We start from the raw sequence: 57,193 nt of genomic DNA, 5'->3' as shown, positions 1-57,193 counted from the left end.
CCACGTTCTCCGACAGAGGTTGGATATCCTGCCGGTTTACCGGTCAGTATACCACGGAATCGCAAAAAAGTAAAAGAGGGGAGCCCTTCCTTATTTATAGACCCTTTGCAGCAGCGCCAGCCGCTCAGAGAGAAAGGTCTCGGCCTTGGGGTGGTGCAGCCAGCATTTGCCATCGGCGCCGTGCACCAGTTTCTGCGCCAGTGCGGCAGGGGCGGTGTCAATCGCCATCACGTCCTGCATGGTCAATTGCAGGGTGAGCGCCGCCGGTACATCCGGCAGCGGCGGCAGCGGGTCCTCCCACACAAAGGGCGGCAGCAGCTGCACCGCCACGGTCAGGCGGGTGCACTCTTCGGTCAGCAAAAGGGCGGCGGGGGTGCCGTCCGGCTGCACTTGTAGGCTGCTGTATAAAAGCTGCATCCGGGCAGGGGAGAGCAGCCGGGTCAAGCCATCTGCCGGGGCAGCCGCAAGCTGTAAATACCCGGCGGCTTCCTCCCGGTAGATGCGCCGGGCAGGGGCGTGCAGCCCTGCGTAGAGGGCGGGCAGCATAAAGCTGCCGCTTTTTTCCAGCGCCTGCTGCGCCAGCAGATAGAACTCGGTCAGCGGGTACGCCGCATCCGGCTGCGGCATCCCGAAATCCGGCCGCGATACATGACCTCCACCCATGGGAACCTCCTTGACAAAACACGATGATGCGATTATACTATAAACAGAAGGGGCGCTGACTGCAAAGGTCAGCTTTCCATCCCGCATTAGTCAAAAAGATTGACCGCTAGTTTGGTAGACTGGGGCGGTCAATCTTTTTTGTTGTCATCGTTTTTCTTCTGTGAAGCTTTATCCATGACCTCAAGGGTCAGGCGGATCACCTCGATGATCAATCCCAACAGCGTAAGAATGACCATCAGCAGGTTCAGCATCTCCGACAGATCCATCTGACATCCCTCCCTTCGCCTTCAGGGCTTGGGGAGACTTGGCTCAAAAAAGTTCTCCTCCCACAAGCCGCTGGTTCGTTCCATGTACAGGAAGAAGCAGTGCTGCGGGATGGGAAAGCATGACCACCGATTATGCAATCAGCGCCGTATTCTTAGAATATCATATTTTTCGACGGATTACAATATATCTGTTGATTGTAAACCCCTTGCAAACTTTTCCGTTGACCTGCGGCGCACCGGTGCGGTATACTCGGGCACAGATGCCTTGCATAACGAAAAAACAGAGGGGAAAACTGACTATGAAAGACAAAAAACTGACTACCTACCAGATGGCCGTTACCGCTGTGATGGCTGCCGTGCTGTGCGTGCTGGGCCCGCTGACCGTGCCCATCGGAGCCGTGCCCATCTCGCTGGCAAACTTTGTCATCTGCCTGACCGCATGGCTGCTGGGGCCGAAGTTCGGCACCCTGAGCGTGGTCCTCTATCTGGCACTGGGCACCATCGGCATTCCGGTGTTCTCCGGCTACGGCGCCGGTCTTGCCAAGCTGGCAGGCCCTACCGGCGGTTATCTGGTGGGCTATCTGCTGCTGGCCTTCATCGGCGGTATGTTCATTGAAAAGAGCAAGGGCAACCCGGTGATCTCCGCTGTGGGCCTGGTGCTGGGCGATGCTGCCTGCTATGTGCTGGGCACGGCATGGTTCGTGTTCCAGATGCAGTGCGAGCTGGGCTACGCGCTGACCGTCTGTGTCTACCCCTTCATTGCGCTGGACTTGGGCAAGATCGTGGTTTCCTGCATCGTGGGTGCGCTGCTGCGTAAGCGCCTGACGCAGGCAGGCGTGCTGAAACTGCAGAATGCAGTTTCGGAATGATTGCGAATTACTTTTGAAAAGAATAAGCCCGGAAGGTCTGCGAGCCTTCCGGGCTTATCTCTTTATTCCTGATACCCCAAGGTGGCCGCCATGACCGCCTTGATGGTGTGCATCCGGTTCTCGGCCTCGTCAAACACGATGCTCTGGGGGCCTTCGAATACCTCGTCGGTCACCTCCATGGCATCGCGGCCAAAGCGCTCGCCCATCTCCTTGCCCACGGTGGTCTTGTGGTCGTGGTAGGCGGGCAGGCAGTGCATAAATACTGCATCCGGGCCTGCAATATTCATCAGATCCTGATTGATCTGGTAGGGAGCCAGATCGTGGATGCGCTCCGCCCAAACCTCTACCGGTTCGCCCATGGACACCCACACATCGGTGTACAGTACGTCCGCGCCCTTTGCGGCCTTGACGGGGTCCTCCTCAAAGGAGAGGGTCGCCCCGGTCTGGGCGGCAATGGCCTGACACTGCTCTACCAGCGCGGGGTCGGGCTGATACTTTTTGGGTGCACAGGCGGTAAAGTGCAGACCCATCTTGGCGCAGCCCACCATCAGGCTGTTGCCCATGTTGTAGCGGGCATCGCCGAAGTAAACGAAGTGGATGCCCTTCAAATGACCGAAATGCTCCTGAATGGTGAGGAAATCGGCTAAGATCTGGGTGGGGTGGAACTCGTTGGTCAGGCCGTTCCACACCGGAACACCGGCGTAGTGCGCCAGATCTTCCACGATCTGCTGGCCGTAGCCACGGTACTCGATGCCGTCAAACATCCGTCCCAGCACCCGGGCGGTATCGGCGATGGATTCCTTTTTGCCGATCTGACTGCCGGAGGGGTCCAGATAGGTCACTTCCATGCCCAGATCGTGGGCGGCTACCTCAAAGCTGCAGCGGGTGCGGGTGGAGGTCTTTTCAAAGATCAGAGCAATATTTTTGCCCCGCAGCTGGTCGTGCCGGATACCGGCCTTCTTTTTGGCTTTCAGGTCAGCGGCCAGCTCCAGCAGCTGACCGATCTCGGCAGGGGTGTAGTCCAATAGCTTCAAAAAGCTGCGATTTTTCAGTTCCATTGTATATTTCCCTCTCTATGCAAGCACTCTTGAATATTTATTCAGGCTATGATCCTATTATAGTACGTTGCATCAGGAAGGTCAAGAGGGAGCTTACAGTTCCAGCTCTGCCCGGCGTCCGGTGGGCTTATAGGGGGTCAGCCGGACACCGGCGTGCTCGAACATGAACCGTGCCGCAATGCTGGAATCGCTGTCGTGATACTTGTCGCCGTAGTACACCACCTCGGCAATACCGGACTGGATGATGGCCTTGGTGCACTCGTTGCAGGGGAACAGGGTCACATACACCCGGGCACCCTTCAGGTTGTTGTGGGCGCTGTTGAGGATGGCGTTCAGCTCGGCGTGGCAGACGTACATATACTTGGTCTGCAGAGGGGCACCCTCCCGCTCCCAAGGCATCTCGTCATCGCTGCAGCCCATGGGCATCCCGTTGTAGCCCAGAGAAAGGATTTTATTTTCCGGGCTTACGATGCACGCACCTACCTGACTGTTGGGGTCCTTGGAGCGCATGGCGGTAAGCAGCGCAATGCCCATAAAATATTCGTCCCAGTTGATATAATCCTCGCGTTTCATCGCGTAAAACCTCCTGCCCCTTTATGCGGGTCTGCGGCTTGACAAACCCGGAAAAATAGACTATACTACGAATAGAAAGAGCGCTGCCCGGCAAAACGGCTCCGCTCCTCATGGATCAAATGACCAAAAGATCAAGTGACCGTGGCTTGGGGAAGCGCTGGCGGTCACTTTTTCTTTTTGCCGTTGTCATGGTGTTTTTCTCTCTGCTCGAGTTTCCATGTGATTTCAAAGGTCACATGTACGATGGTGACGATGAGCGTCAGAAGCATCAGAATCTCGGAGATCGACATCCAACATCCCTCCTTCCGCCGAAAGCATCAGGAGAGATCACTTCAAAAAGCTGCCCTCCTGACACCTGCTTCACTCTGGGGTGAATTTGCAGAACCAGTGAGGACACAGAGCCGCCTTGCGTTTTGGGTCAACGCCCTTACCGCCGAAGCGGCACTTACAGCATATCATAAAACCCGCATATTTGCAACGAAAACTCCCGGCTCCGCACCTATACGCGCTGCCGGGAATTCTGTTTTTTCTGACTGCCCATTTTACACCCCAATGTCAACTTGCACAAAACAGTGCCCGGAAGTTTGGCAGGCGTTTTTGCTAAATTTTGAAACGATATATTTAAAAATCGTTTCGGATGTGGTATTATCTTTGTAAAATATGCCACAAAAACGGAGAGAACGCTCCGTGCGGCGGAAATGAGGGAAAAACCGATATGAAATACGCAAGCAACAACATCCGCAATATTCTGATTGCCGGCCATGCCGGCAGCGGCAAGACCACGCTGACCGAAGCATTGGTCTATTTTTCGGGCGCTGCCGAGCGTATGGGCCGGGTTGAGGACGGTACCACGATTTCGGACTTTGATCCCGAGGAAGCAAAGCGCAAGGCCAGCCTGTCGGCTTCCGTTGTGCCGGTGGAGTACGAGGGCATCAAGTACAACCTGATCGATGCACCGGGTCTGTTCGACTTTGAAGCAGGCGAGTACGAGGGCATCCGCGCCGCCGAGAGCGTGCTGGTGTGCGTGTCTGGCCGCAGCGGTGTTACCGTGGGCGCAGAAAAGGCGTTCCAGCTGGCACGCAAAAATGGCAAGGCCACCATGGTGTTCGTCTCCAAGTGCGATCTGGAAAACGCCAACTACTTCAAGATCCTTGAGGATATGAAGATCCGCTTCGGCTCCACCGTCTGCCCCTGTGTCGTGCCCGCAAAGCTGGATGACGGCACCCCCGTGTACATCAACCTGTTCAGCCAGAAGGCCTTTAAGTACGAGAGCGGCAAGCAGATTCAGGTAGATCTGCCGGACATCGGCCACCGCTTCCAGGGCCTGATCGAGGCCATGAGCGAGGCTATCGCAGAAACCGACGATGAGCTGATGGAAAAGTTCTTCGGCGGCGAGCCCTTTACCACCGAGGAGATCGTGGAGGGTATGCGCAAGGGCGTTAAGGACGGCCTGATCACTCCCGTGTTCTGCGGCAGCGCCGTAAACCTGCAGGCACTGGATATGCTGCTGTTCAATATGCACAAGCTGCTGCCCAGCCCGGAGCACGAAGCCAGCACGCTGGCCGAGGACGCCAACGGCGAGCCGGTGGAGCTGCACTGCACCGAGGACGAGCCCACTGCCGCCTACGTCTTTAAGACCGTGGCCGACCCGTTCGTGGGCAAGCTGAGCTATCTGCGCGTTATCAGCGGCAAGGTGACCGCTGGCGAGCCGCTGACCAACGCCCGCACCGGCGAGGTGGAAAAGATCACCAAACCCCTGACCGTCCTTGGCAAGAAGCAGATGGAAAACGACGGCATCGGTGCCGGTGATATCGGCGCTGTGGCAAAGCTGGTGAGCGCAAAGACCGGCGATACCCTGTGCGATGCAGACCGCGTGGTCAAGCTGCCTGCACCCGTGTTCCCCAAGCCCAGCCTGTTCATGGCTGTTACCGTTGCCAAGAAGGGCGACGAGGGCAAGATCTCCAGCGCACTGGCACGCCTGATGGAAGAAGACCCCACCCTGTGCTACATCAACAACGCCGAGACCCATCAGCAGGTCATCGGCGGTCTGGGCGAGCAGCATCTGGACGTGGTCAAGGCCAAGCTGAAGAACAAGTTCGGCGTGGAGATCGGTCTGGAAGCTCCCCGCATCGCCTACCGCGAGTCCATCCGCAAGGCCTGCCAGAAGCAGGGACGCCATAAGAAGCAGACCGGCGGCCACGGCCAGTTCGGTGACGTTATCATCAACTTCGAGCCCTGCGACAGCGAGCAGGTGGTGTTTGAGGAGAAGGTGTTCGGCGGCAGCGTGCCCAAGAACTTCTTCCCCGCTGTGGAAAAGGGCGTGCGTCTGGCTGCCGAAAAGGGCGTGCTGGCAGGCTACCCTGTGGTCGGCCTGAAAGCTACCCTGCTGGACGGCAGCTACCACCCGGTAGACAGCTCTGAAATGGCCTTTATCATGGCTGCAAAGCTGGCATATAAGGCTGCTATGCCGGAGGCTGGCCCCGTGATTCTGGAGCCCATCCACACCCTGAAGGCTCATGTGCCGGGCGACAACACCGGCGACATCATGGGCGATGTGACCAAGCGCCGCGGCCGCGTGCTGGGCATGGAGCCGGACGAGGACGGCTTGCAGACCATCATCGCCGAGGTGCCGCTGGCAGAGCTTGCAAACTTTACCACCTTTATCCGGCAGACCACGCAGGGCCGCGGCTGGTTCACTACCGAGTTTGCCCGCTACGAGATCCTGCCCGAGATGCTGGTGCCTGCCGTTGTGGAGCAGGCCAAGAAGCTGGGCAATCTGGACGAAGCTGCAGACGACTGAGCCCTGAACCCCTGATTTGACATTTCCCCGAGCCCCCGCCGACACTTTTTCCCTCTGTCGGCGGGGGCTTTTTTGCGTTTGTGACGTGTTTTTTGACAGAACTGCCAAAAAACCAGACTGGAATTCGTCATCTGCACTTTTTTACCAGATTTTTCAAGAAATAGTTTACACTATGGCAGAAATGGTGGTATTATATAAAATAGTGTAGTATGGGGTAAAATGCGCCTGTATACGCTGGGAGGGTATGGGATGAAGAATAAGATCTCGCGCCGCAGTTTTCTGGCAGCGGCTGCGGTCTCGGCAGCGGCACTGGCAGTGTCCGGCTGCGATGCAAAAAAGAGCAAAAAAGAAGTGACCGACATCACGGTGTGGAACTACTACAACGGCGACCAGCTGGAAAGCTTCAACCGCCTTGTGAGCACCTTCAACGAGACCATCGGCAAGGAAAAGGGCATCCGGGTGTCCGGCTCCAGTCAGGGCACGGTGAATGATCTGGAAGCCAACGTGATGGACGCTGCCGAGGGCAAGGTGGGCTCTGCGGAGATGCCTACCATTTTTGCCGCCTACGCAGATACCGCGTACAAGCTGGATCAGATGGGCATGGTGGTGGATTTAAAGGACTACCTGACCGAGGATGAACAGGCCGCCTTTGTGCCCGGCTATATCACCGAGGGCGATTTTGACGGCAGCGGCAGCATAAAAATTTTCCCGGTGGCAAAATCCACCGAGCTGATGTTCTTTAACGATACCGACTGGCAGCGGTTCGCAAAGGAAACCTTTGTGCGTTACGGTGCCCTTTCCACCATAGAGGGCGTGACGGCGGTAGCCGAGCAGTACTATAACTGGTCCGGCGGCAAGGCACTGTTTGGCAGGGATGCCATGGCAAACTATATGATTGTGGGCGCAAAGCAGCTGGGCTGCGAAATTTTTGAAGTGCACAATGGCAAAATGACCCTGCACTTTGACCATGATGTGGTGCGCAAGCTGTGGGATAACTACTATGTGCCCTTCGTCAAGGGGTATTTTGCTGCGAATGGCCGCTTCCGCAGCGATGACGTGAAAACCGGTGCACTGCTGGGCTGTGTAGGCTCCTGTGCCAGTGCCACCTTCTTTCCGAAGCAGGTGATGCCCGGGGATAACCAAGTCCACGATATCGAGATGAAGGTGCTGCCTGCGCCCCGGTTTGCCGGGAGCGAAAAGGTGGCGGTGCAGCAGGGTGCCGGCATGGTGGTCACCACCGGCACCGAGGCCGAGATCAACGGCGCAGTCACCTTTTTAAAGTGGTTCACCGAGCCGCAGAATAACATCGCTTTCGCGGTGGAGTCGGGCTATCTGCCGGTGACCACCGCCGCCAACGACATGGACGCCATCCGCGCAAGCGGGCTGGAACTGACCGACACCATGGAGCAGGTCCTTCCCGGCGCGGTGGACACAGTGCGCAAAAACGAGCTGTACACCCCTACGGCCTTTGCAGGCGGCAATGCAGTCCGCAAGGTGCTGGAATACAGCATGGGCGATCAGGCCAGTGCCGACCGGGACACGGTGCTGGAACGCATCGCCGCAGGCCAGAGCGCGGAAGCAGCCATGGCAGAGTTTTTGACCGACGACTATTTTGAGGCGTGGTATCAGGCTACCCTTGCACAGTTACAGCAGTACGAGGGCTGACCGCCCGGAAAAAGACGGAAAGGAGGCAGGGCGATGTTTGACGCATGGAAAGAGCGCCAGCGGCAGCGCTTGAAAAACAGACCGGAAAGAACCGTGTTCTACAATATTTTTGCTACCATGATGCTGGTGCTGGCGGTGGAGCTGCTGATGGCGGTCGCCAGCATCCTTGCCGTCAACGTGACCGGACAGCTGGACGAAAACGCCAAGGATCTGCTTACCATGCGGGTGCGCAACCGCGCCAGCTATGTGCAGGAGATCCTGCGGAACGCGGAGGATCTGGAGCAGCTGAGCGAGCAGATCACCGCCACCACCCAGCAGCTGCTGAAAAGCGGCGATATCTCGCTGGATACGCTGGATAACAGCAGCGAACAGAGCGATGCCCTGCTGGTAGCGCTTGCCCCGCAGCTTCTGGACACTCTGCGCACAAAGCAGGTGACCGGCATCTTTATCATGCTGAACACCCACGATCTGGACACCTGCGAGGTGGGCAAAAAAATGCCCGGCATCTACCTGCGGGATCTGGACCCGGATGCCCGCCCTTCGGAGCGCAACAGCGACCTTTTGCTGGAACGCGCCAGCGCCACAGTGGTAAAAGAGCTGGCTATCGGCACGGATAAGGGCTGGCAGCCCGCCTTCCCTTATCAGGCCAATACCAAGGGCGGCATCCTGCGCACGGTCTTTCAGGCTGCGTATAAGAGCGGTGCCAGCCTTTCGGCAGAAAACTATGGCCACTGGACCACAAACTCCTACTGTCTGGCAGGGGACGACCGGAACGCCATTGCCTACTCGCTGCCACTGATCTTACCGGACGGCACGGTATACGGCGTGGTGGGCGTGGAACTGCTCACTGACTATCTGCAAACAAAGCTGCCTTTCACCGAGCTGGACGAGGACAAGGCAGGCACCTATTTTATCGTGACCACTACCGATGATGCGCTGACGGACGACGTGCTCTCCCTGCGCAAGACCGTGACCTCCGGCGAGGATCTGGTAACGGCAGATGCACCGCTGGGCGTTTTGAACTGCCGCAGCAACGGCACCGGCGGCAACTGGGTGGAGCTGAACGATAAGCGCTATTACATGGTGCTGGAGCCGCTGCAGGTGTATAACCGCAACGCGCCCTTTGCCGCTGAAAAGTGGTTCCTGGCAGGTACCATGGAGCAGTCGGTGCTGCTGGCTTTTTCCGACCGGGTACGCGAGTTGCTGCTGGCCACCATAGTGGTCACACTGGTGCTGAGCGTTTTGGGCAGTCTGCTGGTCTCGGCACGGCTGGCCAGCCCCATCAACCATTTGTACCGCGAGGTGATAGATGCGCAGGAGAAAAAGACCTTTCCGCACCTGTCACGCACGGCCATCCGGGAGGTGGACCGCTTTGCCGAGACCATTACCGAGCTGAACAAGGAGCTGGTGACCAACTCCACCAAGTTTTTGCGCATCATGGATATGGCCAGTGTGGAGATCGGCGGCTACGAGCTGCGCACCGACACCGGCAGCGTGTTCGTGACCGATAATTTCTTCCCGCTGCTGGGGATGCCCAAGATCCAGGGCAAGCCGCTGAGCGTGCGCCGCTTTGAGGAGGTGCTCAAGGACATCCGGGAAAAGAACCCCTGCGCCCGCACCGCCGAGGGGGACGAGCTGCTGACCATTCAGCAGCCGGACGGGGTGCGGTACATCATGCTGCGCAGCACCATCGAGGGACACGCCAAGATCGGCCTTGCCGAGGACGTGACCGCCGCTGTGCTGGAGCGGAAGCGCATCGAGCACGAGCGCGATCACGATATCCTGACCGGGCTGTACAACCGGCAGGCCTTCAACCGGGTGTGCACCGAGCTGTTCGCCGCGCCGGAGCGCATGGGTGTGGCGGCGCTGATGATGATGGATCTGGATAACCTCAAGCACATCAACGATACCTACGGCCACGACTGGGGCGACCAGTACATCCGCCGCACCGGTCAGTGCCTGCGGGACAATACCCCCGCCGGGACGGTCTGCGCCCGCCTTTCCGGCGACGAGTTCCTTGTGCTGTTCCACGGCTACCGCAGCCGGGACGCCGTGCGGGAAAAGATCGACCGCCTGACCAATGCCATGCAGCAGAGCGTGGCGCTGCTGCCCAGCGGCAACGCCTTGCACATCAGCCTTTCCGGCGGCATCGCGTGGTACCCGGACGACGGGCAGGACTGGGAGACCTTGAAAAAATACGCCGACTTTGCCATGTATCAGGTCAAGCACGCGGATAAAGGCCGGGTGGAGGAGTTCGACATCGGGGTGTACAACCGCGAAGCCTACGCCGAGCGCACCCGCCGGGAGTTCCGGCAGCTGCTCAGCAATGCGCAGGTGTTCTATTGCTTCCAGCCCATCTTCTCGGCACGCAGCGGCAGGGTGGTCGCCTACGAGGCGCTGATGCGCTCCGACCTGCCCACCCTGCGCTCCCCGGCCACCATCATGAAGCTGGCGCGGGAGCAGGGGGCACTGTACGAGATCGAGCGCATCACCTTTACCAAGGCGCTGGAGACCTTCGACAGCCTGTGCCGGGCGGGCAGCGTGTCCGAGGAGGCCATGCTCTTTGTCAACTCCATCGCCAACACCTGCCTGTCGCATGAGGACGGCAAATATATAAACAACCATTGGCACGAGCTGTGCCACCGCATGGTCGTCGAGATCACCGAAGAGGAAGCTATCGACTACGAAGCACTGGAGAAAAAGCGCAATGCACCGGGCTTTTCCGGGATGTTTGCGCTGGACGATTACGGCAGCGGCTATTCCAACGAGAATACGCTATTGCAGCTTGCTCCCCGGTTCATCAAGGTGGATATCGCCATCATCCGGGGCATCGATACCTCGCCGGACAAGCAGCAGATCCTGCGCAATGTGGTGGCCTACGCCCACCCCCGCAGCATGAAGATCGTTGCCGAGGGTGTGGAGACCGCCGCCGAGCTGCGCACGGTCATCGAGCTGGGCACAGACCTTTTGCAGGGCTATTTTCTGGCACGCCCGGCCATTGTGCCGGGGGATATCGCGCCGGAGGCAGTTGCGATCATCCGGGAATTGCAGCGCCAGAAAAAAGACTAAGAGTACAAACCCTCCCGGGCGCTGCGGCGCTGGGAGGGTTTTTGCAACGGAGGTAAAAAGATATGGTTCAGGTGGATCTCATCACCGGCTTTTTGGGCGCAGGCAAGACCACCTTTCTGCGCCGCTATGTGCGGTATCTGGTGCAGCAGGGGCATAAGGTGTGCATTCTGGAAAACGATTTTGGCGCAGTAAATGTGGACGCCATGCTGGTGCAGGAGGTGTTGGGCCCCGGCTGCGATGTGGAGACCATCAGCGGCGGCTGCGACTGCGACACCCACCAGCGTCGGATGCGTACCAAGCTCATCGCCATGGCCATGCGCGGCTTTGACCGTGTGGTGGTGGAGCCCAGCGGCATCTTTGACGTGGACGAGTTTTTCGATATCCTGCGGGACGACCCGCTGGACCGGTGGTATCAGCTGGGCAGCGTCATTGCCATTGTGGACGCCCTTCTGCCGGAAACGCTTTCGCCGCAGGCAGAGTACCTGCTGGCTTCCGAGACCATGAACGCGGGCCGCGTGCTGCTGAGCCGCGCCCAGCTGGCAGCGCCCGCCCAGTGCGCTGCCGCCGCTGTCCACTTGGAGCGTGCACTGGAAGCCGCAAAGTCCTCCCGCCGCTTTGCGCCCGGGGAGATCCTTGCCAAGGACTGGGCTGCCCTGACCGATGCAGACCTTGCAGCCCTTGCCGCCTGCGGCTACCGGCAGGCCAGCTGCGAAAAGCTGCATTTTGACCAGCACGCGGCCTTTACCTCCCTTTGCTTTCTGGAACTGCACCTCACCCCACAGCAGCTGCAGGCTGCCGCACAGCGGCTGTTCGCAGCGCCGGAGTGCGGGCAGGTGCTGCGGGTCAAGGGCTTTGCGCCTGCCCCGGCAGGCGGCTGGCTGGAGCTGAACGCCACCGCCGCCGGCTGCACCCTTGCGCCCATCCCGCAGGGGCAGGAGGTAGTCATCGTCATCGGCGAGGGGCTGGACAAAGCCGCCATTGAAGCAAACCTGAAGGGGTGAAAGGCAGTTTTCCCCCATAACAAAACGCATTGTGGAAAAACAGGAGGGAACATCATGCAGGAAGTACGTGCAGCCGTTATTGGCACCGGGGTCATGGGGCGCAAGTATGCCCAGATGATCGCAGAAGGAAAGGCGGGGGCATTGCGCCTGACCGCCGTGGTCTGCCGCAGCGCCGGGGCGCAGCAGTGGGCAAAAGATACCCTGCCGGATACGGTACGGGTGTGCCCCAACGCCGAGGAGCTGTACGATTATGCAGAAGAGTTTGACGCCGTGCTGGTGGTCACCCCGCACAAAACCCACCCGGCGCTGGTGATGCAGGCTTTTGCTCACGGCAAGCACGTTCTGTGCGACAAGCCCAGCGCAAACGCGCTGGCACCGGCGTTGGAAATGAACCGCGCCGCCGAAAAAAGCGGCCTTGTTTTCGCCATGATGTTCCATCAGCGCCGCTACAAAAAGTATATGCGACTTAAAAAATTACTGGATGATGAGGTTCTTGGCGAAGTCAAGCGGGTGCAGCTGGAAAACAGCCGCTACTTCCGCACATGGATGTACCACCGCTCCGGCAGCTGGCGTTCCAGCTGGGCAGGGGAGGGCGGCGGCGCGCTGCTCAATCAGGGACAGCATATTCTGGATATCTGGCAGTGGCTGTTCGGAATGCCGGAGAGTATTTATGCTGTGATACCATACGGTAAGTATAACGATTTTATGGTGGACGATGAAGCTACCCTGCTGATGGAGTACCCGCAGCAGCGCACGGCAACCTTTATCCTTTCCACCGGCGAGGGCAGCTACACCGAGCGGTTGGAGATCGTGGGCACCAAGGGCACCGCCCTGCTGGAAGAGGACACCCTCACCCTGCACACCTACACGCCAGACACTGAGACCTACCGCCGTACCGCAGACTGCACCGAGCGCCAGCAGCTTACCGAGACCACCACCACTGAGCAGTTTGCACCGCAGGCAGAGCCTTACCCGGAAATGCTGGCAAACTTTGCAGATGCCATCCTGCACGGCACGCCCCTGACCGCCCCAGGCGTGGAGGGCGTGCGGGCGCTGGAACTGACCGATGCCGCGTACCTGTCCGCGTGGTTGGGCGAAAAGATCACTCTGCCGCTGGACGCAGAACGGTTTGAACAGGAGCTGCAAAAACATATTCAGGAGGAACAGGCAAATGGCTAAGCTGCGGTTTATCGTAGTAGGCTCCGGCTGGCGGTCGCTGTTTTACTGGCGCATCGCGCAGACGCTGCCGGAGCGGTTCGAGCTGTGCGCCATGCTTTGCCGTACCGAGGAAAAGGCCGAAAAAATGCACCGGGAATACGGCGTGCCGGTAAGCACCTCGGCGGAGCAGTGCGCTGCCCTGCACCCGGACCTTGTGGTGGTGGCAGTGAATAAAGCGTCAATCGCCGCCGTCAGCACCGAATGGCTTGCCCGGGGCTTTGCCGTGCTGAGCGAGACCCCGGCGGCGCTGGAGGAGGACGCATTGCGCGCCCTCTGGCAGCTGCACCGGCAGGGCGCGAAGCTGCAGGTGGCAGAGCAGTACTGGCTGTACCCCACGCTGGCAAAACGGCTGGCAGCAGTGCGCAGCGGCGCGCTGGGCACGCCGCAGTTTGCCCGGCTGTCGGTGGCGCACGGCTACCACGCGGTCAGTCTGGCGCGGCTGTTCCTGAATGCCGGGCAGCAGCCGGTGCGGGTGACCGGACGCAGCTGGACGGAGAAAATCATCGAAACGGATTCCCGCTGGGGTGCGGTGCATAACGGCGCATTGGTGGAAAAGACCCTGCAGCAGCACACGCTGGAATTTGCAGGCGGCGGCACGGCGTTTCTGGATTTTAACGGCGTGCAGTACCACTCTTACCTGCGCAGCACCCACACCAGTGTGCAGGGAGAGCGGGGCGAGCTGTTCGATGATACCCTGCGCTGTCTGGATGCCGTCGGAGAGCCGGTGTGCCGTCTGCTGACCCCGCTGCCCGACCCGCTGGCAGCTGCCGCCGCACAGGCAGGGCTTAACGAGGACGAGACTGCCATCGCCTGTTTTCTGGACAGGATGCAGGGCTATCTTGCCGGCGGGGCGGAGGTGTACCCGCTGGCAGATGCCTTGCAGGACGCCTACCTTGCCCTGCTGATGGAGCGCGCCCTTGCCGCCGGACAGCCGCTGGAAAGCACCCCGCAGCCGTGGAATACGGCAGAAGAATAACGAAAAAACGGCTGCTGCACGGGAGAGTGCAGCAGCCGTTTTATCTTATGAAAGCTTAAACCTTGAACAGCGGAGTGCCGGGTACAACATCGCCCTCGGCCAGCATCTTCACATCGTCCGCGCCATCGGTCACGATGATGGCGGTTGCGGTGGGATGGCCGGCTGCGCGGATGGCATCCAGATCGACCTTCAGCAGCGGAGTGCCGGCGGTGACCTTCTGCCCCTCCTTGACCAGTGCGGTAAAGCCCTGACCCTTCATGTCCACGGTATCCATGCCGACATGGATCAGCAGCTCGGTGCCCTCGCTGCTGGTTATGCCCACAGCGTGCAGGGTGGTGGCGATCTGGGTCACAGTGCCGTCAAAGGGAGCGTACACGGTATCACCGGTGGGCTCAATGCCGCAGCCGGGGCCCAGAATGCCCTGTGCAAAAGTCTCGTCAGGGATGTCGGCCTGTGCCAGCACCTTGCCCTGCAGCGGCGTCAGGATCGTCTTGCTCTGGTTGGTGAATTTGCTGGTGTTTTCGTCCTTGGCCTTGCCGCCGAACAGTTTGTCAAAAAAGCCCATGGTGAATGTCCTTCCTTCTTAATCAATGTTCAAAAGCGACAAGGGAACTATCGGATCTCAACCTGCCGCTCCCGAAAACTATACCTATATATAAAAGATACCATATCATCCTGCAAAAAGCAAGAAGCAACCTTACATAAAGCAGTGCGTTACATCAGCGCAAGCAGCGCTTCCACCTCGTCCATGCGGGTGGCCCAGCTAGTGGCGATGCGCACCACGGTATGGGTGTCATCGAACTTCTCCCAGAAACCGAACTTTGCCTTGCCCTTCAGTGCAGCCAGCTGGGCATTTTCCAGCACAAGGAAGATCTGGTTGGTGGGGGAATCCATAAAGAAGCGGTAGCCCTTTTCCGCAAAGCCGGCCTTCAGGCGGTTGGCCGTGGCAATGGCATTTTTGCTGATGGAAAAGTACAGATCATCGGTGAACAGCACATCAAACTGGATACCCAGCAGCCGGCCCTTTGCCAGCAGTGCACCCTGCTGCTTGACCATGGTCATAAAGTGTGCCGGTGCACCGTGGGGGAACACCACAGCTTCGCCGCACAGCGCACCCACCTTGGTGCCGCCAATGTAGAACACATCGGTCAGCCGGGCAAGGTCGGCCAGCGTTACGTCCGTACCCTCGGCAGCCAGACCGTAGCCCAGCCGTGCACCGTCTAAGAACAGCGGCAGCTTGTACTCCTGACAGACAGCGTGCAGGGCTTCCAGCTCTGCCTTGGTGTAAAGGGTGCCGTACTCGGTGGGGTGGGAAATGTACACCATGCCGGGGAACACCATGTGGTCGTGATTGTCGTCGGCGTAGAAGGTAGCCACCAGTTCCCGCAGCTCGGCGGCGTCCAGCTTGCCGTTGTGCTGCGGCAGGGTGATCACCTTGTGGCCGGTGTACTCGATGGCACCGGCTTCATGACCGGCTACATGGCCGGTGGCAGCAGCCACTACGCCCTGCCACCGCTGCAGCATGGATGCGATGACGATGGCGTTGCTCTGTGTGCCGCCGGAGATGAACTGCACATCGGCCTCCGGGCAGGCGCAGGCGGCGCGGATCTTCTCCCGGGCGCTGGCGCAGTAGGGGTCGGTGCCGTAGCCGGAGACTTTTTCAAAGTTGGTCTCGGTAAGCTTTTGCAAAATAGCGGGGTGTGCACCCTCGCAGTAGTCGTTTTCAAAATACAGCATGGCAAAACGCTCCTCTATGTTATTTTAAACAAAGCAGTAACTCTATTCTACATCGCAGAAAAAACTCTGTCAAATCCAAAACGGTGCACAGTACACGCAATGTGCTGCAGAATGTTTACAAATGCCGGAAAGACGGCAAAAAACGCTTGCGCAGCCGACACCGTAACCGCACTGCCTACAAAAAATGCGAAAGTATGATCCTTTCCAAAAAGATGAAAAGTTTTTTGAAAAAGTGCTTGACAATTTTGCTGCATCTGGTATAATAACTATTGTTCCCGGCGCTGCGGTGCAGGAACACAACGGAATATGCGGATATGGCGGAATTGGCAGACGCGTTAGATTCAGGTTCTAATCGGGGCAACTCGGTGGAGGTTCAAGTCCTCTTATCCGCACCATGACGAATGTTCTTACAGCATTTAGCTGTCAAAGAACATTCGTCATTTTTTATTTGCTAAATAGCGACATCACAAGGGGCGTAGTTCACAACTACGCCTTTTCTTGTATTCACCGACACATCAGGTGTCGGCAAAGGAAGTGCGCTTGGAATCTTGATGGTGCCCACGCAGTTGTAGTGAATGCGGAGCCGCTGCTCCCATACACCATTGACCTTTTCTGCATTGAACACTTCGATTTTTTCCACCAGTTCATTCAGCATCCGGGGTGTCAGCTTTTTTGCTCTGGTGTACTTGCGAACCAGACGGATGAACATATCCGTTGTCATAGTACGGCTGCTCTGCTTTTCGATTTCGGAGCGGAGCTGTTTGATTTTCTCGGTCAGCTCCTTTTGCTCGTCCTCATATCTTCGGGACATTCTGGAAAAGCGTTCGTCAGAGATTTTGCCGGAAACATTGTCCTCATAGATGCGCTCAAAAAGGCCGTCCAGTTCTTCATCACGGGCAAGGAGTGCTTTCAACTCTTTCTCTTTCAGCTTGCGGTCGGCTTCGTCCGCCTGCTGGGAGTGCCCGATAATAGCCTTCAAAAAGTCGTCCTCATAGAGGCTGGCAAACTTGGTCAGCCGCCGAATCTCGCCCAGCACCACTTCTTCCAGAAAGTCTACCCTGATGTAGTGGGTGGATTGGCAGGTGCCACGGTTGCCCTTGTAGTTGGAGCAGTTGAAATACTTGATTTCCGGGTTGCCCTGATTGAAGTGGAAATGCAGATTGCAGCCGCAGTCTGCGCAGACAAGCAAGCCAGAGAACATATTGTGTTCTCCGTTGCTGGTACGGCGTTTGCGCATCTTTCCACGCTTCTGCTGTACCTGCTCAAACACGGCACGTTCAATAATGGGTTCGTGAACATCTTGGAACACCACCCAATTTTCCGGGTCGTTATGAATCCGCTTCTTATTCTTGTAGGACTTGGAGTAGGTTTTGAAGTTCAGAACATCACCACAATACTCCTGCTGGTACAGAAGATGGGTAATCGTGGAGCCATTCCACTTGGTGGCGGGGCGCGTCTTGGTCTTTCCGGGACGGCCGATGCCTTTCTGAATCCAGTAGGCCTGCGGCGTCAGGATGCCTTCCTTTTCAAACTGGGTGGCAATCTGTTCCGTGCCAAAGCCCTCCAACGTCATATCAAAAATGCGCCGGACAACTTGTGCAGCTTCTTCATCAATGACCCAATGCTTGGGATTGTTCGGGTCCTTGATATATCCATAGGGAGGAAGTCCCATCGGTTCGCCGGAGTTGCCTTTGATTTTATTACTGATACGGCGTTTCTTGCTGATGTCGCGGGCATACCACTCATTGAACAGGTTTCGGATGGGTGCCAGTTCATTTTCTCCCTCGGCCGTGTCGATGTTGTCCGAAACGGCAACAAGTCGGATGTCATGGTCCGGGAAAAATTCTTCTGTCAGCCGTCCGACCTCAATATAGTTTCGGCCCAGACGGGAAAGGTCTTTGACGAACACAGCGGAGGCTTTCCCTTGTTCAAGTTGCTGCATCATTTCAACGAAACCGGGACGGTTCATGGTCACGCCGGAAATGCCATCATCCAGAAAGTGAACCAGATTGGTATAGCCTTTTTCCTTTGCAACTTTGGTGAGCAGTTTCTTTTGGTTGCCGATGCTGTAACTCTCGCCCTCCAAATTATCATCACGGGAAAGACGCTCATAGAGAAAAGCGGTTGCTTCACGGGATTTCTTGTTACTCGACTGTTTCATACTCGCTCCTTTCTTGGGACAGTCGAATAGCAAATTCACTTGTACACCTATATTATAACACAATCCGCTTTCTCTGTCCGCTGCCTCCCGAAAGGTCATTATAATTTTTCGCTTTCGGATTTCATCAGCCGGAGAAGAACTTCTCCTAAGGTCTGGGAGCTTTCTTCTTTGAACACCGGCTCAACGATAAAGGAGCGATTGCCAATACGATAAGTCGAATCCAGAGTAAGCATCTCTGGATTTTTTGTTTTTTCCGGGTTTGTCTTTTTCGCTTGCATCGTAAAAATCCCCTTTCTTAAAAATCAAAAAACGAGCCAACGGACGGCTGCTGGCAGCAGCCCACGGGAATCTCACCCTTGCATTCCTCATGCAGCCCTACTCATTGCCTGCGACGCTCTGAACGCTCGGACTTTGACGGTAAGGGAGTATCAGCCTGCCTGTATGTCATGGCCCGCAAGCAGCCGCGCTTGCATTGCGGCGTGGTGATGATCGCTCCACTTTTCAAAGAAAAGCATCGTGGCGCACCCGCCGTCCGGCTCGATACAGACAGCAACGTATCCGTTTGCCCTATGATGCACCGCCATTGTCCTGCGGGCTTTCTTTGTCAAAGAACTAGAAAAGGCACCGTATGGAAAGGGGAACAGCACACGATGCCTACGTTGAATCAGGTCAAGTCAAAATCAAGGATAGCAATTATCAGTTTTGCTTCCAGACGATTGCGCAGTTCTTCATCAACTTGCAGACGAGGATAGCCGTCAGAGCCATAGCTCGTCCGAGTTGACAGTGCAGCAATGTAGCTAGAATAATGCCGGACTACCCGGCTCACTGCTTCGGCGTCTCCTGCAACAGCGGCAGCGATTATCGGGTAAGGAAGCAGCGATGCCCGTGTGTGCGCAGATTTAGTCATCCGCTTCACCTCCCATCAGCTTTTTCAGCAGCCGATAGGCTTTATACCTGCGAGTATTGACCGTTCTTCTGGCCATGCCCATGCACTTTGCTATCTGTTCGTCTGTCATCCATAGAAACCAGTGCATCATAAAAATTTCCCGGTCTTTTGGTGACAGCCGTAGAAGTGCTGTGGCCAATCGGTCGTTCTCGATTAGCACAACAGCATTTCCCACGGGAAAAGCCGTATACTCCCATGAGTAACGATCGTAAACTGCAAGCTGGGCCACATCTGCCTCGGACAGTTCTTCCAAAGATGCAAAACGTTTTTGATGACGGCTGATCTGCCGATAGCCGTTACATGCCTCGCATTTCAACACCTTTTTGCAGTAGCTGTCAAAGGCGTGCTGCTTGTGTTCGTAGTAGCGGTTTGGTTTCAAGTTTTCACCTCCCCTCGTGCTGGGAGGCAGCTCTTTTCTTCCCCTTTCGCTCACTACTCGTTCACCAACGGGTTCATTTGGCTGATTTTTAAGATTGATATGAAAATTTTTCCTGCCGTTCATAGAATTGTTCCTTTCGTTCTGTTCGGGTTTATAGGCCGGAGCAAAACGAGGCGGAGAACGGCATCCGATACCCAATCGTAGGTTGTCAAAATGCGGGGCTTTATCGGATGTGAATTGAAGTATATAAAAAGCGAGCCACAACTCACTTCTATGAGTATGGCTCGCCCCTACGTTATTTGAATATTTTTTTAATTGGTGTTAGGGCTTTTCGAGTGGGCGGTAAGCCCCATTTTATTTTGCGCTCCTTTATTTTGATACTCTTATCCATATAGCTCTTTGCTTCAAATTATGAGCTATAACTCACACAATGTGAGTTGTATGGTTATTTATATGAGCGATAGCACACCCTACAATGAGGTAGAGGTGATGTATAGTGAACAATCCTCTTGACTTGTTTGCATGGAAAGTGCGGTCAGAACGTAAGCGGCAGCATTTGACACAGAGAAAATTGGCTGAACGGCTCAATATGAACGCCCGTACAATCATAGATTTGGAAACCTGCCAGAGTAACCCCAAATTTGAAACGGTGGCTCTTGTCGCCAAAGAGTTAAATATCAGCGTGGATGCTGCCATTTTTCCAGACATGGTAAATCAGACGGTTTCAAAAACAGTTGTAGACTTCTTTGCCGGGAAAAGTGAGGCGGAAATTGAAAAATATATTGCGCTTTGCAAACAGGCGGAAGCATTTCAAAAAGACGAATAACGCGGTCGGGTTCGATGTGCCCGGCCGCGTTATTTTTTACCTATTTGTTTCTATGCGGACGGATTATGATATACGCACAATGGAACCTCCGCATCGCATACGCTGAATTTTGTTAAGCAAGGCTCCATCCAGCCGCATTCTTTCGGATGTTGACAAACTCCTGATAAATGCCGGGCTGCTTCAAAAGTTCTTCGTGAGTGCCCTGCTGTGCAATCTGGCCGTTGTCAATGACCAAAATCTGATCGGCGTTCTGGATGGTATTCAGACGGTGGGCGATTACGAGAAGTGTCTTGCCCTTTACCAGTTCCGAGATGGCCTCCTGAATATAGCTTTCGTTATCAGTATCTACGCTTGCGGTAGCTTCATCCAAAATGATGATAGGGGCATCTTTCAAGATGCAGCGTGCAATCGAGATGCGCTGCTTTTCACCGCCGGAGAGTGTAGCACCGCCTTCACCAACTACGGTCTGGAATCCATCAGGCAACGCCATGATGAAATCATAGCATCGGGCCTTCTTAGCAGCTGCATAGACTTCTTCCTCTGTGGCGTCCGGTTTGCCTATGCTGATATTGTTGTAAATGGTATCTTGGAATAAGTACACTCGCTGGAATACCATGCTGATCTGCTCCATCAGCTCTGCCAAAGGCATGTTCCGAATGTCCATACCTCTTATTATTATGCTGCCAGATTTTACATCCCAAAGCCGAGCCAGCAAATTGGCAATGGTAGACTTTCCGCTGCCAGAAGGTCCGACTAAAGCAGTCATAGAATCTTTCTTCATGGCAAAGCTGATATGATGCAGAACTTCTTTGTCCTGATAAGCAAATACAACATCGTTAAACTGAACTTCTGGCTGTCCCGGCTGTGCCTGTGCAGGAAGATGCTGCTTGCCCGTGTCGGGAAGTTCAGGCTCATTCAGGACTGCTTCAATGCGGTCAAGAGCTGCATTCATAACGGTAAGGCGAGATGCTTCCCCATAAAGAGCTTTCAGCGGTCCAAAGAGGTCAAACACAAACAGCAGAACACCAAGCACATAGGCCAGCGGAAGTGCGCCGCGCTGTTCCAATACAATCGACAAGCCGAAAATCGCCGCAATACCAATGCCGTAAAGGATATTCAGACTCATTGTCCATGGTGTCATTTTCTGCTCAAAAGCAAGGGAGGTGTTTCTGGAACGCTGGAAATTGTCAGTCAGTTCTTCTGATTTTTCGCCCAGCAGGTTGTAGCTCTTGATGACGCCAATGCCCTCCACAAAGGATAGCACCGCATCGGTCAGCCGTTCGCTCTGCTCCTGCCGCTCTGCGGCTTCCCGCAGGGAAACCTTGTTCATTCCTTTTGACACCAGCCATGCCAGAACCGTGACGGCGGCAGCAATCAAACCAAGCTGTACGTTCAAATAAAACATGAATACCAGCAGAATCAAGGAGGACAGCAGATAGCCCATCATGTTGCCCAGCGTACTCATAGCGACTTCTTCAATGAATACCATATCCGTGCTAAGAACAGAGCTGATTTTGCCAATGTTGCCGGAAGTAAAATAGCCCATCGGAAGTTTCCGCAGATGGCTACCCAGTTCCATGCGTTTATCCGCAAACATCAAATATCCTGCGGCACTTTGCAGGCTGTCGCTGAGGTAATGAACAAGAATTTGCACCAACACTGCTACGGCAAGTCCAAGGCCGATATAAAGGCAAGTCTGGCTGGTCAGTGTGTCAGCTGCAAAGCGGCTTAAAACTACAAAGGCAAGAACGATTGGCATTTTTGACAAAATGGATTCCAAAAACGCACAAACGAATGCACCTTGAATACGGCCTTTATAACGGCCGGAAAGTTTCAAAATTCTTGAAAACATCGCAAACATTTAGGCTCCCTCCTTTGCAGTGTGTACTTTCCATTCGGCACTGTCCTGTGCGGCTTTCCACAATTTCTGATATTCAGGGCAGGAGCGAATCAAATCCTGATGCTTACCCGCTGCTACCAATTTTCCGTGGTCGATGACACAAATTTGATCGGCATTCATAATGGCGGGCAGTTTGTGAGCAATCACCACGAGGGTCTTGCCTTTTACAAGTTCTGCAATGGCTGCTTCCATCTTTTCTTCATTTTCGGGGTCAGCATAGGCTGTTGCTTCATCAAGAACTACAATGGGGGCATCCTTTAAGATTGCTCGCGCCAGAGAAATACGCTGACGCTGACCGCCGGAGAGCATTTTTCCGGCATCGCCTGCCATGGAGTGAATGCCCTGCGGAAGTTTTTCAATGAACTCCATGCACTGAGCTTTCTTTGCGGCCTCTATTACTTCTTCATCCGTTGCAGTCAACCGACCGAGCCGGATGTTTTCCAGCAGAGAAGTATTAAACAAATACTGATCCTGCGCCACATAGGAGATACGACTGTTCAATGCTTCAAGGCTCATATCGCAAAGTTTCTGTCCGCCGATGGAAATGCTGCCCTTTTGCGGGTCATAATAGTGAATCAGCAGTTTTGCCAAGGTACTCTTGCCGGAGCCAGATTCACCGACAAGAGCAGTTTTTTGTCCAGCCTTTGCCGTAAAGGAAATATCATGGAGAACTTCATCCTCAACCACCGCGGGCTTTCCATCCGGGCCGGGCTGTGTTGTCTGGTAAGCGAAAGAAACATGGTCGTAAGTAACGGTGTCATCTATTCCATGGAAGCTATCATTCGTCTGCTGAAGTTCCGGCGCATCCAACACCTGCTCCAATGCGGAGATTTTATAGTTGAGCTGGGGCATGGTTGGCAGAAAGCCAAGAGATTTCAGCAGCGGCATACCGATACTCAAAGAAAGACACAGCACCAAAATCAAATTGGGCAGAGCCGACCAGCCGCAGAGGACAAACCATGCACCCACAGGCAGGGTTAGGATGATGGTACAAGGAAGCAGGCTGCTGTAAATCGCCATCCACGGCCATGCCGCCCTATACCATGCCAGTGTATAGTTCCGATAATCTGATATATCTTTGCGGAACCGTTCGTAAGAATCTGCGTCTTTATTGAAAACCTTGACGACTTCCATACCGTTGATGTACTCAATAATGGTATTGTTCATCTTTTGCCCGGCCATATAGTAAGGTCCCATTTTCTTCATACCAACGGAATACATCGTCATCATGGCAACTAAGCTAAGCGGAATGGATGCCAAAGATAACAGTGCCAGCTTCCAGTCTACAAAGAACATTGCCACATAAACTGCAATGGGAACCATCAGGTTGGCGATGCCCTCCGGCATAGAGTGTGCCAGCAGAACTTCCAGACTGTCTACATCGTCCACGAACAGCTTTTTCACGGTGCCAGTGCCTTTGTCCTGAATAACACCCAGCGGCAGTTTTTCAAACCGTTTTTGCAGAGCCGTCCGCAGACGGAGCAGCGTGTCATAAGCTGCTTTATGAGAGAGATTCAGGCCCCAGCCATAGAAAAGAGCTTGCAGCACTAGACATACCAAGACCAGTATGACATGCTGGATGATAAAGGAAGCAGTGATTGCCTCCCCCATGACCAGCGGTGCAATTACCTGATATGCCAGCACAAAGGGAAAAACACCCAGCAGAACACTGACCAGCACGATGGCTGTTGCAACATAGAGGCCTTTTTTATGAGGTCCGGCATATTCAAATACTTTTTGGAACATAAGTCCAACCTCCTATCATGTGAAATATTTTTCAGAAAGAGATTTCAAAACCGTTGGCGATAACTGCTGATTTTGAATTGTTCCATCATCATCCAGCTGCACAACCTCTGTGCAGGTACGGACAATAAATTCAAAATCATGAGAAACCACGAACACGATTACCCCGGAATCGGAAAGTTGTTCAATCAGCTTGCTGACACGCACCATAGAATCATAATCCAAGCCGCTGGTGGGCTCGTCGAAGTAGATTACGAGGCTGTCCTTTACGATTGCCACTCCAATGGTAACCCGTTGTTTTTGACCGCCTGAAAGCGATGCTGGGTGTCTTTCCCGATAGTCCGACAGCTCCAATGCGTTCAATACTGCATCTATTTTTTCTTTGCAATCTTCCTGCATTCCAAGGGAAAGTTCTTCTTCCACGCTGCTGGCAAAGAGTTGATAGTCTGTATCCTGCATAACAAGATAGGAAAGTGACCGCCGCTGCCGGGGTGTGAGCTTTTTTCCATCAAGACGAACTTCTCCATGCCGCTGTTTCAACAGGCCAGTCAGAATAGACAGGAGCGTTGTTTTTCCGGCACCATTATGGCCTAAAATGCCTATCACGTCCCCCGAATGAGCTTCAAAGCTGACATTTTGGAATACTTCTGGACCTTTCTTGTAGGCAAAGCCTAAATCGTGGACTTCTAGTAAGTGCGTTGTATTTTGAGAATGCGGCTTTTCCTGATAATGCTCTGCATCACGTTCCGGGTATGCGGTTCGCAGACCATAAGAAATTCGTGTTTCTTCGGGCAAAGAGCAAAACTGTTCCCTTGTAAACTCATGCTCAATTTTTCCATTCTGTATCAGAAAAGCTCTGTCAATCAAATCTCGCAGATAGTAAAAGCGGTGTTCTACTACAAAAATGGTATAGCCGGCACTCTTGAGCTTTTCCATGATTTCAGCAAGCCGTTTGGTGGCGGCATAGTCCAGATTGGCCGATGGTTCATCAAAGATGTAGACCTTTGGGGCAAGCGCATAAACAGAGCCAATCGCAATCTGCTGTTTTTCTCCGCTGGATAACGCAAAAATACTTCGATTCAGGTATTCGACCAACTCCAATTCTTTGGCTGCTCGTGCAATCCGGTCAATGGTTTCCTCACGGGCCAGTCCGAGATTTTCACAGCCGAACGCCAATTCTCGTGTGGTATCGGTCATAAAAAACTGTGAGCGTGGGTCTTGAAAGACAGTTCCTACCTGTCCGGCCAGTTCGGAGGGCTTCATTTCCAAAAGCGAATGTCCATCCATAAGCAGATCGCCTTTAATTTCACCGGGGTAAAAATGTGGAATAAGTCCATTGAGGGAACGAATCAACGTTGTCTTGCCGCAGCCACTTCGCCCGGTCAGAAGAATAAACTCGCCGGTCCGTACAGTCATGTCAATGCCGCGGAGGGTAAAATCTTTGCTTTCTTCATAACGAAAGCTGAAATTCTGGAATGAGATCATCGTCATACCCTCCATAAAATGATTTTGCCGATTTGGGTCTGGTCAATAAAAAGCAGTCCGACCAAAAAGAGGATACCAAGCAGTGATACCACAATTTCCGGCCATGCAAAACGAATCGGGCGCAGTGCATACCGCTTACATTCCAATTCCAGACCACGCGTTGTGCCGGAGGCCGCCAGTTCATCGGTAACTTTCAAGCAGCGCATCAGCAACGGTATCAAAATGTACTCTATGGTTGCTAATGGGTGACATACCCGCTTCCACACTGTATCGCTGATACCGCGAATATCCATTGTGCTTCGGATTTGCCGATATTCAATCCGTAGGGTAGGAATATAACGGAACATGACCACAAGCGGAATCGTAACTGCCTGCGGCAGCCGCATTCTTTGGAGGGCTACCATCAAGTCATCCATATAAGTGGTCCGCAATATCCAGAGCCCCATCATTACAATGGGAATCAGTTTCAGAACGGTCACGCCAAATACGCTCATAATCACGCTCAAAACTGGAACTTGAACATAGCGAAGCAAGGCATTAAGATAAGCCACAACGATATAAGTTATTATCATTTTTGCGGCCCATTTTCCGCCATTACCTAAGGCAATGAACAGCCCATAAACCAGCATGAGCGCAAGGCTGACCACTTCTCCGGCCAGAAAATAACTGACAAAACCGATACAGACTAAGAGAAGAATTTTGCAGCGCGGGTCCAGAAGCGCAGTTCCATGAAGGGGCTGTCGCTTAATAATTTGTTTGATTTGTGTTTCATCCATTCTGATGCCTCCTTATCAACAGCAGAGCGCGGGACTACTTCCAGCCCCGCGCTCTGAAATCAGGCAGCCCGTTTGCCTGCGTTTGTATGATGGATTTTCAGGGGGCTGTTCTTGTTATTTTACAGAAACGAGTCCAGCCTTGATGAAATGTTTTTTCAATGCTTTCTGGCCGATAAATCCGCCAATCAGGCCGCCCACCAGTCCAGCAGCAACAATGACTACCAGCATGGGAACAGAAGTGATATTGAGCATTCCCTGAATATACTCCGGGGCAATATTGTTTTTCTCCATTGCGCCAACAAACGCACTTTGAAGAAATTTGATGGGGCAGATAGCACTAAAAGCAAAAATAGCACTGAACAGCGCATAGGCCGCTATCATGGACTTCATTGTGATTTCATTTCGGCCCATGATCAGAAAATCGCAGATGACACCGCCAATTACCAAGCCGATGGGAAGGAACCAGAAAGCACCTACCAGCAGGAACAGGATAGCCTGAATTGCGGCACAAATGGTAAACACGCCTTTCTTCGGAACTTTGGCCAGCAGAAGCATCATAACGATGCCATTCGGAATAGCCACAACGGACGGATAAAACACGTTGGTCACTGGGCCAGCCACGCTCATAATAGTGCTGATAATCATGCAGATAATCCACATGAGCGCTGTCAGGATGCCAATGAGAATAAAGTCTTTCGCATTCAACTTTTGTTTCATTTTTATGCCTCCTCGCTTTTATCGGAAAATAAAAAATGCGATGTGGTTATTTGAAACTAACCACATCGCAAATTGTACCAATTTAGATTATCAAATCCAACCCAAAACCTACCCGTTTTGACCCAAAAACAGTCAGAAGCTACTTTTTATGGGTATCAAATCGGCTTTCACGGTAGTTCTTTGGCGCCACACCATATCGCTTTTTGAAAGCGGCGGCAAGATTGCTGGGCTTTCCGTAGCCAACGATTGCTGCAATCTCGCTTACATTTCGGTCCCCCTCCAATAGCAGCTGTGCTGCCTGTGTCAAACGCTGTTCAATTATGTATTGATGAATAGGCATACCATAAAATGATGAAAAACCGCGTGTCAATTTTGTTGTGCTTAAATGCACCAGATGGGAAAGTTCTTCACAGGATGGGGCAAACGCAAGCTGACTGTCTATAATCCGTTTAGCTTCCATAATGGCAGTCCGTTCCGTTCTGGACATGGAAACATTTTTTCCCATTAGAATATCCAATTCAAGGACTTCGCCTAAATAAATAGACAATAGCTCCAGAAGTTTTCCGTCAAGATATAAGTAACCCAATCCTCCACGGTATTGTGTAAATTGGCTTGTTTCCGCCAGAATTTGTTCCATGATGGGGGTCACAGGAACTTTTGAAATGCCATCAAGAAGTTTCTTTTCGTAAGCCGTTGCTTCCTGCCCATCAAAATAATCTGTGAGCAGCTGCGAGAAATAGGCAATCGGAATTTTTATACTCTTAAATGAAAAATTGCTATCCTTTTTATAGCAGGCATATTCGGTTCCTCCATGTCCCGCATAGATACAGGATTCATTTTTTTGAATCGTAATGGAACGCTTTTCATCAATGATGCCCCAAGAGATTCCATCATTCAGGCAGAAGATAATCTGCATATAATCTTTACTGACGGTTCCCTGTACATTCATATCCGACTGGTAACACATTTGCCAATCCGAAAAGATGATGCCGTGCTTGATTTGGGTCTGTGCAATTCGTCCTTTCCCCATATCAGACGGAATATCTATTGAAATTGTTTGGGGCGAATTGGCTATCAGGTCGTTGTATAGCTTACCAAGATAGTGACTTCCGTGCGTCATAGGATGAGGTTCACCTCCCATTTTGGTTAGTCTGTGCTAATTATGATACTTTATTTTTGCATCACAGTCAAGATGTAGCCAAAAGACAGGGTTTGAATTGTAGTATTAGTAGAGGGGACGGTTTAGGGGAGAACTTACAGAGCAAGCATAGGAAGTGTGTACCCACTTCCGTATTTTGCCCTGCAAAACAGCTTGTTGGGAAGTGTCCCAAACCCTCAAAATGGAAAGGAGAGTAAAAACGTATGGAGGGCAGAAAGCGAACCGTGCAGGTCAAATTTTATGTGACGGAAGAAGAACGGAGGTTGATTCGAGAAAAAATGAAATTGATACCAACCCGGAATATGGCTGCCTATCTGCGAAAGATGGCGATAGATGGTTATGTTGTCCACATCGACACCACCGACATCCGGGTGCAGACCGCCGAATTGCAGAAGATTGGTGTCAACGTCAATCAGATCACACGGCGGCTGAATAGCATGGGGCCGCTGTACACACAAGATGTTGCGGACATCAAAGGAGCGCTGGCACAGATATGGCAGTTACAAAGATACATCCTATCAAGTCAACGCTGAAAAAGGCATTGGACTACATCGAGAATCCGGCCAAGACGGACGAAAAAATGCTGGTGTCCTCCTTTGCCTGCTCCTACGAAACCGCCGACATCGAATTTGAACTGCTGCTGTCACAGGCCATGCAGAAAGGCAACAATCTGGCCCACCACTTGATACAGTCTTTTGCGCCGGGCGAAACCACGCCGGAGCAGGCCCACGAAATTGGCCGGCAGCTTGCAGATGAAGTCCTGCAAGGCAAATACCCGTATGTGCTGACCACCCACATTGACAAAGGGCACGTCCATAACCACGTCATCTTTTGTGCCGTGGACATGGTGAACCAACGAAAGTATGTTTCCAACCGACAGAGTTATGCCTACATCCGGCGCACCAGCGACCGGCTGTGCAAGGAACATGGTCTGTCCGTGGTGGTTCCCGGCCAAGACCGAGGCAAGAGCTATGCCGAGTGGGACGCGCACCGCAAGGGCACGAGCTGGAAGGCGAAGCTGAAAGCCGCCATAGATGCAGCCATCCCGCAGGCCAAGGATTTTGACGATTTTCTGCGGCTCCTGCAGGAGCAGGGCTACGAGGTCAAGCGTGGCAAGTATGTTTCGTTCCGTGCGCCCGGACAGGGGCGGTTCACCCGCTGCAAAACGCTGGGCGAAGCCTACACCGAAGAAGCCATCATCGAGCGCATCAAAGGGCGGATTGTGGAGCGAAAGCCCAAAGAAAACCGCAAAATTTCGCTGCGGATTGATTTGGAGAACAGCATCAAGGTCCAACAGTCCGCAGGGTATGAGAAGTGGGCAAAGCTCCACAATCTGAAACAGGCTGCCCGGACGCTGAACTTCCTGACCGAGCATAAAATCGAAAGCTACCCGGATTTGGAAAGCCGAGTGGCCGAGATCACCGCCGCCAGCACCGAAGCGGCCGCCGCGCTGAAAGCGGCCGAACGCCGGCTTGCAGAAATGGCCATGCTGATAAAGGATGTCACCACCTGTAAGGAGCTGCGCCCGTTGGTGCAGGAGTATCAGCGGGCCGCTGACAAAAAGCAGTTCCGGCGCAAGCATGAAGGCACCCTGATTCTCTATGAAGCGGCGGCCAAGGCCCTGAAAGAGCAGGGCTTTCAAAAGCCACCCGACCTCTGCGCCCTGAAAGCTGAGTATAAGCAACTGACCGAGCAGAAAGACCAGCTGCAGCGGCGGTACGCCGAAGCCAAACGCCAGATGCAGGAATATGACATCATCAAGCAGAATGTGGACGGCATCCTACGGACAACACCGGGAAAGGAGCAGATGCAGGAACGGTAAATTTGCACAAAATATTGGTTGGATTTTTGAACTACAAACGCTTAGACTGGGTGGCGTTTCCACCCGAAATCATGTAAAATAGAACCAGACAACGAAAGCGAGGAACCCTCTATGGCAGAAGTGAAAGACAATAGCTCTATCCAGCTTTTTGAAGATCAGAAAATCCGTACTGCATGGGATGCAGAAAAGGAAGAATGGTATTTTTCGATTATTGATGTTATTTCTGTTTTAACTGGAACAGCCAATCCACGGCGATATTGGAGCGACCTGAAACGTAAGCTGAAAACTGAGGGAGCAAATGAGTTGTACGAAAAAATCGTACAACTGAAAATGTTATCCTCTGATGGAAAACGGTACAAGACAGATGTCGCCAACACCGAACAGCTTTTGCGTATCATCCAGTCCATCCCGTCCCCGAAAGCTGAACCGTTCAAGGCATGGCTGGCAATGGTGGGCAAGGAACGCATCGAAGAAACCATCGACCCGGAGCAAGCTATTGACCGTGCGCTTGATACCTATTTGAAGAAAGGCTACTCCGAAGAATGGATTCACCAGCGGCTTTTGGCAATCCGCATCCGCAACGAACTAACGGACGAATGGAAGAAGCGCGGAGTGCAAAAGGGCAAGGAGTACGCCATCCTGACCGATGAAATCTCCCGCGCATGGTCCGGCATGACCACGGGGCAGTACAAGCGGCTGAAAGGTCTGACAAAAGAAAATCTCCGGGACAACATGACCGATTTGGAACTTGTGCTGACCATGCTGGCGGAAGCATCTACCACGGATATTTCCAAGACTGCAAAGCCGCAGACCTTTGAAGAAAACAAGCGGGTTGCTAAACGCGGCGGCAAGGTAGCCGGTATTGCACGGCAGGCTCTTGAAGCAGAAACTGGCAAGCCCGTTATTACAGAAAAGAATGCGTTTGACTTCCAGCAGCTTGTGACCGACATTGTAGAAGATGCCGCCGAACTGCCGGAAAATCCCACCGAGAAAAAAGATAAAGACTGATACATGAAAATAGCCGGACACCGTAGCCACAAGGCCACCGTGTCCGGCTATTTCTGTTATGACAACGGCACATTACTTTTGTTGAAAATAATGTTCCATTGTCAAGATGGCGGTATCACTCACTCGCAAAATCAAACCTCTGTCCGTCAAAGTCGGCATCCGTCATACACTCCAACTTTGCAATGGTGCTATTTGCCAGCCGTCGCATTTCCGTGTCCATATCCGACAGGGCAGCCAGCATCCGTGCCATCGTGCGGCGGCGGTCGGAAGTATGGTACATACAGATCAAATTTTCTTCTTCTACACTGAAATTCATGTGTCAGACCTCCAATTCCTTTGTCTTTTCCCGTGGCTGCGTTTGCTTGCTCTGCTCCTTTTTTGCGGCATCCAGCTGTGCCCGGATGGACGGCTTTTTCGGTTTTGCGGCGCGGGACTTCTTGGTTTTCGGTGCCTTTTCCTCGGCCTTGACTGCGGCGGCAAGGTCCGTCAGAGAAATTTGTTCCCCGGCTTTTGCTTTTGCCTCCAATTCGCCCAGAGAGGGCGCATTGTTCAACACACCATCAATCATATTTTCGTTTTGTTCCGTGGAAAGTTCTGCGGTGCGCAGCGGATTTTCCCGCAAAAACTCCGGCACCTGCTGGAAGCCCACACTGTCGCAGTAGTGGGCGGTGTCCTGCCCGTTCTGATGCAGAACCACCACATCCGAAACAGACAACGAATGTCCCTTGAAATCTGCCGGATGGTCCACATTGAATGTGCGGTAGATGTCCTCCAACGTGGTGCCAGCAGTCAGCGGCGCAGAGTAAACTTCTGCGTAGTTGGCCTTGTCCACAGTCCGGCCAGCGGCCTGCAGGCGGTCGTATGGCTCAAAACGGTAATCGTGAGTGGAATCCTCATTGCGCAGCTGGTAGATGGAAAAGCTGTCCTGCTGTGGTGCCTCAAAACCTGCCGCTGCGTATTCCTCTACGGTCATTCCGGCAGTCGCCGCTTCCTGCGCGATCTCGGCCTGCACCTGTGCCTTGTAATCCTGCAAGCTCTGGTCAAAGTCAGCCAGCTTGGGCGGTTCCGGCAAGTTATACTGGCCTTGGTTAAGCAGCGGGCGGCAGTCCTGCACATAGGCCACAACAGTGTTGTAATAGGCAGCCTGTTCCGGCGAAATGTTCTGTCCCTCCCGCAAAGCGGCGGTGGCTGCCTGCTCCATGGCCGAAAGATTGCAATGTTGTTTGAGATACGGGATAAACTCGGTCAGCACCATTTCCCGCTCTGCCTTGTCCTGTTCCCATGCTTCCGGGCCTTTGTTGTGCAGCACAAAATTTTTCCAGTTCTCGTCCTTGGCGTAGTATTCGTGGTAGTTCTGGATGTGCTGAACCAAAGAACCCTCTCCGTCGCCAAAATCCTGCCGTCCCTCGTAGTTGTCGGGCTGTCCGTTCATCGTAAAATCAATGCGGAACGCGGTCTTGTCGTACCAGCCACCCTCGTAACCATCCTTTTCCCGGTCCGTGTGCTGGGCGGTGTCCAGTTCTTCAAAAACACGATTCGCCACGGACAGCGGCATAGTTTCGCCGTCCTGCAGCTTGTCGCTTTCGCTCCACAGAATCGTGACCGTAGGTTCTGCGGCGGGGTCTGGAATTTTAACGGGTGCGGGAATTTCGTTGGCCTTTTCCGCCGCCTCTCGGAACGCTGTCAGCTTATCGCCCAACAGAACTTCCGATACCGGGGCTGTCTGCCCCAGCAGATTAAGTGCTTCCCGCCCGGCATCCGGCAGGGTCAGACCGGGCGCGTCCAGCTGCCCACCGTCCAGAGCCGTGTGGTCCGGGCCATACAGAGTGTAGTCATAGCCAGAATCGCAGGTCTGGATGAACAACGTATTGCCATTATCCAGTGCAAATGCGGCCTCCTGTGTAGCGGAAAGGTCTACTTCCCGCTGCTGGCGAAGTTCTGCCAGATGTTCGTCCAGCGCAGAGATCAGCTCATGGGCCGCGCTGCGGATAATTTCCAGAGAGGCTTTCAGTTCGGCCAGTTCCCGACCAGAACTCCACCCAGCCACATAGCCAAAGGAATACTCGGACGTGTCCAGCCCGTAGTGCTGGCAGACGGCATAGGCCACGCTTTCGGCCTGCACCTCGCGGGTGCGGCTGTCCGGGCGGTTGCTCTGTTCCGGGGTGTTCGGGTCGATGGCGTGCAGCTTGGCATGGGCAATTTCGTGGATAGCCGTCTTGATGGTTTGCAGCTGGCTCATGCCCTCTTGGATGGCAATGCGGTTGTCGAGCAGATGAAAGTAACCGTGCGCCCCGCCCTCGATGTCCTCAAACCCGATGGGCACCGGGGAAGCTTGCTCCAACGCTTTGAAAAAATCTTGATAGTCCTGCACGCTGCCGGACAGTTCATTCACTGCGATAGATGGCAGCGGTTCGCCCTCGGTCTGGCTGACATCGAACACGGAAACCACCTTAAAGGCCGGAATCTGCACCGTTTTTTCTTCCGTCAGCGGCTTGCCGTCCTTGTCCAGAATCGGCTTGCCCTGTTCGTCCAGCTTTTCCATCTTCTGCTTGACCTTGTACGGCGCAGGAGCAAGGATTTTGATGCCTTTTTCGCCTTTCTTTACGGTGCGGTGGAACGTGTCTTTCCACTTGTTGAAGCCGGCCACCAGCTGCCCGCCCTGCATGGCGATCAGCAAGGTGTTGTTGAAGCTGTAATTGTGGAATTTCGCCATCGTGGTGAGGTAGGCTTTGTAGCGGTCGCTATCGAACAACTGCTGAATGCCTGTTTCCAGCCGGTCCGTGATTTCTTTCATCCGTTCTGCGCTGTCCTTGCCGTTCAGGATAATGGGAATAACTTTCTGCTCCATGATGTAAACTCCTTTGTTTTACTATCCTACGGATAGAGAGAGCCGGTTATGGCAAAATGAATGCTTCACCTTACCATAACCGGCCCTCGTATTTTTGCCTTACTCTTTGCGCTCTACTCGGTAATTGACGTACTTGCCTCCTGTATCTGCGAGAAGCACCGTTGCATCATAGGTTTTGCCTGTTTTCTCGGAGTAGAGGCCCTTGACCTTTGCCTTACCGTTTTTGAGCAGAGCAGCGGCGATCTTCGGTGTGAACGCCTTTTTGCGCTGCTCAAAGAAGCGGTCATTCTTCCACATCACGAACTGACAGCCACGATTTCCGCAGTAGAAGTTTTTCTTGCCCTCGTAGACGTTTTCACCACACCGGGGACACTTGCCGATGATAACCCGTTCCGACTGGAACAGGTTTTGTTTGTCCGCGCTGATGCAGGAGTAGGTCTTGATCAGCTGACGCACCTGCGCTTCAATTTCGGCCATGAACTCGTCCGGGTCTGCATTGCCCTTGGCAATCTCGGTCAGACGATTCTCCCATTCGGCGGTCAGAGCGGGAGAGGTCAGGCTTTCCGGCAGAACCACCGCCAGATTGATGCCGTCCTTGGTGGGGACAAGCTGCTTGCCCTTGCGCTGCACAAAGCCCATTTGCACCAGTTTTTCCAGAATCGCGGCACGGGTGGCCGGAGTGCCCAGCCCCTTACGTTCCGCTTGGCCCAGGCCACCCTCTCTTGCTCCTGCGGAGCAATTCACCTTGTCCTCCGGCATATCCTCGGCCCCTGCCCGCTCCATTGCCGACAGGAGCGTATCTTCGGTGTAGGCTTTTGGCGGGGACGTGAAATGTTCCGAAATGTCAGTTGTCACGGAAAAGTTCTGTCCCTCGGCCAGTTCCGGCAGTGCGTTCAAAACTTCTTCCTCGGTATCGGCTTTCAGGGTGGCGCGGAACCGTTGGTCGATCTCTTTCCAGCCGGGGACAAGCACGGTCTTTCCCTTGGCGGTGAACTCATTTCCGGCGCAGGAGAACACAGCGGTCACAGTTTCGTATTCATGGGGTGCGGCCACAGCGCAGAACAGTTTGGAACAGACAAGGTTCATCAACATACATTCACTCTCGGCAAGGCCAGTGAACCCCTGCTTTGCAAATTCGGCGGTGGGAAGGATGGCGTGGTGGTCCGATACCTTTTTGCTGCTCAGCACCCGCCCCACATCCGGGGTCAAGTCAAGCCCTTGGGCAAAGGGCAGCAGCCCCAGTAGGTCAGACGCAAGATGCTGTGCCGTCCGGCCCATATCCTCGGTCAGATATTGGCTGTCGGTGCGGGGATAGGTCAGCAGTTTCTTTTCGTAAAGCTGCTGGGCATAATCAAGGGTCTGCTTTGCCGTGAAACCGAACAGGCGGTTTGCCTCCCGCTGCAAGGTGGTCAGGTCATAGAGCTTGGGCGGCTGTTCTGTCTTTTTCTCCCGCTTGACAGAAGTACAGACGGCAACTGCACCCGTGCATTTTTCTTTGAGAAAATTTGCGGTTTCTGCATCCGAAATGCGTCCGCTGCCCGCTTTCAGGCTGCCGGACTGGATGCCGACCGTGTAATACTTTTCTTTCTGGAAGCGCAGGATTTTTGCATCCCGGTCCACCAGCATTTTCAGTGTCGGGGTCTGCACCCGGCCTACCGTCAGGGTTTTGTGGTACAGCACCGAAAACAGCCGTGTTGCATTGATACCCACCAGCCAATCTGCCTTTGCGCGGCAGAGGGCCGATTGGTATAGCGCATCGTAGTCCGAATCCGGGCGCAGGTTTGCAAAGCCCTCCCGGATAGCGGCATCCTCCATGCTGGAAATCCAGAGCCGCTTCACAGATTTTGTGCAACCGGCCATTTGGTAGACGAAACGGAAAATCAGTTCTCCCTCCCGGCCTGCATCGGTCGCGGCGGTCACACTGTCCACATCCGGGTGGTTGAGCAGAGAGCGCACAATTTCAAACTGCTGTTTCTTTTCGTCCGGGACAATGAACTGCCACGGCTGGGGCAGGATGGGCAAATCTTCATACTTCCACTTGCAGTATTTTTCATCGTACTGGCCCGCTTCCGCAAAGGACACCAGATGCCCGATGCACCAGCTGACCAGATACCCGCCGCCCTGCCAATAGCCGTTTTGCTTTTCAGTGGCCCCGATCACTGCGGCAATGCTGCGGGCTACACTGGGCTTTTCGGCAATCACCAGCTGAAAGCTCATGTTTCACCCTCCTGTCCGTCCTCCGAATGAATCTCGATTTCAGCCGGTTCCTCGTCTGCATCTTCGTCCTCGCCAAAATCGTATTCGTCCAGATCATCGTGCCCGGTGGTATCGGCCTTGGGCTTGCGGAACTTGAAATAATAGAGGGCCGCACCGCCGCCCGCCAGAGCCAGCACCAGCAGGATCATCAGACTGCCCATGTTGGACTTAGGCTTTTCCAGCGGCGTTTCGGTGTCGGTTTTCACCGCTTCCGTGCCCGTGCAGCTCCGCAGGCTCTTTTCACACAAGGGGCAGTTTTCGTTGACGTTCCCGGCCTCACATTTCACGGTGCAGATGCAGAACTCAGTGTCCGGCGGTTCTTCATCCAGCAGGGCCAGCAAGTCGGCATCGTCCACTTGGTTCAGGAAGTGAACGGACGTTTCCTTGTCCTCGTTGGCACGGTCAATGAGAATGTAAAAATAATTCCCGGCCTTGGTGGTCACCGTGATAAGCTGCTTGTCGCCGTAAAAGTCATCCACCAGTGTTGCATTGCCCTTGGGCGTGATGGGCACACCCTCCGGCTCCATGCCGCCCGTAGTGGGTTCTTCTTCGATAATCTCCGGCAGAGGTTCCGGGGCAGGGTCAGTACCGCTTGCGAAAGCGGGCATGGAAAAGGAGCAGAGGCAGAGCAGGATAGCCAGCAGTCCGGCGGCGAAACGGTTCCAGTTGTCAGGTTTCATCGGCGGCATCCTCCTGTTTGTGGTACGGTGTGGCGGTGGGTGCAGCATTCAGCGCACCGCTGCGCAGGAAGGCCGCGAACTCGTCCGGCTTCATGTTCATGCTGCGCACCAGCTGAATGATCTGCAAGTTTTCCTGTTCAGTCTTTGCAGCTTCCAGTTCTTTCAACTGCTGCTGGTATTCAGAGATTTTTTCTTTGAGCCGTTCGATGTCGCGCTCAATGCGAGAAAGTCTTTTTGCCATACAAAATCCTTTCTGGCGTCACGGTAAACGCCCATAGCTGTAAAAATGTTCCTGCCAATATTTTGAGTTGAGGTTTGTGTAAGAGATAGGGTCGCCGCAGTGCAGCATGATGGAATTGCCTACATAGATACCGCAATGGCTCACGCCGGGGGTATCGTAGGTGCCCTTGAAAAACACAAGGTCGCCCGGTTTGACCTGTGCGGCCGAAACAGGAGTACAGAGGTTGTAAAGGCCCTGTGCGGTCTGGCGGCCCACGTTCCAGCCGGAGTGATTCAGCACCCACGAAATGTAGCCGCTGCAATCAAAGCTGGTGCTGGGCGAACTGCCGCCCCACACATACGGGTAGCCGATGTACTTGGTGGCTTCCTCCATCATGGCGGCAAACTTATCATCTTTGAGGGCTTCCGGGGGAATGTCGTAATAGATGGGCTGCTTGATGGTGGACGCATTGGGGTACTGTGCCTGCCCGAACAAATCCGGCCGGTTGCCCAGCGTGCGCATATAGAGCGAATAAGCACTGAGTTGTTCTTCGGTCAGCACTTCCACGGGCAAATGGGACAAATCCTTGTTTTTCAGCTTGACCGTGCAGATGTAGTATTCATACGGTTCTTGGTAGGTGATAACTTGCGGCACACCATACGGGCCAATAATGACCATCATTTTTGTACGGTAGCGTATCTGCATGGTCACGGTCTCGGTCAGGATGTATTGCTTTTCAAAGAGCATTTCAAGTTCGCCCTGCACCTCGGCCAGTGTGAACACGCCGTCATGCAGCGCGGACAAAATCGAGATCAGCACATAGGGGTCATGCTCGATTTCATCCAGATAAAAATGATACTCGTCATAGTTGTGGGTGGCCTCGTAGGTGTCGAGATAACGTTGCAGCTTTTGTTCCAGCTTGGCATAAGCCTTCTCTGCACCCAGCATATCCTTGTCCTTGGAAAAATAAGAAGATGCCGTCACGCCGGTTCCAGCGGTGCCCGCCATCACGGTGCAGGACTGCAAACCCGTTATCAGGAGCAGAGCCAGCAGACCGAACACCGCCACGATCAGAATGGTTTTCCAGTTCCGGGCCGCAAATTCGGCCACCCGTTCGCCGCCTTCGGCTGCCAGCTTTGTTACCCGGAAACCATTTTCTGCGGTAGTGGCTGCACCCTGTGCGGCGGCTTGTCCGGCCTGCCGTGCAGCTTTGGCGTACTGTTGCTTGATACGCTGTTTCTGCCACATCCGGGAAATGGGGTTGCTGGCCGACTGCGCGATTTGCGGATTGTCCCGCAACGACTTCTGATAGAAATACTCGGCGTTAGCCGAACGCAATTCCTGCTCTGCCCTTTCCACGGCCTTGTAGGGCTTCATCTTGTGGTGCCGGATGCCGCTGCGGATGACCTTGGCGGTCTGATGCTCCACCAGTTCTTCACCCTTGTGGCCACCCTCCACACCCACATTTTCGTGTTCGACTTCATGGATTTTTCCGTGAGCGAACAGCAATGCTTCCGACAGCGGCCGACTGGCCGGGTTTGGTTTCAGGCTGGGTGGGCCTTTGTCCTGCTTCTCAAAACGCAAGGTGGATTTTGCCTTGCCGTTGGCAGCATCGTAAACTTTTTCCTTGACCGGGACACGCTTTTTGGGCAGAGCAGCGCGGGCCGCATCCAGCTTGTCGGCTTTTGCCCCCGCTTTGTGGATATACGGCTGCAACTCCGGGTCTGTCCGTTCTTCCTCGGTCAGTTCCAGACGGGCGGCGGAACCGTGCAGGCCATCTTCGCTTTCGGCGGTGGCCGCTGTTTCTGCTGCCTTTTTCGCTTTCTTTTTATTTTTATGCCTGTCCTTGATGTCCTCGGCCCGTTCCAGAATTTTTTCGGCCTTGCCCTCGGCATCCGTGGAATAATCCTGTTCCGCTTCCCGACTGGAAACATTCTCTACAGTGCCGTCCGCTTGATTTTCCATCACCAGACCATCACGGGTCATGGTCTGGGTGACTTTGGCTTTCGCCTGCAATTCTTTCAAAGTTCTTCACCTCCTATCGGACAGCGGCCCGTTTCAATGTCCGCAATGTATTTGAGAATCGGGAACACCTGCGGCGGCGAAACTGCATTGCCCAGTGTTTTCATCCGCTTGCTGCGGTTCGGCACCTCTTCGGTCAGGCGCGGGATGTCGGCGGGTTCTTCGGCCCAAAGGGAATGTCCGTCCATTTGCTCGGGAAACCCATCAGCCACTCTACCCAGTCCGGGTTGAGATAGGGCTTTTCCAGCGTGGTGGGTGTCATACGGTAGACCACATGGGAAAGCCGCGCCGTCCACGCCTTGCCATCCTTGTTCATCTTGCGGTAGCTGCCGTTCGCAGAGATTTGGATGTCCAGTCCCTTGCCCACATCCCCGGTGTCGCTGGCAAGAGGTGTTGGCAGAAGAACCGATGATGAATACTCGTTTCCGCTCGTGCCACGCGCCAACGGCAGCAGCAGGTAATACGAAAACCCGAACATCGTAACCTGCCTGCTCCAAGTCAATGAGCGTTTTGTCGAGCCCCATACGGAGGAAGCCAGCAACATTTTCTCCAAGCACCCAACGGGGCTGCAATTCCCGGATGACCCGCAGCATTTCGGGCCACAGGTAGCGTTCATCGTGGAAGCCGCGCTGCCGCCCTGCGGTGGAGAACGGCTGGCACGGGAAGCCACCTGAAATGAGGGTGACGGTGCGAAGTCCTGTTTTTTCAAAGAAAGCCTCCTTTGTTACAGTGGTGATGTCCTGAAAACGGGGCACTTCCGGCCAGTGGCTTGCCAGCACAGCGGCGGGAAATGCCGCCCACTCGCATTGACAGACAGAGGTAAACCCCGCTGCTTCCGCGGCAAGGTCGATGCCGCCGATGCCGGAAAACAAGCTGAAATGTGTTAAGCTCATAGCTCCACCACCTCGCTGAGCCGGGTGGTCATGATCTTATAGAGCTGTGTGTTTTTCGGGATGGGGTTGGAAAACGGAAGCACCACGTTTTCAAAAATCAGCAGTCCTTCGCCCGGTTCCGAATTGTCGATGTACTTCTGCTGGTCTGCGGAGAGGTTCAGCCGTTCCGAAAGGATTTTGCGGTCGCCGGATGCCTGATTCAGCAGCGTGATGAAGTCGCTGTTTTCCAGAATGTTCTCAATCTCCGGGGAAGAAAGAAGGTCCTTCACATTTTGGGTGGCACCTGTGGGCACGCCGCCCCATTTGCGGAAGCGCTTCCAAATCTCGGCACTGTACGCGGCGGTCTGTTCCTCTTTCAGCAAAAGGTGGAACTCGTCTGCAAAATACCATGTGGCCCGGCCTTGGCTGCGGTTCTGGGTGACACGGCCCCATATCTGGTCTTGGATAATGAGCATCCCCAATTTTTTTAACTGTTTTCCTAACTCTTTGATGTCAAAGGCCACAAGCCGGTTGTGGATGTCCACATTCGTTTTGTGATTAAACACATTCAGCGAGCCGGATACATACAGGTCGAGTGCCTGCGCCACCCGGTCCGCTTCCGGCAAGTGCTGGTCGAGCAGGGCTTGGTGAAGGTCAGACAAAATCGGCATATTCTCCGGGCAGGGATTCGCCAGATAGGGGCGGTAGATGGCTTTCACAGCGCGGTCTATCACGGTGCGTTCAATCGCTTCCAGACCTGTTTTGCCGCCCATAACCAGTTCACAGAACGACAGCACAAAATCCGATTTCAAGGCCAGCGGGCTATCATCCTCGGAGTAGTTCAGGTTGATGTCCAAAGGATTCACATAGTCCTTGCTGGTAGGCGAAAGTTTAATGACCTGCCCATGCAGCCGCTTGACCAGCGGATAATACTCGGCCTCTGGGTCTGAAATAAAAATATCGTCAGCAGTCGTTAAAAATACACTGACGATTTCTGACTTGCAGCTCATGGATTTGCCGCTACCGGGCGTGCCCAGCTTCAAGCCGTTGGGACACCGGGCCTGCTTGCGGTCCAGCATGATCATGTTGTGGGATTTTGCGTTGATGCCGTAGTACATGGCCGCACCGCTCTGGAAAAGCTCCTGCGTTACAAAGGGCACGAACACCGCCACGTTGGAGGTGGTAAGGCTGCGCTGAATCTTTATCTGGTTGATGCCCAGCGGCAGACTGGACACAAGGCCCTGCTCCTGCTGGTAGTCCAGCCGGATAAGGGAGCAGTTGTACTTCTGGGCCACACCTGCCGCTTGGAACACATCGTTGCCCAGCTTTTGCTTGGTGTCGGCCACATTCAGCACAAGAAAGGTCAGCATGAAAAGCCGTTCGTTCCGGGTCTGCAATTTGTTCAGCAGCTTTTTGGCGTCCTCGCCGTAAGTGGCAAGGTCGCTGGGCAGGATGTCCATGTCGTACCCGGAACGGACAGCCTTTTTCTGCTCCTGAATCTTCATGGCGTCAAGGTCTGTGATCTTCCGCTTGATGGTTTTGATGGCCTCGGTCTGGTCGATGGCCTGCACATGGAGATTGACGAGAATGCCGCTTTCCGTTTTGAGAAAATCGGCCAGCATTTCATCCGAAAGTTCCGGCGCAAGGATTTGTAAAAAGCTCACAGCTCCATATTTGCCGCCCAGTCCAAAAGTCTTGGCCGTGCCGAAGCAGAGGGAGGACGGGGCCACAAAATCCTTAGTGGACAGGCCGGAGGGCGCCAGCCAGTCCCAGTCAAAGCGGAACGGTTCCCCGTCCGGGTGGAAGATGCCGTGCAGCACCTCCAAACGCGCCTGTCCGTCCATGACGTGCGCCACGCAGCCCATGGTCTTGAAATAGCCCAGCAGGTCAAGGCCAATGCGGGTCAGACGGGCCCGCGCTGTTTTTAGACTGTCGGCCTCAATGGTAAACGTCAGATATTTGGTTTTGACAATGCCGTTGTTTCCGCTGGCAAGCTGCTTTTGCAGGATGGCGGTGTACTCGGCGCGGATGTCGTCAAAATCATCCCCCTGCGGTGCGATCTCAAAACTTTTTGCGTACTGCACCGGGTCAACCTTGCGATTCAAAAACGAAAGCTGCACATGGATGGAAGCATCCACATAGTTGTACAGGTCGCACAGGTGTTCAAAGATGGCGGTCCTCGTTTCCGGCTGGGCCAGCTGATAGCTGATGTCCTCAAAGGCAATGCACTTGGAGAACGTGCGTCGGTCAATGCGGCACACACCGTCCGGGTAGATGGCCTCATACGGGATGGTGGCCTGTGCCGTGCGGGGCTTGCCGTCACCCTTGTACTTGCGGAGAACGGCATCAATTTCTTTTTTCTGGGCGCGGGTGAGTTTTTTGGGCTTTTCGGTTTCGCGGGGTATCGTTTTTCTGGACAATGGCCTTTACCTCCTGTTCCATTTGGTATTGCCGCACAAGGGCGGCGTAAGCATTGTTGGTCTGATAGGGCCTTTCCTTGGGACGGATAAAGCAACACTGAATCATTTGCTGAATCACCACTTCAAGGGGCTGGCCGTGCCGCTCGAACAGAGCGAACAGCAGTCCCGGCAGCATGGCAAAAATCATCAGCAGGGCCGCCGCGCTGTTGGAAAGATAGTCCCGGGTCAAAAAATAAAGCGGCCCGCCCGTGAGGAGCGCGCCGCCGAAGCAGACCAGCTGCCGCTTGGTCAGCCCGAATAAGACTTTGGATTTTACATGGGTCAAATCTTTGGGAACGGTCACATACGCCATTCAAACGCTCCTTTCTCAATGGGCACCAAACACCGACTTGCTGATGCTGCCGGTCTTGAACAGACAGAAACAGAGCAGCACGGTGTAGCCCATACAGCCCCAGATGGCCCCGGCAATGTCCGCTGCACCTGAAATGTTGCGTATCAGCACCGCATAGATGCCCACGACAATCATAATCAGGAACGCTTGGAAGCCTAACGCCAAAAGCGATTTCAAATAGTTCTGCCCGGTGCTGCGCCACTCGCTGCTGCCCATGGTCGCCAGCGGGATAGGCCCCAGTGCGGTCACAACGTAAATCTCGATCATGCGGCCGTAGGTCACAAGGAAGATGCAGATGGACAGGATGTTCATGGTCAGGCCCACCACAAGGGTCTGGAACCACAGGCTGAGCAGACTGCCGATGGTCATGCTTTCTAGCTGAAATTCTAGTCCGGGTATCAGGCGGTCAAAGTGGATGGATGTTTCGCCAATGATAACGCCGGAACTTTGGTTGACAACGCTCTGGGTGGCATCGAACACACCCATAACGATATTCCATGTGTTGCTGACTATGAGGATGGCAAAGGCAGACTTGAAAATCCAGCGGAAGAACATGGAAGTATCGAAGTCGTGCATATTGTTCTTTTCGGTAATCATCTGGATAAGCTCATGGCACATCACAAGGGCAAGGATGGCCGCTGCAATGGGCAGTACTACCGTTTCGGAAAGACTGCGCAGCATATTGAAAATGCCGCTGTTCCACGCCTGCGGGGTAGAACCAACGTCCGAAGCGATTTCGCCCACCTTGGCGTTCACGTTGTCGAACAGGCCGGAGAGGTTGCCCGTGATGCCATCTATCAAAATGCCTTTTATCCATTTCTCGATGATCTCACTAATCAAGCAAAGATACCTCCTTTCCCGCGCCCTCCCATGTGAGCGGGAGAGCGCGGCGTAGGATTTTAAGTGTTAGTTGTTCGGAAAATTGTGGGCAGCGATGCAGGACTTAGCCCAGCAGCCCGGACAGCAGCGGGACAAGGGTCACGCCGATCAGGGCAACGCCACCGCCCGCGACCAGCTGCTTCACGCCCTGGCTCTTGCTGCCGGGGTTATCCTGTCCGTAGCCCTCCAACAGGTTAATGCCGCCCCAGACACACAGAGCACCGCCCAGACCGACCACGATGGTCTGCAAAGTATCGACTGCGCTGTTGAAAAATTCCATAAGGTCCTCACTTTCTGCCGCTTATTCTGCGACACTCAAAATAAAAATTATTCGGCTGCATCTTCATCCGACAGGTCGATTTCGTACAGGTCAAAACTTTCGTCCTGTGCGACTACCTGCTGCCGTTTCCGGCGCAGGGTAGATAAAAACCTGTCCACATCAAAGGTGTTTTTCTTGTCCGCGTCCGCAAGGTACTTGTAGTGCGGGTGTTTGGTAATGTCGAACTTCTCCGAGAAGAACGGCCTCACTCCCCGCAGCTGCAAGATGCACCTGCCGCCGTCCATGATTGCGATTTCGTCCTCTGACATCAACGCCTTTCCTAATTTTTGATAGTTCAGTCCGTGGGAGGTTTGAGAGCCCCGGTTCTCGCTGGTGTTGAAACTGTCGATAGTCTCTTTCCCCAGCGCATCGGAGATCTCTTTGGCATTTTTGCCCCGCCCACTCAAAAAGAGAACAGAATCGCAGTTGTCCGAAATGATTTCGGCCGCATCCTTGTAGATGGCTTTCAGCTGCGACTGGCTCTGCAAAATGATGGATGCCGAGATTTCCCGGCTGCGGATGGTGGCGATCAGCTTGTCGAAGTTGGGAATCTGCCCGATGTTGGCGAACTCGTCCAGAATCAGCCGTACATGGACAGGCAGCCGACCGCCGTATTTATCATCCGCACGGTCACACAGCAGATTGATAAGCTGGCTTTGAAGCATGGCGAGAATGAAGTTGAAGGTGGTGTCCGTGTCGCTCATAATCAAAAACAGCACGGTCTTTTCATCCCCAATGGTGTCCAGTTCCATTTCATCGTCCTCCATCAACTCCCGCACCTCCCGGATGTCAAATGGGGCTAAACGGGCACCACAGCTTATCAGGATGGAGGAACGGGTCTTGCCGGCCGACAGCAAAAACTTTTTGTACTGCCGGACGGCGAAGTGGTCCGGGTCTTTCTGATCCAGCCGCTCAAACATGAGGTCCACCGGGCTTTGAAAGTCCGGGTCATCTTCACGGGCTTCACTGGCGTTTATCATTTCCAGCAGGGTGGTGAAGTTCATTTCTTCTGCCGGGGCCTCGTACCAGATGTAGCCAATGAGTGCGGTGTAGAACAGCCGTTCCGACTTCACCCAAAAATCTTCCGCCGATTTTTCACCCTCGCCCTTGGTGTTGGCGATAAGGGTATTCACCAGCTTCAGCACATCCTTTTCCGAGTGGATGTAAACAAACGGGTTGTACTTCATGGACTTGGAAAAGTTTATCGTGTTCAGGATTTTCACCCGGTAGCCTGCCCGCTGGAACATTTGGCCTGTTTCCAGAACCAGTGTGCCTTTCGGGTCTGTGACCACGAATGAAGTTGGATAGTCGGAAGTGGGAAAGCATTGCATGAGGTTGGGCTTGACGTAAAACCGCGTCTTGCCACTGCCGGAGCCGCCGATCACCAGCACATTCTTGTTCCGGGCCGTCTTGGGGTCTTTGGGCCGCCCGGTCATGGTCAGGCGTTCGGTCTGGGTCAGCAGGATGTTGTTTTCAAACTTGGGGTCGATGTACGGGGCAATGTCTTTGGCGGTGCCCCATGAAGCGTTTTGTCAAGTGCTTTTTTGAGTTATTGACGCAAATTATCGTGAAAGTGCGAAAGTGCAAAGTGCAAAGGGTCTGCGTTTTGCACTTTCAGCTTGCGGGTTCGGGTGGCTGCTTCTTCTTGATGAAGTTGTACCATTGACCGCCGACACGCCTTGCGCCTAAAATGCCGCCCATGTTGCGCTTGGCGTTCTGTACCGTCCTTTCGGATATTCCGGCTTCGGCTGCGGCTTTTACAATGTCCTCACTGGCAAGCTCTTTCCCGTCTGCAAGCAGGTCAAGTATCAGCCTTTCGGCTTGCTCGGTCTTGGTAGCGGTGTTCCCGCCCGCGCCGGACAGCAGTTCGTCGGCGGTGATGTCGTATTCGCCTATCCACGAAAAGCCCGTTTCCGGGTCAAGGCAAAAGGCAACGGGCTTGCCCTCCGGCGCAAGGGAAGATTTGTCATGGACGATAACGCGCACATTCGGCTCTCGCTTCACGCGCCCGATCAGCAGGACGCTCCTTGCTGCGGCGCGGAAGTCGATAGAACCTAAGCCCCGGTATGCGCTCTGCCCTCCGGCAGCTTTGTTGAGATGTCCGATAAGGATAACGGCACACCCGGTACGCTCGGCAACATCGGCAAGGCGGCGGAACATGGGGCGCACTTCGTTTGCCCGGTTCATGTCGGTTTTTTCGCCCATGTACGCCTGTATGGGGTCAAGGATAATCAGCCGCGCCCCGTTCTGCGTGATTGCCTTTTCTATGCGCTCATCGGACAGGGTAAGCTCCCGCTTGGCTTCATCAATCACAAGCACCCGGTCAAGGTCTGCGGCGGCTTCTATCAAGCGTGGCTTGACGGTATCGCCCAGCCCGTCCTCGGCGGTCTGGTAAATCACTTGGAATGGCGGCAAGGGCTTCATTCCCGGCAGCGTTCCCCCTGTGGTGCAGGCGGCGGCAAGGCGTAGGGCAAAGGTGGTCTTTCCCTCGCCGGGGTTGCCCTGTACTATGGTTACTTTCCCAAAGGGGATATACGGCTTCCATAGCCATTCAACGGTCTGTGTATCAACCTCGCTCATGCGGATAATCTCAACGGTTTCTTCCTGCGGCGGCTCTTTCAAGCCGTAAATCGCTTCACGGATATACTTCCCGTCTGTGATTTCTGCCCGGTGCTGCAATACCTCGTTCCAGTCCTTAAATAGCGGCACAAGGCGGTGGACGGTCAAGCCCTCCGGCACAAACTCCGCAAGGCGGCTGCAAGCGTCGCTTCCGGCTTGGTCGCTGTCAAGGCAGAGGTACACGGTCTTGATGTTCGGACGGTCAGAGAGGAAACGCAGCAGGGCTTTCTCGCCCACGCCGCCCAACGCAAGATAGCTTTGCTTCTGCCATTCCTTTTTGAATAGGCAGAGGAAAGATAAGAGGTCTATCGGGGCTTCAAAAACAAACAACCTTTCGCCCTCGCCCCGGTAGCAGAAGTTAAAGGCTTTGTCGCTGCCTTTCACATCAAGCCGGAAGCTCCCGGCTGTGCCGCGCTGGTGGGCGTAGCGCGGTATGCCGCTTTCATCTCTGCCGACGAATACGGCGTTATGGTGGGCGGCTTCCTCGTAAATATCCCCGGTGGAAAAGAAAATGCCCGTCACATCTTCATCAATGCGGCGGGCGGCTGTGAGGTAGTTCCTCGCTGTTCGGTTGTCGGGGCTGCGGGGCGGCAGCCGGAAGTCAGAAAAGGACGCGGGGATTGGGCTGTCCGGCGGTGGGGCTGCGCCTTTCTCTCCTGTGAGAAGTTCAACGGCTTCGGTAAAGCTCTTTCCGAAAAACTCCATGAGGAAGTCAACGGGGCCGCCGCCCTTGCTCTGGCTGTGCCTGTACCATTTGTTTCCCCGGACGGTCAAGCTGTCGTGCCGCTTCCAGCGGTATTCCTGTCCGGCGCGTTCCAGCGGTTCTCCCTGCGATTGCAGGAACAAAACAAGGTCGGTTTGGTTGGCGCGGTCTATTTGTTCTTGGGTGTAATACATGGCTGATACCTCTCTTTCTGTGGTTGAATTGTTCATAGTTTTGATGTAGAATGAAACCGAAAAATCGGAAGTTAGTGAGGTGCTGGATTGTGAATGAAAGAGAAAAAAATATTCACTTATGGTTTGAAATGTGGCTTACAAAACAGGATTTAGGTATTGATAATATTTTTGCAGAAGATGTAATTTATACTGAAAGTTGGGGTCCAAAATATAATAACCGTCAAATCGTAAAACACTGGTTTCAGGAATGGAATACTCGTGGCAAAGTCGTTGCTTGGGAAATCAAACAATTTTTCCACAAAGGAAATCAGACGATTGTGGAGTGGTATTTCAAAAATGAAATGAACAATGGGAGCATAGAGGAATTTGATGGAATTTCCCTGGTTGAATGGACAAAGGATAATAAAATAAAATCATTGAAAGAGTTTGGCTGCAATTTGAATAATTATAATCCTTATGAGCATAGTGACCTGCCCGAATTTAGGGACGAAAGAGCAAGTTGGTTTTAATATTAGGAATCAATAGCGTCCATTTTATCGGAAAACATTTAGGACGGACAGGCAAAACCGCTTGCCCGTCCTTTCCTTTATCGCTCCTGTTCATGCCGCTTGGCGCGGTTCTGTGTCTGTTCCGGCTGGTCGGCGCGGAGTGCAATATCCACGCATTTGCGGATTTTTTGAAGCTCGGCAACCTCGGCGCGGGTATCTTTCAGTTTGGTATAATCGCTGTCCCTCTGCGTTTTGAGGTCAGCATATTCCTGTTCCCATTCCGCAATAGGCAAGGTCTTTGTTCCTTTCGGCAGATTTGCATGGAGATAGCGGTTTGCCGCGTCCCATAGGGTAAGCTCGGCGCGGCGGGCTTCCGCAAACTTCTCCTGTTTTCCTTTCCAGCGGATTTGCCGATACTCGTCCTGTATGGGCTTGTAGGTTTGATAATTTCTGCCGTACTCCATGAGCTTTTGCAGTTCTTTCATGCGCTGCTCGGCGGTTTTCATTCCCTCCCGGATTGAATAGGCTCTATCACTGACAGAGGAAAGAGAAGCGTCCAGCTCGTCAAGATTAGAGATACCATGCTCGGAAAGATAGTTGACCGCTGCCGCTATGGTTTTCAGTTCATCGGCTGTGTGCTGTTGTTGCCAACGCTGCGAATACTTCCGGCTCTTTTCTCTCTGAACGCTCAAATACTTCATCAACAGATTTGCAAGGTCGGGAGATTGCGGCGGCTGCTTCGGGGCGGTTTCCCACACTTTGAACAGGTCGGCAATCCACTCTTTGAGCTTCCCAATCTGCGCCCGGATTTCCCGGATAAGGCGGTTTGCCTTTTGGATATTTCGGTTTAATTCGCCTTTCTCGGTGGCGATACCTTTCTTCTCCATCTGGCAAGCCGCCACGCCCATGTGGACGGTGGGTATCTCGTCAATGCCGCGCTCGGCGTTGCTGCGGTGGTCGATACGCTCCGGGCTTCCGTTCCTCTCCAAAAAGTCGTTGGTATAGTCAGCCCACGCCTTGCGCCACAAGAGGGTGTTGTCCTTGTCGTTCCAGCCTGTAAGGTCAACCTTGTGGGTTTTGTATCTGCCACTTGGCAAGCGGATACGCTCGCCGTTTTCGTCAAGGTCATATTCCTTTTTGGACTTCGCCGCCCACGCACCGCGCCCGTCAAGGGGGCGCATAGTCAGCATGATATGACAATGGGGATTGCCGCTGTCGGTGTCGTGAATGGCAAAATCCACACACATTCCTTTAGAAACAAATTGAGAGGAACAGTATTCCCGGACAAGCCGGATCTGTTCCTCTCTGGATAATTCTATGGGGAGCGCCGCGTCAATCTCTCTGGCAAGCTGGGCGTTCCCGGCTTTCTCGTAAAGCTCCACGCTGTTCCACAAGGTTGAACGGTCAGAGAAAGAGGGCGGGGCATGGGGCGGCAGCATGATTTCTGTATGGACAACGCCGCCTTTGCGAGTGTAGTCATGGGTCATTCCGTCCCATTCGTTTGTCAGCTTTTCGCCGCTTCGGTAGGCGGCTGCGGCAACGGCTGATTTGCCTTTTCCTCGGCTCACAATGCCGATGTTCCAATGGTAAATGGCTATGGGTATCACCTCCCGGATAGGATAATAAAACCCGCAAAAACAGTACAGACGCCAACGGCGGGTGTACTGTTTTTGTGGGTTTGCAGGGATAGCCGCGAAGCGACGCAAGGGGTGCAGCCCCTTGTTGCGGCAAAGCCGCCAATCGGAGCGCGGGGAAAATTCCCTGTGCGGAGATAAAGCCCTCGGCAGAGCGCACACGCCCGCAAGGGTGTATAAGTGCGCCCTTGTTGCCAAGGGATTATTTAGCTTGTCGCTCCCTCGGCTCGTTTTTTCAGATATTCCCGCGCTGGTTCACTCGTCAAGGCAAGCCGGAGAAGTGCTGTGGCTTCCTCGTCGGTCATGTTCTTTGCTTCCGGCACAATGCTTTCAAAGACTGCGCCCCGGACAATAAGGCGGTGGCTGCGCGTTCTGCGTTCCTCTTTGGATAGCTTCTGACGCAACATCTTTTCTCGGTTCTCAAACTGCCGGATTTTCTTCTTTCCGTCCTCAATCTCGGCTTGCAACTCCTCGCGGGTTTTCTCTCTTGGCTTTGTCATGGTTGGGCGCTCCTTTCTGCTCATACGCATAGAAAAAGGACAGTCGATTTTCTCGGCTGCCCTTTCGATATGAGATAGATTATTCAGTTTGCGGCGGGGTCTTGTTCTGATACTTCTTCATCAGAAGTCTGGCTGTCAGGAAGCGGGTCATATCCGTCTGGGTTTCCATCAAGCTTCATACCTGTTTCGTCACTAAAAGAAGTTAAGTCCAAATTCCCGTTTTCTGTCAGCTTCTGGATAACTTCTGCCAACTGATTTTTTATTGTTTCGCTATCATCTTTCATGCCGCCATTTTCCAGATATACCTTGCAATCGCCAATCTCAAAGGTCGCATAGTAAATAGCATTTTGCTCGCCTCGGCTGTTCGGGTCTGTTACAAAATATCCTGCGACTATGGTTATACCGTTGATTTCAGAGACTTTCTCCGTTCCAACAATTACAGTATCAAGCAACTGCACATCTGATGTTGAAATGATTACTTTCACATTTCCGACTTGTCCCTCAAATCCAATCAGTTCTTGTGAACCGCCTGCGTCTATATCGCTATTTAGAAAAATTGCATTGGCTGTAACAGGTAAATCCGAAAATAAAGCTAAGGTTTCATCTTCTGTAAGTGGCTTTGTAGTTACATCTACATCTAAAGCCAAAGAACCGCCAACATTATCAGACTTCACAAAAACAATTTTTTCCCCGTTATTCAATGTGGCTATATCGGTATGACTGCCAAATAATCCACTTTGAAACAATCCCACACCTAAGACGGTTACAGCTACAAAACAGGCTGCAATAGCTCCCCATTTAGCCCAAACTGGCTTTTTTGCTTTCTTCTTGTAGCTGATAGCTTCATCAACATACTTGCTGTCAAGCTCGCTCATGGCTTCGGAAAACTTCTTTGAGTTCATACGAATACCTCTCTTTCTGCTAAATAGCTTTTCATTTTTTGTCGGATACGGGTCAGCCGGACGGAGATATTTTTCTCCGAAAGCCCTACAAACTCGGCTATGTCTTTACAGCTATCGGAAAACCAATAGCGGCGCATGAAGATAACGCGGTTCTCGACGGTCAGCGTGTCCAGAAAACTTTCAATGATACGGGCTAACTCTCTGGCTTCAATCTCGGCTTCCACTGTGTTCGGGTCTGCTATACAGGCTTCGATTTCCTCCATAGCAATCGTGTAAGTGCTGTTTCGCTTGGCTGCTTCCTTTCTGTAATAGATTTTCAGTGAAATGTTCCGAACGATTTTACAGATATAGGTCAGAAGCGGGTGGGGGTTCGCCGGGGGGATTGCGTTCCATGCTCCTAAGTAAGCGTCGTTGACACATTCCTCCGCGTCCTGCCTGCTGTTAACAATGTTATACGATAACTTGTGGCAGACTTTACCGTATTTTATATCCAGCTCCCGTATGCCTTGCTCTGAACGCTCAAAAAACATTTCAATGATTTTCTCATCTTCTATCATCACACCGCCTCCTTTCCGGCTTCACCTATATACTACGGTTTCAGCGGCGAATACTACATCTAATCCGAAACTTTTTCAAAAAAATTATAGCACATCTTTTTGAATAGGGTGTGTCAAGTTGCCGGAATGTTTCTTTGCCGCTTTGCTGGCGGCGTTCCTCCGTTCCTCACTGTATGGGGCGGTCAGACGGAAAGAGAAACGCCCCTTTGCAATATCAAACTCCATGCAGCCCGTTTCGGGGTCTGCGTCGGTCTGGCAGCACTGGTCGGGGTACTGTCCGGCGTAGGCGGCAAGCCGCTTCTTTAAGTCGGTGTTGTGGGTGCGGATATGGATAAGGGGGTCTTTCTCGTCAAACCAAATATCGGTGGTCTTTTCCTGCTTCGTAAGCCCTGTTCTCATAAACTCTCCTTTCTGCGCCCCTGTTACGCAGTAGGGGCATTTTTCGGGTGTTTTTCCCGGCTCTTGACTTGGGGAAAATGAGGATTTTCAAATAGAAATCGCCCGGACAGGGAATGGTTCGTCAGGGCGGCTGTTATCGCAAGATTTCTGTTTTTTCCGGCTCTTGACCGTCAGACGCGGATAAACGCGTACTGTCGGCAAGCACCAGTTTGAGCAGCTTGTCGCGGAATGTTTCTGTGCTGCTGTGATTGAAAAATAACTCCGCAACAATGGTCTGCCCGTTCCTCTGGGTCGTGATGATATTGTCGGGGGTCTGTTCTGCCATAGGCGGCTCCTTTCTCCGGGTGCAAAAGAGGGATTTCCCGTAACTCGGAAAATCCCTCTTGGTTGACGGTTATTCTGTTTTACTGTGTGGGCTGTGCGGCGGCTGCCTGCGCCTTTTTCTTCGCCCGGTATTCCCGCGCCTTGATACGGTCATACTCCCGCTGCTTTTCAAGGTTTCGCGCCCGGTACTCCCTTGAATACTGCCGGTGGTATGCGCGGCTCTTTTCCTTTTTGGCTTCTTCGATTTCCTCCCGCATTTGCCGGATTTCCTGCTCGGTCGGTTCCGCAAGCTGTGTCACTTCATTCTCAAACTTGCCGATATAATTGAAATATATGCTGATGTGCTGGATTGCGTATCTCGCCCTTTTCTGGTCGCGCTCATGCACTTCAATCCTGCTGATAAACTCGTTGAGAATGGCGGGGGTAAGCTCGGTAAAGGCGGCATGGCGTTCCGTCAGCTTCAAAAACTTCTGCGCCCGTCCTCCCGCGTTCTCATAAGCGGATAGCTGCTCTTGGAGCGTGGCAAGCTCCGCTTTCAGCGCATAGTATTCTTCCGAATACTTCTGCGACATCTGCTCATAACGGTCTTGCGGAATCGTGCCGAGGGCGTTGTCCTCGTAGAGCTTATTCAGCACCTTGTCAATCTGTTCAAGGCGCGTCGTGATTTGCGGGATACGCTTCTGCTGCTTTTTGGTCTGGTCGGTCTGCTGCATGGCAAGGTTCTTTTTCACTAAGGCTTCAAACTCTGCCCGGTTGCTGATAGAATAGTCCTCGATTTTCTTCAGCACTTCCGCGACGGTCTGCATGAGCAAGTCCGCGTCCATGATGTGCGGGGAGCTGCACTTGGGATTTTTTGCTTTTCCCTTGTGGTACTCGCTGCAATAGGCAACGTGCCGCTTGCTGCCGTATCTGTAATCTATTCGGATGTGCATTTTTGCGCCGCAGTCTTTACAGAAAAGCAAGCCGGACAGAGGGTGGATTTCCCCGTCCCCGTTGGGGCGTTTGACAGGTGCGTTTTCCAAAATCCGCTGCACATTTTCAAAGTCGGTGCGGTCAATAATCGGCTCATGCACATTTTCTGTGATGTGCCACTGGCTCCGGTCTACATAGTGGTTATGTTTATCCCGGAAATGCTTTGTAGTCTTGAAGTTGACCACATCGCCGCAATACTCCTGCCGTGTGAGGATATTGGTCAAGGTGGCTTTGTTCCACTTGCAGCGGCTATCCTCGTTGAGCGTCTTATTTTTACAGGTTCCCCGCCCCCGGTCTTTCATATAGAAAGTGGGGGTAGGGATTTGCTCGTTTTTCAGATGCACGGCGATTTGGTTGCGGTTTTTCCCGCCGATAAACAGACGGAAAATCAAACGGACCACCTCGGCGGCTTCCTCGTCGATTATCCAAAAATCCTTGTTGTCCGGGTCTTTGACATAGCCGTAAGGGGCTTCGGTGACAATCGGCTTTCCGCTCATGCCTTTGGTCTTAATGCCTGTTTTCACTTTTTTGCTGATGTCCTTTGCGTACCACTCCGACATGATATTGATAAAGGGCGCAAACTCCAGCGTGTCGGGTTTCTCGCTGTCAATGCCGTTGTTGACCGCGATAAAGCGCACATTGTTCCGTCTGAATATCTCCATCGCGTTGCCGACTTGGAGATAGTCGCGCCCCCAGCGGGTAAGGTCTTTCATAATGCAGACACCGATTTTCCCGTTTTCTACATCGTCCATCATGCGGGAGTAGGCAGAACGGTCAAAAAACCTGCCGCTTTCGTCATCGTCGATGTAGTGCCGGATATTGGTTAGGTGCTGCCCTTTGGCATAGTTCTCCAAAAATATTTTTTGGTTCTGTATGCTGTTGCTCTCGCCGCCGTCCCTGTCCTCGTCGCCCACGGAAAGGCGGGAGTAAAGGGCTGTAATTTTGCTATAATCAGTCATGTGCATAACCTCCTGTGCGTCCATGTATGTGTCATTTACACTTAAAATTATGCACTCCACCGGGCAGAACCGTATTCCTCGCCCTTGCGGTACTTCTTGGCGTTCTTGCCCTTGCTGTACACGATGAGCCGGACAGCCACTGCACCAACAACGCCAACGCAGAGGTCAAACAGATGCAGGCTGGGCAGCGGGCTTGCAAAGGCGACAGAGATGCCGCCCGTCAGGTGGAGCAGCTTTGCCGAAGCATCCGCGCCCGCCGCCAGACGGTACACCTGCCCGCATTTGGCGAACAGGTACACGAACAGCAGATATGGCAGATTCAGCACCAGCAGTTTTTTCAGTTCAGGCTTCATCGCTCTAACCCCCTTTGCTTAATTTTTTCTTTCGTACGTTTCGGCTGCTGGGCCGCTTTCTGCTTGGCTGCTGTCAGCACCTTGTGGATGGAGGGCCGCTGCTCTTTGGAGAGCGTTTTGACCGTGAACTCCCGGAACGCCTGTTCCAGATTGTCCGCATCCTTGGCCTTGAAGATCACGATGTAGTGGGGCGGCTGGGTGGTCTTGTCCTTGCGTAAGGTGAAGTCCACGCCGTACTTCTTGGCGCAGGGCTTGAACGCCCCGATGTTCGCTTCCGTGACTTCAATGTTGGTCAGGGTTGCGCCGTGGGCTTTCAGCTGTTTCAGGCTTTGCTTGCCGTGGTGCAGCTTTGGCCCCTTGGCCCGGTGCTGCAAATATTTTTTCAGCGCAGCTTGCAACGCTTGGGCGGTGAGTTTGCCCGTTTTCATGGACAGGGCAATGGTTTTCTGGGTGATTTCTTCCTGCAATATGAATCCCTCCTTGTTGCAGAAAATTCAGAGCGGCAGCTAGGGTGGAACCACCAGCCGCCGCAGGTAGGTAGTGCGCATAGGGTGACGCTCCTTTCGGTCAGGTGTTGGGCGGGCGGCCCCAATCAGGCTGCGCCATATCGTGCGCCACAAGGGACGCATAGTAGCTGTTGATGGTGCTGGGGGCGTTGAACAGCATGGCCCGCAGGTATTGCTTGATGTTACGGACTTTGGTGGTGTTATCCCGCAGGCAGTCCATGACGAACTCGATGTGATGGCTGTCCAGTTTCAGGAACTTGGCCTTGACCAGCTCTGCCGGGTAATCGTCCCCGGCCACCCGGATGGACTTGCGGTTGGTGCAGACGGTTTCCAGCAGGATGTCCACGATCTCGTCCAGCTGTTCCCGGTCTATCCGGGGATTCTGGGTGAGGGTGTCATACTCGATGTTCTCCAAAATCAGGTCCCGGTAGATTTGATAGGCCGTTTCCTTTCGGCTTCCTGTCCGTTCCGGCGGCGGTGCCGCTGCCTCGTCCTCGTCCAAAGGCAAGGGGTTTGGGGAATGGATAGGAATGGAATCGGTATTTAATCCCTCTTTCTTTTGTTTTTCTGTAATTAGTTTATCTTTATTTAATTGCATTGGATTTTCCAACGTAGGGTTTTCCTGCGTGGGATTCTCCAACGTTGGATTTTCCAATGTAGGTGAAACCGATGCAGGAACGGGCTGCGGCAGCTCGAAGATCACATAGTCTGCACCACGCAGCCGCCCTTTCTCGTCCCGTTCTCTGGAACGCTGGATGTAGCCCGCCTGTTCCAGTTCCCGGATGGCCTGCCGTATCGCGTCGATGCTTTCCCGGTTGATACGGGCCAGCCCTTGCAGGGTGTAGTCCCAATCTTCCGGCAGGGAGAGCATTTGGGAGAGTAAGCCTTTGGCTTTCAGGGACAAGGCCCGGTTCCGCAGGTGGTGGTTTGACATGACCGTGTAGCCGCTGTTCTTTTCTACCCGAAAAACTGCCATTTCACGGATGCCTCCTTTCGTTGTAAACAAAAAAAGCAGCGTTCATTTGCTCCCGGTGATGGGAGAAGTGAACGCTGCGCGTACTTGATAATTTTTAGGTTGTGTGGTATATAAAAGGCAACTATATTTCAAACACGGCTGCCCATCGGGGTGCAATACAAGCAAGTTGCTATCCGATGACCTTGAAAACGAATTGTACTACGATGGTTTTTGAAAAGTTCTGTATCACTACTCGCACCAAACAATGAAAATCCGAACCTTTTCTCGATAGGAGAAGGGTTCGGATTTTTTGTTTTCTTCGGAAAGCAAAATGAAGGCTCCTTCCCGACGGCTGTGTGTCCAAAACCTTATCAGAAGAACCGTATAACAAAAGTCACAACTGTAAAGGTGCCGTAAGGCAGAAAGGACACAAACATGAAGTACGATGCAAGAGCCTGCCATTTCAACATGGATACCGGCTGCGTGGAGCTGCTGCTCCGGGATGGGAGAATGATCTCCATTGACTGCACTGGGGTCGAGGATGCACTGGACGTGACCATGGCGCAGAGGACGGAATTGGACTACCTCATCTACGACGATCCGCTTGGCTATGCCGATTTGATTCTGAACGGAGACCCGGAGAAATATTTGAGGAATGTAGCTGAAAGCCATGGATTAGAGGATTGATCGTTTAGAGATCAACTCGATATAAGGAACAAGCCCACAGGTCTGCCGTATTTTATATGCGGTCTATCCTGTGGGCTTGTTTGCTATTATCGACTCATGATTGAATTTGAAATTTCAAGCACGACCGTATCATATTTGTAGGTGGCAACAATCATCGGCAGGCTTTCCAGCCTTCAAAACCTATGCACACGTCTGATTTTCGTACCGTTTGAGCCAGAGAAAAAAGCTGATGTTTAATAAGATGCCCACTGCGGTGGAGGTGGGTGCGGACAGACCAATCATCGTCAGGCTGGCGTTGGGCTGGATACTCATAATATACGCCATGGGGAGACGCACCAGCAGAGTCTGCATCAGCCCCTGTACCATGACCCAGAGCGTTTTGTCGTTGCCATTGAAGTAGCCTACCATGCTGAACAGGATGGCAGTGGCGATGGTCTCGGGCGCAAAGCCCATGAGGTAGGCGTAGCTGTTGGCAATAACAGCGGCATCTGCCGTAAACAGACCGGAGAGAACGTCACCCTTGCACCACACCAGTGCAAATACGGCGCAACCGAACACTAGACCGATGCCAATGCCGGTGAACATGGACTGCTCGGCGCGTTTTTTATTGCCAGCACCCACGTTCTGGGACACAAAGGATGCCATGGACTGCATCAGAGAACTGGGGATCAGCATGGCAAAATTAACGATCTTGCACGCCACACCGTAGCCGGAAGA

At 53.5% G+C, this 57,193-nt stretch carries 52 protein-coding genes, 1 tRNA gene and 2 pseudogenes; 14 read left to right on the top strand and 41 right to left on the bottom strand.

The window, feature by feature from the left end:
• Positions 1-90: 90 nt before the first annotated feature.
• Both C4N24_RS09185 and C4N24_RS15360 read right to left on the bottom strand, forming a co-directional pair.
• On the bottom strand, positions 91-663 hold the full coding sequence (locus tag C4N24_RS09185; RefSeq protein WP_112091157.1) for a hypothetical protein: 573 nt from the start codon (positions 661-663) through the stop codon (positions 91-93).
• 128 nt (positions 664-791) lie between these two features.
• Positions 792-929 carry a hypothetical protein gene (locus C4N24_RS15360; protein ID WP_005920549.1) on the bottom strand — a complete coding sequence of 46 codons (138 nt, stop codon included), beginning with the start codon at positions 927-929 and terminating at the stop codon, positions 792-794.
• A gap of 299 nt (positions 930-1,228) precedes the next feature.
• Here C4N24_RS15360 and C4N24_RS09180 point away from each other — a divergent pair, with 299 nt between their 5' ends.
• A complete protein-coding gene (locus C4N24_RS09180) occupies positions 1,229-1,798 on the top strand; it encodes a biotin transporter BioY (protein ID WP_112091156.1) in 570 nt (189 codons plus the stop codon).
• 62 nt (positions 1,799-1,860) lie between these two features.
• Here the strand turns inward: C4N24_RS09180 and argF are convergent, their stop codons facing one another.
• The 3 genes from argF to C4N24_RS15775 all read right to left on the bottom strand — a co-directional run bounded on the left by argF (position 1,861) and on the right by C4N24_RS15775 (position 3,719).
• A complete protein-coding gene (gene argF / locus C4N24_RS09175; RefSeq protein WP_112091155.1) occupies positions 1,861-2,856 on the bottom strand; it encodes an ornithine carbamoyltransferase in 996 nt (331 codons plus the stop codon).
• Positions 2,857-2,949: 93 nt separating this feature from the next.
• Positions 2,950-3,429, bottom strand: a complete 480-nt coding sequence (locus C4N24_RS09170; protein ID WP_112091154.1) for a deoxycytidylate deaminase — start codon at positions 3,427-3,429, stop codon at positions 2,950-2,952.
• 164 nt (positions 3,430-3,593) lie between these two features.
• Positions 3,594-3,719, bottom strand: coding sequence for a hypothetical protein (locus C4N24_RS15775; protein WP_278320367.1), 126 nt, complete (start codon positions 3,717-3,719; stop codon positions 3,594-3,596).
• Positions 3,720-4,144: 425 nt separating this feature from the next.
• On the opposite strand from C4N24_RS15775, the gene C4N24_RS09165 reads away from it, so the two are divergent.
• The 6 genes from C4N24_RS09165 (at position 4,145) to C4N24_RS09140 (ending at position 14,158) form a co-directional block, all read left to right on the top strand.
• A complete protein-coding gene (locus C4N24_RS09165) occupies positions 4,145-6,229 on the top strand; it encodes an elongation factor G (RefSeq protein WP_112091153.1) in 2,085 nt (694 codons plus the stop codon).
• A 249-nt stretch (positions 6,230-6,478) separates the two neighbouring features.
• A complete protein-coding gene (locus tag C4N24_RS09160; RefSeq protein WP_112091152.1) occupies positions 6,479-7,894 on the top strand; it encodes an extracellular solute-binding protein in 1,416 nt (471 codons plus the stop codon).
• 33 nt (positions 7,895-7,927) lie between these two features.
• Positions 7,928-10,963, top strand: coding sequence for an EAL domain-containing protein (locus C4N24_RS09155; RefSeq protein WP_112091151.1), 3,036 nt, complete (start codon positions 7,928-7,930; stop codon positions 10,961-10,963).
• 62 nt (positions 10,964-11,025) lie between these two features.
• On the top strand, positions 11,026-11,964 hold the full coding sequence (locus C4N24_RS09150) for a GTP-binding protein (protein ID WP_112091150.1): 939 nt from the start codon (positions 11,026-11,028) through the stop codon (positions 11,962-11,964).
• Positions 11,965-12,018: 54 nt separating this feature from the next.
• Complete coding sequence (locus C4N24_RS09145; protein ID WP_112091149.1) at positions 12,019-13,143, top strand: Gfo/Idh/MocA family protein; 1,125 nt, start codon at positions 12,019-12,021, stop codon at positions 13,141-13,143.
• Entirely contained in the window at positions 13,136-14,158 is a 1,023-nt protein-coding gene (locus C4N24_RS09140; RefSeq protein WP_112091148.1) for a Gfo/Idh/MocA family protein, read from the top strand. The genes C4N24_RS09145 and C4N24_RS09140 overlap by 8 nt, the downstream gene beginning before the upstream one ends.
• Positions 14,159-14,213: 55 nt before the next feature.
• Here C4N24_RS09140 and C4N24_RS09135 read toward each other — a convergent pair whose 3' ends face one another.
• Both C4N24_RS09135 and C4N24_RS09130 read right to left on the bottom strand, forming a co-directional pair.
• On the bottom strand, positions 14,214-14,723 hold the full coding sequence (locus tag C4N24_RS09135) for a PTS sugar transporter subunit IIA (protein ID WP_112091147.1): 510 nt from the start codon (positions 14,721-14,723) through the stop codon (positions 14,214-14,216).
• A 149-nt stretch (positions 14,724-14,872) separates the two neighbouring features.
• The gene (locus C4N24_RS09130) at positions 14,873-15,895 is read right to left on the bottom strand and encodes a threonine aldolase family protein (protein WP_112091146.1); all 1,023 of its coding nucleotides are present in this window, start codon (positions 15,893-15,895) and stop codon (positions 14,873-14,875) included.
• 308 nt (positions 15,896-16,203) lie between these two features.
• Here C4N24_RS09130 and C4N24_RS09120 point away from each other — a divergent pair.
• Positions 16,204-16,290: transfer RNA gene (locus C4N24_RS09120), tRNA-Leu, on the top strand.
• Between the two features lie 56 nt (positions 16,291-16,346).
• Here the strand turns inward: C4N24_RS09120 and C4N24_RS09115 are convergent.
• The 4 genes from C4N24_RS09115 to C4N24_RS09095 form a co-directional block, all read right to left on the bottom strand.
• The gene (locus tag C4N24_RS09115; RefSeq protein ID WP_112091144.1) at positions 16,347-18,056 is read right to left on the bottom strand and encodes a recombinase family protein; all 1,710 of its coding nucleotides are present in this window, start codon (positions 18,054-18,056) and stop codon (positions 16,347-16,349) included.
• A 98-nt stretch (positions 18,057-18,154) separates the two neighbouring features.
• Positions 18,155-18,334: a hypothetical protein gene (locus C4N24_RS09110; RefSeq protein WP_005927535.1), complete on the bottom strand. Its 180-nt coding sequence runs from the start codon at positions 18,332-18,334 to the stop codon at positions 18,155-18,157.
• A gap of 386 nt (positions 18,335-18,720) precedes the next feature.
• Positions 18,721-18,963 (bottom strand): helix-turn-helix domain-containing protein, encoded by a 243-nt coding sequence (locus C4N24_RS09100; RefSeq protein ID WP_020990051.1) that lies wholly within the window; start codon positions 18,961-18,963, stop codon positions 18,721-18,723.
• Positions 18,956-19,504 (bottom strand): sigma-70 family RNA polymerase sigma factor, encoded by a 549-nt coding sequence (locus tag C4N24_RS09095; protein WP_005939123.1) that lies wholly within the window; start codon positions 19,502-19,504, stop codon positions 18,956-18,958. Before C4N24_RS09095 ends, C4N24_RS09100 begins: the two co-directional genes overlap by 8 nt.
• 373 nt (positions 19,505-19,877) lie before the next feature.
• Between C4N24_RS09095 and C4N24_RS09090 the strand changes: the two genes are divergently transcribed.
• Positions 19,878-20,207, top strand: a complete 330-nt coding sequence (locus C4N24_RS09090) for a helix-turn-helix domain-containing protein (RefSeq protein WP_020990050.1) — start codon at positions 19,878-19,880, stop codon at positions 20,205-20,207.
• 112 nt (positions 20,208-20,319) lie between these two features.
• Here the strand turns inward: C4N24_RS09090 and C4N24_RS09085 are convergent, their stop codons facing one another.
• The 6 genes from C4N24_RS09085 to C4N24_RS09060 form a co-directional block, all read right to left on the bottom strand.
• Entirely contained in the window at positions 20,320-22,068 is a 1,749-nt protein-coding gene (locus tag C4N24_RS09085; RefSeq protein WP_112091143.1) for an ABC transporter ATP-binding protein, read from the bottom strand.
• Positions 22,069-23,853, bottom strand: a complete 1,785-nt coding sequence (locus tag C4N24_RS09080; protein WP_112091142.1) for an ABC transporter ATP-binding protein — start codon at positions 23,851-23,853, stop codon at positions 22,069-22,071.
• 15 nt (positions 23,854-23,868) lie between these two features.
• Positions 23,869-25,341 (bottom strand): ABC transporter ATP-binding protein, encoded by a 1,473-nt coding sequence (locus C4N24_RS09075; protein WP_097778661.1) that lies wholly within the window; start codon positions 25,339-25,341, stop codon positions 23,869-23,871.
• The gene (locus C4N24_RS09070; protein WP_097778662.1) at positions 25,338-26,111 is read right to left on the bottom strand and encodes an energy-coupling factor transporter transmembrane component T family protein; all 774 of its coding nucleotides are present in this window, start codon (positions 26,109-26,111) and stop codon (positions 25,338-25,340) included. The genes C4N24_RS09075 and C4N24_RS09070 overlap by 4 nt, the downstream gene beginning before the upstream one ends.
• A 114-nt stretch (positions 26,112-26,225) precedes the next feature.
• Positions 26,226-26,828 (bottom strand): MptD family putative ECF transporter S component, encoded by a 603-nt coding sequence (locus tag C4N24_RS09065; RefSeq protein WP_112091141.1) that lies wholly within the window; start codon positions 26,826-26,828, stop codon positions 26,226-26,228.
• A 139-nt stretch (positions 26,829-26,967) separates the two neighbouring features.
• Positions 26,968-27,948: a helix-turn-helix domain-containing protein gene (locus C4N24_RS09060; protein WP_097778664.1), complete on the bottom strand. Its 981-nt coding sequence runs from the start codon at positions 27,946-27,948 to the stop codon at positions 26,968-26,970.
• 242 nt (positions 27,949-28,190) lie between these two features.
• On the opposite strand from C4N24_RS09060, the gene C4N24_RS09055 reads away from it, so the two are divergent.
• The 3 genes from C4N24_RS09055 to C4N24_RS09045 all read left to right on the top strand — a co-directional run bounded on the left by C4N24_RS09055 (position 28,191) and on the right by C4N24_RS09045 (position 30,817).
• Positions 28,191-28,520 (top strand): plasmid mobilization protein, encoded by a 330-nt coding sequence (locus C4N24_RS09055; protein ID WP_112091140.1) that lies wholly within the window; start codon positions 28,191-28,193, stop codon positions 28,518-28,520.
• The gene (locus tag C4N24_RS09050) at positions 28,481-29,809 is read left to right on the top strand and encodes a relaxase/mobilization nuclease domain-containing protein (RefSeq protein ID WP_112091139.1); all 1,329 of its coding nucleotides are present in this window, start codon (positions 28,481-28,483) and stop codon (positions 29,807-29,809) included. Before C4N24_RS09055 ends, C4N24_RS09050 begins: the two co-directional genes overlap by 40 nt.
• A gap of 111 nt (positions 29,810-29,920) precedes the next feature.
• Complete coding sequence (locus C4N24_RS09045; RefSeq protein ID WP_112091138.1) at positions 29,921-30,817, top strand: BRO-N domain-containing protein; 897 nt, start codon at positions 29,921-29,923, stop codon at positions 30,815-30,817.
• 115 nt (positions 30,818-30,932) lie between these two features.
• On the opposite strand, the gene C4N24_RS09040 is transcribed toward C4N24_RS09045, so the two are convergent.
• The 13 genes and pseudogenes from C4N24_RS09040 to C4N24_RS08980 form a co-directional block, all read right to left on the bottom strand.
• Positions 30,933-31,133, bottom strand: coding sequence for a transposon-transfer assisting family protein (locus C4N24_RS09040; RefSeq protein WP_112091137.1), 201 nt, complete (start codon positions 31,131-31,133; stop codon positions 30,933-30,935).
• Between the two features lie 3 nt (positions 31,134-31,136).
• Positions 31,137-33,665, bottom strand: coding sequence for a YodL domain-containing protein (locus tag C4N24_RS09035; protein ID WP_112091136.1), 2,529 nt, complete (start codon positions 33,663-33,665; stop codon positions 31,137-31,139).
• 99 nt (positions 33,666-33,764) lie between these two features.
• Positions 33,765-35,882, bottom strand: a complete 2,118-nt coding sequence (locus C4N24_RS09030; protein ID WP_112091135.1) for a DNA topoisomerase 3 — start codon at positions 35,880-35,882, stop codon at positions 33,765-33,767.
• The gene (locus tag C4N24_RS09025; protein WP_112091134.1) at positions 35,879-36,601 is read right to left on the bottom strand and encodes a DUF4366 domain-containing protein; all 723 of its coding nucleotides are present in this window, start codon (positions 36,599-36,601) and stop codon (positions 35,879-35,881) included. The genes C4N24_RS09030 and C4N24_RS09025 overlap by 4 nt, the downstream gene beginning before the upstream one ends.
• Positions 36,591-36,842, bottom strand: a complete 252-nt coding sequence (locus C4N24_RS09020) for a DUF4315 family protein (protein ID WP_005942334.1) — start codon at positions 36,840-36,842, stop codon at positions 36,591-36,593. Before C4N24_RS09020 ends, C4N24_RS09025 begins: the two co-directional genes overlap by 11 nt.
• 18 nt (positions 36,843-36,860) lie before the next feature.
• Positions 36,861-38,846 carry a C40 family peptidase gene (locus C4N24_RS09015; protein ID WP_112091133.1) on the bottom strand — a complete coding sequence of 662 codons (1,986 nt, stop codon included), beginning with the start codon at positions 38,844-38,846 and terminating at the stop codon, positions 36,861-36,863.
• A complete protein-coding gene (locus tag C4N24_RS09010) occupies positions 38,843-39,736 on the bottom strand; it encodes a DNA cytosine methyltransferase (RefSeq protein ID WP_112091132.1) in 894 nt (297 codons plus the stop codon). Before C4N24_RS09010 ends, C4N24_RS09015 begins: the two co-directional genes overlap by 4 nt.
• Positions 39,733-42,135 (bottom strand): VirB4-like conjugal transfer ATPase, CD1110 family, encoded by a 2,403-nt coding sequence (locus C4N24_RS09005; protein WP_112091131.1) that lies wholly within the window; start codon positions 42,133-42,135, stop codon positions 39,733-39,735. The genes C4N24_RS09010 and C4N24_RS09005 overlap by 4 nt, the downstream gene beginning before the upstream one ends.
• A complete protein-coding gene (locus C4N24_RS09000; protein ID WP_112091130.1) occupies positions 42,062-42,487 on the bottom strand; it encodes a PrgI family protein in 426 nt (141 codons plus the stop codon). Before C4N24_RS09000 ends, C4N24_RS09005 begins: the two co-directional genes overlap by 74 nt.
• Positions 42,488-42,502: 15 nt before the next feature.
• On the bottom strand, positions 42,503-43,366 hold the full coding sequence (locus C4N24_RS08995; RefSeq protein ID WP_005927770.1) for a VirB6/TrbL-like conjugal transfer protein, CD1112 family: 864 nt from the start codon (positions 43,364-43,366) through the stop codon (positions 42,503-42,505).
• A gap of 103 nt (positions 43,367-43,469) precedes the next feature.
• Complete coding sequence (locus tag C4N24_RS08990) at positions 43,470-43,685, bottom strand: Maff2 family mobile element protein (protein ID WP_005922889.1); 216 nt, start codon at positions 43,683-43,685, stop codon at positions 43,470-43,472.
• Positions 43,686-43,732: 47 nt separating this feature from the next.
• A pseudogene (locus C4N24_RS08985) lies at positions 43,733-45,253 on the bottom strand (VirD4-like conjugal transfer protein, CD1115 family); the annotation flags it as partial.
• Between the two features lie 85 nt (positions 45,254-45,338).
• The gene (locus tag C4N24_RS08980) at positions 45,339-47,240 is read right to left on the bottom strand and encodes an AAA family ATPase (RefSeq protein WP_112091128.1); all 1,902 of its coding nucleotides are present in this window, start codon (positions 47,238-47,240) and stop codon (positions 45,339-45,341) included.
• A gap of 89 nt (positions 47,241-47,329) precedes the next feature.
• Between C4N24_RS08980 and C4N24_RS08975 the strand changes: the two genes are divergently transcribed.
• Positions 47,330-47,749, top strand: coding sequence for a nuclear transport factor 2 family protein (locus C4N24_RS08975; protein ID WP_055059684.1), 420 nt, complete (start codon positions 47,330-47,332; stop codon positions 47,747-47,749).
• A gap of 77 nt (positions 47,750-47,826) precedes the next feature.
• On the opposite strand, the gene mobQ is transcribed toward C4N24_RS08975, so the two are convergent.
• The 10 genes and pseudogenes from mobQ to C4N24_RS08925 all read right to left on the bottom strand — a co-directional run bounded on the left by mobQ (position 47,827) and on the right by C4N24_RS08925 (position 55,810).
• Positions 47,827-49,335 carry a MobQ family relaxase gene (gene mobQ, locus C4N24_RS08970; protein ID WP_112091221.1) on the bottom strand — a complete coding sequence of 503 codons (1,509 nt, stop codon included), beginning with the start codon at positions 49,333-49,335 and terminating at the stop codon, positions 47,827-47,829.
• A gap of 233 nt (positions 49,336-49,568) precedes the next feature.
• Entirely contained in the window at positions 49,569-49,862 is a 294-nt protein-coding gene (locus C4N24_RS08965) for a DUF3847 domain-containing protein (protein WP_112091127.1), read from the bottom strand.
• A gap of 83 nt (positions 49,863-49,945) precedes the next feature.
• Complete coding sequence (locus C4N24_RS08960) at positions 49,946-50,764, bottom strand: hypothetical protein (protein ID WP_097769768.1); 819 nt, start codon at positions 50,762-50,764, stop codon at positions 49,946-49,948.
• Entirely contained in the window at positions 50,761-51,321 is a 561-nt protein-coding gene (locus C4N24_RS08955; protein ID WP_097769767.1) for an RNA polymerase sigma factor, read from the bottom strand. The genes C4N24_RS08960 and C4N24_RS08955 overlap by 4 nt, the downstream gene beginning before the upstream one ends.
• An 84-nt stretch (positions 51,322-51,405) precedes the next feature.
• Entirely contained in the window at positions 51,406-51,720 is a 315-nt protein-coding gene (locus C4N24_RS08950) for a hypothetical protein (protein ID WP_097769766.1), read from the bottom strand.
• 133 nt (positions 51,721-51,853) lie between these two features.
• Positions 51,854-52,045 (bottom strand): transposon-encoded TnpW family protein, encoded by a 192-nt coding sequence (locus C4N24_RS08945; protein WP_112091126.1) that lies wholly within the window; start codon positions 52,043-52,045, stop codon positions 51,854-51,856.
• Positions 52,046-52,124: 79 nt separating this feature from the next.
• Entirely contained in the window at positions 52,125-53,999 is a 1,875-nt protein-coding gene (locus C4N24_RS08940) for a recombinase family protein (protein ID WP_112091125.1), read from the bottom strand.
• A gap of 32 nt (positions 54,000-54,031) precedes the next feature.
• Positions 54,032-54,328: pseudogene (locus tag C4N24_RS08935) on the bottom strand (conjugal transfer protein TraG); the annotation flags it as partial.
• Positions 54,325-54,795 carry a PcfB family protein gene (locus C4N24_RS08930; protein WP_112091123.1) on the bottom strand — a complete coding sequence of 157 codons (471 nt, stop codon included), beginning with the start codon at positions 54,793-54,795 and terminating at the stop codon, positions 54,325-54,327. The pseudogene C4N24_RS08935 and the gene C4N24_RS08930, both read right to left, overlap by 4 nt.
• A gap of 100 nt (positions 54,796-54,895) precedes the next feature.
• The gene (locus C4N24_RS08925) at positions 54,896-55,810 is read right to left on the bottom strand and encodes a DUF6017 domain-containing protein (RefSeq protein ID WP_112091122.1); all 915 of its coding nucleotides are present in this window, start codon (positions 55,808-55,810) and stop codon (positions 54,896-54,898) included.
• Between the two features lie 414 nt (positions 55,811-56,224).
• On the opposite strand from C4N24_RS08925, the gene C4N24_RS08915 reads away from it, so the two are divergent.
• Positions 56,225-56,476: a DUF6061 family protein gene (locus tag C4N24_RS08915; protein WP_112091120.1), complete on the top strand. Its 252-nt coding sequence runs from the start codon at positions 56,225-56,227 to the stop codon at positions 56,474-56,476.
• 180 nt (positions 56,477-56,656) lie between these two features.
• Here C4N24_RS08915 and C4N24_RS08910 read toward each other — a convergent pair.
• Positions 56,657-57,193 (bottom strand): MATE family efflux transporter (locus C4N24_RS08910; protein WP_242983226.1); only part of this gene is annotated, 537 nt, incomplete at its 5' end.

This window comes from Faecalibacterium prausnitzii, from assembly GCF_003287405.1.
GTDB classification, from domain to species: Bacteria; Bacillota; Clostridia; order Oscillospirales; family Ruminococcaceae; genus Faecalibacterium; species Faecalibacterium intestinale.
Note: the sequence above shows the minus strand (reverse complement) of the source record. Positions and strands in the feature narration are given on the sequence as shown.

Coding starts and splice junctions, on each gene's coding strand:
- C4N24_RS09185 (WP_112091157.1), bottom strand. CDS start 663: ATGGGTGGAGGTCATGTATCGCGGCCGGATTTCGGGATGCCGCAGCCG.
- C4N24_RS15360 (WP_005920549.1), bottom strand. CDS start 929: ATGGATCTGTCGGAGATGCTGAACCTGCTGATGGTCATTCTTACGCTG.
- C4N24_RS09180 (WP_112091156.1), top strand. CDS start 1,229: ATGAAAGACAAAAAACTGACTACCTACCAGATGGCCGTTACCGCTGTG.
- argF (WP_112091155.1), bottom strand. CDS start 2,856: ATGGAACTGAAAAATCGCAGCTTTTTGAAGCTATTGGACTACACCCCT.
- C4N24_RS09170 (WP_112091154.1), bottom strand. CDS start 3,429: ATGAAACGCGAGGATTATATCAACTGGGACGAATATTTTATGGGCATT.
- C4N24_RS15775 (WP_278320367.1), bottom strand. CDS start 3,719: ATGTCGATCTCCGAGATTCTGATGCTTCTGACGCTCATCGTCACCATC.
- C4N24_RS09165 (WP_112091153.1), top strand. CDS start 4,145: ATGAAATACGCAAGCAACAACATCCGCAATATTCTGATTGCCGGCCAT.
- C4N24_RS09160 (WP_112091152.1), top strand. CDS start 6,479: ATGAAGAATAAGATCTCGCGCCGCAGTTTTCTGGCAGCGGCTGCGGTC.
- C4N24_RS09155 (WP_112091151.1), top strand. CDS start 7,928: ATGTTTGACGCATGGAAAGAGCGCCAGCGGCAGCGCTTGAAAAACAGA.
- C4N24_RS09150 (WP_112091150.1), top strand. CDS start 11,026: ATGGTTCAGGTGGATCTCATCACCGGCTTTTTGGGCGCAGGCAAGACC.
- C4N24_RS09145 (WP_112091149.1), top strand. CDS start 12,019: ATGCAGGAAGTACGTGCAGCCGTTATTGGCACCGGGGTCATGGGGCGC.
- C4N24_RS09140 (WP_112091148.1), top strand. CDS start 13,136: ATGGCTAAGCTGCGGTTTATCGTAGTAGGCTCCGGCTGGCGGTCGCTG.
- C4N24_RS09135 (WP_112091147.1), bottom strand. CDS start 14,723: ATGGGCTTTTTTGACAAACTGTTCGGCGGCAAGGCCAAGGACGAAAAC.
- C4N24_RS09130 (WP_112091146.1), bottom strand. CDS start 15,895: ATGCTGTATTTTGAAAACGACTACTGCGAGGGTGCACACCCCGCTATT.
- C4N24_RS09115 (WP_112091144.1), bottom strand. CDS start 18,056: ATGAAACAGTCGAGTAACAAGAAATCCCGTGAAGCAACCGCTTTTCTC.
- C4N24_RS09110 (WP_005927535.1), bottom strand. CDS start 18,334: ATGCAAGCGAAAAAGACAAACCCGGAAAAAACAAAAAATCCAGAGATG.
- C4N24_RS09100 (WP_020990051.1), bottom strand. CDS start 18,963: ATGACTAAATCTGCGCACACACGGGCATCGCTGCTTCCTTACCCGATA.
- C4N24_RS09095 (WP_005939123.1), bottom strand. CDS start 19,504: ATGAACGGCAGGAAAAATTTTCATATCAATCTTAAAAATCAGCCAAAT.
- C4N24_RS09085 (WP_112091143.1), bottom strand. CDS start 22,068: ATGTTTGCGATGTTTTCAAGAATTTTGAAACTTTCCGGCCGTTATAAA.
- C4N24_RS09080 (WP_112091142.1), bottom strand. CDS start 23,853: ATGTTCCAAAAAGTATTTGAATATGCCGGACCTCATAAAAAAGGCCTC.
- C4N24_RS09075 (WP_097778661.1), bottom strand. CDS start 25,341: ATGACGATGATCTCATTCCAGAATTTCAGCTTTCGTTATGAAGAAAGC.
- C4N24_RS09070 (WP_097778662.1), bottom strand. CDS start 26,111: ATGGATGAAACACAAATCAAACAAATTATTAAGCGACAGCCCCTTCAT.
- C4N24_RS09065 (WP_112091141.1), bottom strand. CDS start 26,828: ATGAAACAAAAGTTGAATGCGAAAGACTTTATTCTCATTGGCATCCTG.
- C4N24_RS09060 (WP_097778664.1), bottom strand. CDS start 27,948: ATGACGCACGGAAGTCACTATCTTGGTAAGCTATACAACGACCTGATA.
- C4N24_RS09055 (WP_112091140.1), top strand. CDS start 28,191: ATGGAGGGCAGAAAGCGAACCGTGCAGGTCAAATTTTATGTGACGGAA.
- C4N24_RS09050 (WP_112091139.1), top strand. CDS start 28,481: ATGGCAGTTACAAAGATACATCCTATCAAGTCAACGCTGAAAAAGGCA.
- C4N24_RS09045 (WP_112091138.1), top strand. CDS start 29,921: ATGGCAGAAGTGAAAGACAATAGCTCTATCCAGCTTTTTGAAGATCAG.
- C4N24_RS09040 (WP_112091137.1), bottom strand. CDS start 31,133: ATGAATTTCAGTGTAGAAGAAGAAAATTTGATCTGTATGTACCATACT.
- C4N24_RS09035 (WP_112091136.1), bottom strand. CDS start 33,665: ATGGAGCAGAAAGTTATTCCCATTATCCTGAACGGCAAGGACAGCGCA.
- C4N24_RS09030 (WP_112091135.1), bottom strand. CDS start 35,882: ATGAGCTTTCAGCTGGTGATTGCCGAAAAGCCCAGTGTAGCCCGCAGC.
- C4N24_RS09025 (WP_112091134.1), bottom strand. CDS start 36,601: ATGAAACCTGACAACTGGAACCGTTTCGCCGCCGGACTGCTGGCTATC.
- C4N24_RS09020 (WP_005942334.1), bottom strand. CDS start 36,842: ATGGCAAAAAGACTTTCTCGCATTGAGCGCGACATCGAACGGCTCAAA.
- C4N24_RS09010 (WP_112091132.1), bottom strand. CDS start 39,736: ATGAGCTTAACACATTTCAGCTTGTTTTCCGGCATCGGCGGCATCGAC.
- C4N24_RS09000 (WP_112091130.1), bottom strand. CDS start 42,487: ATGGCGTATGTGACCGTTCCCAAAGATTTGACCCATGTAAAATCCAAA.
- C4N24_RS08990 (WP_005922889.1), bottom strand. CDS start 43,685: ATGGAATTTTTCAACAGCGCAGTCGATACTTTGCAGACCATCGTGGTC.
- C4N24_RS08980 (WP_112091128.1), bottom strand. CDS start 47,240: ATGTATTACACCCAAGAACAAATAGACCGCGCCAACCAAACCGACCTT.
- C4N24_RS08965 (WP_112091127.1), bottom strand. CDS start 49,862: ATGACAAAGCCAAGAGAGAAAACCCGCGAGGAGTTGCAAGCCGAGATT.
- C4N24_RS08960 (WP_097769768.1), bottom strand. CDS start 50,764: ATGAACTCAAAGAAGTTTTCCGAAGCCATGAGCGAGCTTGACAGCAAG.
- C4N24_RS08955 (WP_097769767.1), bottom strand. CDS start 51,321: ATGATAGAAGATGAGAAAATCATTGAAATGTTTTTTGAGCGTTCAGAG.
- C4N24_RS08950 (WP_097769766.1), bottom strand. CDS start 51,720: ATGAGAACAGGGCTTACGAAGCAGGAAAAGACCACCGATATTTGGTTT.
- C4N24_RS08945 (WP_112091126.1), bottom strand. CDS start 52,045: ATGGCAGAACAGACCCCCGACAATATCATCACGACCCAGAGGAACGGG.
- C4N24_RS08940 (WP_112091125.1), bottom strand. CDS start 53,999: ATGGACGCACAGGAGGTTATGCACATGACTGATTATAGCAAAATTACA.
- C4N24_RS08925 (WP_112091122.1), bottom strand. CDS start 55,810: ATGGCAGTTTTTCGGGTAGAAAAGAACAGCGGCTACACGGTCATGTCA.
- C4N24_RS08915 (WP_112091120.1), top strand. CDS start 56,225: ATGAAGTACGATGCAAGAGCCTGCCATTTCAACATGGATACCGGCTGC.